Source organism: Streptomyces sp. CB02261 (genome assembly GCF_001905665.1).
Lineage (GTDB): Bacteria > Actinomycetota > Actinomycetes > Streptomycetales > Streptomycetaceae > Streptomyces.
On record NZ_LIVX01000004.1, the window covers coordinates 738,022 to 795,692 of the forward strand.

General features: G+C 72.0%; 47 protein-coding genes and 1 pseudogene (2 of these 48 only partly in view). 21 read left to right on the forward strand and 27 right to left on the reverse strand.

Features of this window, described 5'->3' with window-relative positions; translation table 11 throughout:
- Together AMK29_RS16710 and AMK29_RS16715 are read left to right on the forward strand one after the other, a co-directional pair.
- Window positions 1-324 carry the end of a cyanophycinase gene (locus AMK29_RS16710; protein ID WP_073813496.1) on the forward strand. Its footprint begins 963 nt before the window's first position, so the window shows 324 of its 1,287 coding nt (coding positions 964-1,287); the start codon falls outside the window, past its left edge; the stop codon is at window positions 322-324.
- Between the two features lie 87 nt (window positions 325-411).
- A complete protein-coding gene (locus tag AMK29_RS16715; RefSeq protein WP_073813498.1) occupies window positions 412-1,275 on the forward strand; it encodes a MurR/RpiR family transcriptional regulator in 864 nt (287 codons plus the stop codon).
- Window positions 1,276-1,278: 3 nt separating this feature from the next.
- Here AMK29_RS16715 and AMK29_RS16720 read toward each other — a convergent pair whose 3' ends face one another.
- From AMK29_RS16720 to AMK29_RS16735, 4 genes and pseudogenes are all read right to left on the reverse strand, one after another.
- Window positions 1,279-2,160, reverse strand: coding sequence for a MurR/RpiR family transcriptional regulator (locus AMK29_RS16720; RefSeq protein WP_073813500.1), 882 nt, complete (start codon window positions 2,158-2,160; stop codon window positions 1,279-1,281).
- 190 nt (window positions 2,161-2,350) lie between these two features.
- Window positions 2,351-3,343, reverse strand: coding sequence for a peptidoglycan-binding protein (locus AMK29_RS16725; protein WP_079196911.1), 993 nt, complete (start codon window positions 3,341-3,343; stop codon window positions 2,351-2,353).
- Between the two features lie 232 nt (window positions 3,344-3,575).
- Window positions 3,576-5,084 carry a PucR family transcriptional regulator gene (locus AMK29_RS16730; RefSeq protein WP_073813502.1) on the reverse strand — a complete coding sequence of 503 codons (1,509 nt, stop codon included), beginning with the start codon at window positions 5,082-5,084 and terminating at the stop codon, window positions 3,576-3,578.
- A 508-nt stretch (window positions 5,085-5,592) separates the two neighbouring features.
- Window positions 5,593-6,846, reverse strand: a pseudogene (locus tag AMK29_RS16735) (glycoside hydrolase family 10 protein); the annotation flags it as partial.
- Between the two features lie 521 nt (window positions 6,847-7,367).
- Here AMK29_RS16735 and AMK29_RS16740 point away from each other — a divergent pair.
- From AMK29_RS16740 to AMK29_RS16815, 16 genes are all read left to right on the forward strand, one after another.
- Window positions 7,368-8,984: a peptide ABC transporter substrate-binding protein gene (locus AMK29_RS16740; RefSeq protein WP_073813506.1), complete on the forward strand. Its 1,617-nt coding sequence runs from the start codon at window positions 7,368-7,370 to the stop codon at window positions 8,982-8,984.
- Window positions 8,985-9,059: 75 nt separating this feature from the next.
- The gene (locus tag AMK29_RS16745; protein WP_073813508.1) at window positions 9,060-9,986 is read left to right on the forward strand and encodes an ABC transporter permease; all 927 of its coding nucleotides are present in this window, start codon (window positions 9,060-9,062) and stop codon (window positions 9,984-9,986) included.
- Complete coding sequence (locus AMK29_RS16750) at window positions 9,979-10,920, forward strand: ABC transporter permease (RefSeq protein WP_073813510.1); 942 nt, start codon at window positions 9,979-9,981, stop codon at window positions 10,918-10,920. Before AMK29_RS16745 ends, AMK29_RS16750 begins: the two co-directional genes overlap by 8 nt.
- Before the next feature lie 6 nt (window positions 10,921-10,926).
- Window positions 10,927-11,931 (forward strand): ABC transporter ATP-binding protein, encoded by a 1,005-nt coding sequence (locus AMK29_RS16755; RefSeq protein WP_073813512.1) that lies wholly within the window; start codon window positions 10,927-10,929, stop codon window positions 11,929-11,931.
- Window positions 11,915-12,925, forward strand: coding sequence for an ABC transporter ATP-binding protein (locus AMK29_RS16760; protein ID WP_073813514.1), 1,011 nt, complete (start codon window positions 11,915-11,917; stop codon window positions 12,923-12,925). Before AMK29_RS16755 ends, AMK29_RS16760 begins: the two co-directional genes overlap by 17 nt.
- The gene (locus tag AMK29_RS16765; RefSeq protein WP_073813516.1) at window positions 12,922-14,925 is read left to right on the forward strand and encodes a peptidoglycan recognition protein family protein; all 2,004 of its coding nucleotides are present in this window, start codon (window positions 12,922-12,924) and stop codon (window positions 14,923-14,925) included. The genes AMK29_RS16760 and AMK29_RS16765 overlap by 4 nt, the downstream gene beginning before the upstream one ends.
- A 194-nt stretch (window positions 14,926-15,119) precedes the next feature.
- Window positions 15,120-16,292 carry a C39 family peptidase gene (locus tag AMK29_RS16770; protein WP_073813518.1) on the forward strand — a complete coding sequence of 391 codons (1,173 nt, stop codon included), beginning with the start codon at window positions 15,120-15,122 and terminating at the stop codon, window positions 16,290-16,292.
- Window positions 16,293-16,766: 474 nt separating this feature from the next.
- A complete protein-coding gene (locus AMK29_RS16775; RefSeq protein WP_073813520.1) occupies window positions 16,767-18,887 on the forward strand; it encodes a S9 family peptidase in 2,121 nt (706 codons plus the stop codon).
- Window positions 18,884-19,828: a S66 peptidase family protein gene (locus tag AMK29_RS37140; protein ID WP_073813522.1), complete on the forward strand. Its 945-nt coding sequence runs from the start codon at window positions 18,884-18,886 to the stop codon at window positions 19,826-19,828. Before AMK29_RS16775 ends, AMK29_RS37140 begins: the two co-directional genes overlap by 4 nt.
- Window positions 19,828-20,682: a M55 family metallopeptidase gene (locus AMK29_RS16785; RefSeq protein ID WP_073813524.1), complete on the forward strand. Its 855-nt coding sequence runs from the start codon at window positions 19,828-19,830 to the stop codon at window positions 20,680-20,682. Before AMK29_RS37140 ends, AMK29_RS16785 begins: the two co-directional genes overlap by 1 nt.
- A 51-nt stretch (window positions 20,683-20,733) precedes the next feature.
- Window positions 20,734-22,077, forward strand: coding sequence for a M20/M25/M40 family metallo-hydrolase (locus AMK29_RS16790; protein WP_073813526.1), 1,344 nt, complete (start codon window positions 20,734-20,736; stop codon window positions 22,075-22,077).
- Window positions 22,074-23,408 (forward strand): diaminopimelate decarboxylase, encoded by a 1,335-nt coding sequence (lysA, locus tag AMK29_RS16795; RefSeq protein WP_398853919.1) that lies wholly within the window; start codon window positions 22,074-22,076, stop codon window positions 23,406-23,408. The genes AMK29_RS16790 and lysA overlap by 4 nt, the downstream gene beginning before the upstream one ends.
- Window positions 23,409-23,506: 98 nt before the next feature.
- On the forward strand, window positions 23,507-24,844 hold the full coding sequence (locus tag AMK29_RS16800) for a diaminopimelate decarboxylase (protein ID WP_073813884.1): 1,338 nt from the start codon (window positions 23,507-23,509) through the stop codon (window positions 24,842-24,844).
- A gap of 374 nt (window positions 24,845-25,218) precedes the next feature.
- On the forward strand, window positions 25,219-25,632 hold the full coding sequence (locus tag AMK29_RS16805; RefSeq protein WP_073813530.1) for a phage holin family protein: 414 nt from the start codon (window positions 25,219-25,221) through the stop codon (window positions 25,630-25,632).
- The gene (locus tag AMK29_RS16810; RefSeq protein WP_073813532.1) at window positions 25,629-26,162 is read left to right on the forward strand and encodes a DUF3618 domain-containing protein; all 534 of its coding nucleotides are present in this window, start codon (window positions 25,629-25,631) and stop codon (window positions 26,160-26,162) included. Before AMK29_RS16805 ends, AMK29_RS16810 begins: the two co-directional genes overlap by 4 nt.
- A complete protein-coding gene (locus tag AMK29_RS16815) occupies window positions 26,159-26,425 on the forward strand; it encodes a DUF4235 domain-containing protein (protein ID WP_073813534.1) in 267 nt (88 codons plus the stop codon). Before AMK29_RS16810 ends, AMK29_RS16815 begins: the two co-directional genes overlap by 4 nt.
- Window positions 26,426-26,730: 305 nt before the next feature.
- On the opposite strand, the gene AMK29_RS37650 is transcribed toward AMK29_RS16815, so the two are convergent.
- The 4 genes from AMK29_RS37650 to AMK29_RS37145 form a co-directional block, all read right to left on the reverse strand.
- Window positions 26,731-26,859 carry a hypothetical protein gene (locus tag AMK29_RS37650; protein ID WP_274535637.1) on the reverse strand — a complete coding sequence of 43 codons (129 nt, stop codon included), beginning with the start codon at window positions 26,857-26,859 and terminating at the stop codon, window positions 26,731-26,733.
- A gap of 185 nt (window positions 26,860-27,044) precedes the next feature.
- The gene (locus tag AMK29_RS36405) at window positions 27,045-27,224 is read right to left on the reverse strand and encodes a hypothetical protein (protein WP_073813536.1); all 180 of its coding nucleotides are present in this window, start codon (window positions 27,222-27,224) and stop codon (window positions 27,045-27,047) included.
- Between the two features lie 213 nt (window positions 27,225-27,437).
- The gene (locus AMK29_RS16830) at window positions 27,438-29,840 is read right to left on the reverse strand and encodes a M4 family metallopeptidase (RefSeq protein WP_241845412.1); all 2,403 of its coding nucleotides are present in this window, start codon (window positions 29,838-29,840) and stop codon (window positions 27,438-27,440) included.
- A gap of 340 nt (window positions 29,841-30,180) precedes the next feature.
- A complete protein-coding gene (locus AMK29_RS37145; protein WP_241845414.1) occupies window positions 30,181-30,441 on the reverse strand; it encodes a hypothetical protein in 261 nt (86 codons plus the stop codon).
- Here AMK29_RS37145 and AMK29_RS37150 point away from each other — a divergent pair.
- The gene (locus AMK29_RS37150) at window positions 30,413-30,829 is read left to right on the forward strand and encodes an FCD domain-containing protein (protein ID WP_241845416.1); all 417 of its coding nucleotides are present in this window, start codon (window positions 30,413-30,415) and stop codon (window positions 30,827-30,829) included. The two genes, AMK29_RS37145 and AMK29_RS37150, sit on opposite strands and share 29 nt — an antisense overlap.
- On the opposite strand, the gene AMK29_RS16840 is transcribed toward AMK29_RS37150, so the two are convergent.
- The 9 genes from AMK29_RS16840 to AMK29_RS16865 all read right to left on the reverse strand — a co-directional run bounded on the left by AMK29_RS16840 (window position 30,735) and on the right by AMK29_RS16865 (window position 39,997).
- On the reverse strand, window positions 30,735-31,775 hold the full coding sequence (locus tag AMK29_RS16840) for a substrate-binding domain-containing protein (protein WP_107422604.1): 1,041 nt from the start codon (window positions 31,773-31,775) through the stop codon (window positions 30,735-30,737). The genes AMK29_RS37150 and AMK29_RS16840 overlap by 95 nt on opposite strands.
- A 253-nt stretch (window positions 31,776-32,028) precedes the next feature.
- Window positions 32,029-34,428 carry a SpoIIE family protein phosphatase gene (locus AMK29_RS16845; RefSeq protein ID WP_158071323.1) on the reverse strand — a complete coding sequence of 800 codons (2,400 nt, stop codon included), beginning with the start codon at window positions 34,426-34,428 and terminating at the stop codon, window positions 32,029-32,031.
- Between the two features lie 154 nt (window positions 34,429-34,582).
- Window positions 34,583-34,702, reverse strand: coding sequence for an RICIN domain-containing protein (locus AMK29_RS37925; RefSeq protein ID WP_443334067.1), 120 nt, complete (start codon window positions 34,700-34,702; stop codon window positions 34,583-34,585).
- Between the two features lie 134 nt (window positions 34,703-34,836).
- Window positions 34,837-35,910 carry a zinc-binding dehydrogenase gene (locus tag AMK29_RS16850; protein WP_073813542.1) on the reverse strand — a complete coding sequence of 358 codons (1,074 nt, stop codon included), beginning with the start codon at window positions 35,908-35,910 and terminating at the stop codon, window positions 34,837-34,839.
- A 170-nt stretch (window positions 35,911-36,080) separates the two neighbouring features.
- Entirely contained in the window at window positions 36,081-36,257 is a 177-nt protein-coding gene (locus tag AMK29_RS35665) for a hypothetical protein (protein WP_198942254.1), read from the reverse strand.
- 570 nt (window positions 36,258-36,827) lie between these two features.
- Window positions 36,828-38,291 carry a sigma-70 family RNA polymerase sigma factor gene (locus AMK29_RS16855; RefSeq protein ID WP_073813544.1) on the reverse strand — a complete coding sequence of 488 codons (1,464 nt, stop codon included), beginning with the start codon at window positions 38,289-38,291 and terminating at the stop codon, window positions 36,828-36,830.
- Window positions 38,292-38,559: 268 nt separating this feature from the next.
- Window positions 38,560-38,823, reverse strand: coding sequence for a hypothetical protein (locus AMK29_RS36180; protein WP_143202900.1), 264 nt, complete (start codon window positions 38,821-38,823; stop codon window positions 38,560-38,562).
- Window positions 38,824-39,163: 340 nt separating this feature from the next.
- The gene (locus AMK29_RS16860; protein ID WP_073813546.1) at window positions 39,164-39,385 is read right to left on the reverse strand and encodes a hypothetical protein; all 222 of its coding nucleotides are present in this window, start codon (window positions 39,383-39,385) and stop codon (window positions 39,164-39,166) included.
- 150 nt (window positions 39,386-39,535) lie between these two features.
- The gene (locus AMK29_RS16865) at window positions 39,536-39,997 is read right to left on the reverse strand and encodes an RrF2 family transcriptional regulator (RefSeq protein WP_073813548.1); all 462 of its coding nucleotides are present in this window, start codon (window positions 39,995-39,997) and stop codon (window positions 39,536-39,538) included.
- A gap of 237 nt (window positions 39,998-40,234) precedes the next feature.
- Here AMK29_RS16865 and AMK29_RS16870 point away from each other — a divergent pair, with 237 nt between their 5' ends.
- On the forward strand, window positions 40,235-42,910 hold the full coding sequence (locus AMK29_RS16870; RefSeq protein WP_073813550.1) for an FAD/NAD(P)-binding protein: 2,676 nt from the start codon (window positions 40,235-40,237) through the stop codon (window positions 42,908-42,910).
- A 33-nt stretch (window positions 42,911-42,943) separates the two neighbouring features.
- On the opposite strand, the gene AMK29_RS16875 is transcribed toward AMK29_RS16870, so the two are convergent.
- From AMK29_RS16875 to AMK29_RS16920, 10 genes are all read right to left on the reverse strand, one after another.
- On the reverse strand, window positions 42,944-43,288 hold the full coding sequence (locus AMK29_RS16875; protein ID WP_073813552.1) for a hypothetical protein: 345 nt from the start codon (window positions 43,286-43,288) through the stop codon (window positions 42,944-42,946).
- Window positions 43,289-43,470: 182 nt separating this feature from the next.
- Entirely contained in the window at window positions 43,471-44,673 is a 1,203-nt protein-coding gene (locus AMK29_RS16880; protein WP_241845418.1) for an HTTM domain-containing protein, read from the reverse strand.
- Window positions 44,663-45,271, reverse strand: a complete 609-nt coding sequence (locus AMK29_RS16885; protein ID WP_079196941.1) for a DUF5819 family protein — start codon at window positions 45,269-45,271, stop codon at window positions 44,663-44,665. Before AMK29_RS16885 ends, AMK29_RS16880 begins: the two co-directional genes overlap by 11 nt.
- 249 nt (window positions 45,272-45,520) lie before the next feature.
- Window positions 45,521-46,852 (reverse strand): ice-binding family protein, encoded by a 1,332-nt coding sequence (locus tag AMK29_RS16890; protein ID WP_073813554.1) that lies wholly within the window; start codon window positions 46,850-46,852, stop codon window positions 45,521-45,523.
- A 625-nt stretch (window positions 46,853-47,477) separates the two neighbouring features.
- Entirely contained in the window at window positions 47,478-48,764 is a 1,287-nt protein-coding gene (locus AMK29_RS16895; RefSeq protein ID WP_079196917.1) for a Gfo/Idh/MocA family protein, read from the reverse strand.
- A 136-nt stretch (window positions 48,765-48,900) separates the two neighbouring features.
- Window positions 48,901-49,953: a substrate-binding domain-containing protein gene (locus AMK29_RS16900; protein ID WP_073813556.1), complete on the reverse strand. Its 1,053-nt coding sequence runs from the start codon at window positions 49,951-49,953 to the stop codon at window positions 48,901-48,903.
- A 92-nt stretch (window positions 49,954-50,045) separates the two neighbouring features.
- Window positions 50,046-51,077, reverse strand: a complete 1,032-nt coding sequence (locus AMK29_RS16905) for an ABC transporter permease (protein WP_073813558.1) — start codon at window positions 51,075-51,077, stop codon at window positions 50,046-50,048.
- Window positions 51,074-52,597 carry a sugar ABC transporter ATP-binding protein gene (locus AMK29_RS16910; protein ID WP_073813560.1) on the reverse strand — a complete coding sequence of 508 codons (1,524 nt, stop codon included), beginning with the start codon at window positions 52,595-52,597 and terminating at the stop codon, window positions 51,074-51,076. The genes AMK29_RS16905 and AMK29_RS16910 overlap by 4 nt, the downstream gene beginning before the upstream one ends.
- A 355-nt stretch (window positions 52,598-52,952) precedes the next feature.
- The gene (locus AMK29_RS16915) at window positions 52,953-54,134 is read right to left on the reverse strand and encodes an ROK family transcriptional regulator (protein WP_073813562.1); all 1,182 of its coding nucleotides are present in this window, start codon (window positions 54,132-54,134) and stop codon (window positions 52,953-52,955) included.
- Between the two features lie 273 nt (window positions 54,135-54,407).
- Window positions 54,408-56,807 carry a lectin gene (locus AMK29_RS16920; RefSeq protein WP_241845421.1) on the reverse strand — a complete coding sequence of 800 codons (2,400 nt, stop codon included), beginning with the start codon at window positions 56,805-56,807 and terminating at the stop codon, window positions 54,408-54,410.
- 368 nt (window positions 56,808-57,175) lie between these two features.
- Between AMK29_RS16920 and AMK29_RS16925 the strand changes: the two genes are divergently transcribed.
- Window positions 57,176-57,671: the beginning of a PQQ-dependent sugar dehydrogenase gene (locus tag AMK29_RS16925; RefSeq protein ID WP_073813566.1), read on the forward strand. The gene runs 2,354 nt beyond the window's last position; only the first 496 of its 2,850 coding nucleotides appear in the window; its start codon is at window positions 57,176-57,178; its stop codon lies beyond the right edge, outside the window.

Below are 57,671 nucleotides of genomic sequence, written 5' to 3' on the forward strand. Positions count from 1 at the left end.
GACCGTTACGACCCGCACACCTGGACGACCCGCCCCGCCGCGGACAAGCGGCGTCTGCGCCCCGCCGGCACGACGCCCGTCCCCGTCAACACCGACGTCTTCTTCTCCGCGTCCAACCCCGCCGGCACGCCCTACTCGTTCCGCACCACGGCGCGCGCCCTCGCCTCGGCCCGGGCACAGAGCACCGCGACCGCCACCACCTTCGAGACCGACCCCCGCTTCACCGTCACCTTCTCCAAGACCAGGGGCTTCAGCGCCTGGTCCGGCGACGGTGCCACCCCGCAGACGCTCGTCGACCTGCAGATCGGCATCGCGCCACGATGACCGCCTCGGCAGGGCCGGCCGCCACAAGCCGGCCCTGCCACGGCCCTGCCACGGTCCCGAGGACTGCGCTCACACGAAGGGACCCCCATGACGACCGGACTCCTCGCCGACGACATCCGACACCGGCTCGGCACGCTCACCCCGGCAGAACGCAAAGTCGCCCGCGTCCTGCTCGCCGCCTACCCCGCGGCGGGCTTCGAGACCGTCGCCACCCTCGCCGACCGCGCGGGAGTCAGCGCCCCCACCGTCCTTCGCTTCGTGGGACGCCTGGGCTACCACGGCTACCCGGACTTCCAGGCCGCCCTGCGCGACGAACTCGACGCACGCAACGCGTCCCCGATCCACCTCTACGAGGCCGCGGACGAAGGCGCCCACACCTCCTCCCCGGACGGCCTGATGGCCCACAGCGCGAGACTCTTCGGCAACGCCCTGGCCCGGACGCTCACCGAGCTGGCGCCCCACGACCTCCAGACCGCCGTCTCGCTCCTCTGCGATCGCCGACGCCGTGTCGTCCTCACCGGCGGCCGGTTCACCCACGTCCTGGCTCAGTACCTCGGGCTGCACCTGATGCAGCTCCGGGACGACGTCCGCTTCCTGCCCGACCGGGACGTCGAGCGCACAGCGGCACTCAACGCCTTCGGCAGACGTGACGTCCTGGTCGTCTTCGACTACCGCCGCTACGAGAACGACAAGCAGGCCATGGCGCACCTCGCCCGGGAACGCGGCGGCAAGGTGATCGTCTTCACCGACGCGTGGCTGTCACCGACCAGCGCACACGCGGACGTCGTGCTCCCCAGCCGAGTCGACACACCGTCTCCCTACGACAGCCTCGTCCCCACCCTCGCCGTCGTCGAGACCGTGGTCGCCTCTGTCGTCGCCACCCTCGGCGACGACGCCCACCGGCACATGAAGCAGAGCGAGGAGACCGCACGCCGCACGGGCCTCGTGTGACGGTCAGAGCAGGCCGGTGCGGCGGGCCACGCTCTCGGCCCGCTTCATCCTCTCGTGCCCCTCGGTGCCGACCTGGTCGAGCACGGCGGCGACCAACGACTCGATGAGGGCGAGCGCCGGCGTGAGACTGTCGTACGGAGAATCGGACGTCACCTGAGTGATGAGGACGACGTCGGCGTGAGCCGCGGCCGGCGAGAGCCACGGGTCGGTGAACACGATGACCTTCCCGCCACGCTCGCGGGCCAGCTCGGCGATGACGGTCTTGTCGGCCTCGTAACGCCGGTAGTCGAACAGTACGGTGACGTCGCGACGCGTGAGCTGGGTGAGGAAGGACGTGCGTTCCACGTCCCTGTCGGGCATGAAGTCCACCTGATCACGGAACTGTGTGAGATGCAGGCCCAGATACTGGGCCAGCAGATGGGTGAACCTGCCGCCCGCCACATGGACCCGGCGCCGCGGATCGCTGAGCAGACGCACCGCGTCGCTGAACTCCTGCGGAGCGACCTCCTCGAAGGTCTGGGACACGGCCTGCTGGAGGAGCGCGAGGCGATCTCCGAGACGGGCGTCGGACGCCTCTTCCGAACGTTTCGGCCTGCTGCGCCGCTCGGACGATCCGGACGCCTCGTACAAGGTGATGGGGGAGGCGGTGCGCGCGTCGAGTTCGGACCGCAGGGCGGCCTGCAGGTCGGGAAAGCCCTTGTAGCCCAGTCGGGACGCGCAGCGCAGCACCGTGGGAGCGGAGACCGAAGCGCGCTCCGCGATCGTCGCCACGGTCTCGAAGACCGCCGCCGGATACCCGGCCAGCAGGACCCGCGCGACCTTGCGTTCGGCCGGGCTGAGATCCCCCAGCCGGTTGCGGATCTCATCGGCCAGCGTGGGACTCATGGCCTTCCTCTCTGTCCGGACGTACAGACGACGCTTTCTCGTCCGGTAAATGTATCGCCTGTTACGTGCGGGTCGCAGGGGCCCCGAGCGGGAGAGCGGGCGGGTGCCGGGAAGCGACCGGCCCTCGCCCACGAGCAGCGCGGGGCGCCTGTTCGCGGGACGGTCGCTTCCCGGCGGAGTCCCCGCTCGGTCAGTAGGTGCAGCCCGAGGCCGGAAGGACCCACGGGGACGGCGGGACGAGCCCGTCGTAGAGGGCGATCAACAGCTGCTGGGGACAGACGGAGTCACCCTCGCGGAAGATGCCGAAGTGCAGATGCGGACCCGTGGAGTTGCCGGTGTCACCCGTGCGGGCGATCAACTGACCGGCCGTCACGCGGGTCCCGTCGGCCACTGAGCGGCTGTCGAGGTGGCAGTACTGGTAGCGGATGCCGTCGTCACCGTCGATCGCCACTCCCAGGCCGCAGGAGTCGGCGAGGCCGCCGTTGACGCGAGCCACACCGGACGTGATGGCGTACGCGGGGGTCCCCACCTCGACGGCGATGTCACTCGCGGGGTAGTCGTGGTGGGCCCACAGCAGGCTTTCGCGCCCGTCGAAGACGTCCCCACGGGGGATGACGAAGGCGTACGTGCCCTGCGGGCCGGAACCGGGCGGCGACCCGAGGAGGTGCTGCCAGGTCGTGACGCCCACGGTCGTCCCACCGGTGAGCCGGTGCCGCGCCTTGTAGTCCTCCACGGCCGTGCCGGTCTGTTCCCCGAAGACGCCGTCGACGGGGTTGCGGTAGCCGTGCTTGCGGAGCTGGAACTGAAGTGCGCGCACGGCGTCGGACGGGGCGGACCCCGGGCCGACGGCGATCACGAGTCTGCCCCAGGTGGCGGGACCCACGACGCCGTCGACCGTCAGGGCGTTGCCCTCCTGGAACGAGGCCACCGCATCGCGTGTGCCGACGCCGAACTCGCCGTCGGCGGTGACGGGCCGGCCGTGCCGGCGCAGCAGGAACTGCAGGCTCGCGACGTCGTCGCCGGTCGAGCCCTTCTGCAGCACGGGCCATGCGGGGAGTGCCGCGTGGGCGGGACCCGCGGGCACCAGGCTGAGGAGGAGGCCGAAGAGCACAGCGGCGATCGCCGCCGGTACCGTCCGGACGGCGATGCCTCTGCCGGAGGCCGGGGTGGGCGGTGGGGTCATGGGAGGTCCTCTCCGTCGTGCGGCTGCCGCCGCCGCTGCCCGGGCCCGGGCTCCCGAAGGTCTGCATTCGGCCTCCGGAGGGAGGCACAGGCCCGTGTCGGAACGCGGCGGCGCCTGAACTGGCAGGCACACGGTAGGAACTGGCGTACCGGCCCCGGAATGGACAGGATGTCGATCCGGCCACGGGGGGCCTGGACCGTTTACCCCTGTGGGGGGACAGCGTTCCGTTCCGTCACTTCCGCTGAGGGGAACAGGGCAGTCCCACGGCCCGCGCCGTCAGGGCGAGCCAGAGGTCGACGCGGTCCTCCGCGCGGTCCTGCTGCCTTCCCGTCAGTCTGGCCACCTTCTCGATGCGGTTCTGCACGGTGTGCCGGTGGAGGCCGAGCAGAGCGGAGCTCTCCGCCCACGAGCCGTTCGTCTCCAGCCAGACGCGAAGCGTCTCGGTCAGTTCGCCGTCCGGGTCCGCGGCGTCCAGCGGGGCCAGGACCGTGTCCGCGAAGGCGGCCAGGGTCGCGGGGCTGCCCAGACTGAGCAGAAGCCTGACCGATCCGGCCTCGGCGGCGCTGACCGGGCGTCCCAGTTCGACGCTGGAGGAGAGGAGCGCGACCGCCTGTCTCAGGGACAGCGCGGCGTGCTGGGGAGCGACGGCGGGTCCTATCCCCGCCGGCCGCCCCGGTGCGAACCGGCGGAGCACGGCCGACGTGTCCAGCTCCTCCGCCACGACCAGCTCGACCGTGCCCCCGGTCAGCCGTGCGAGTCCTCCGGGGACCGCCAGGGCGAGGTCCGCCGCCAGCTCCACCGGTTCCCCGGACGCCTGAACCGCCACCGCGCGTACGGCACCTGAGGGGACGTCGGCCGTGCGCAGCAGCGCCTGTGCCTGCTCGGCGGTGATGTCGGGGTGGAACAGCCGGGCGAGGATGGCGGCCCTGCGGCGGCGCTGCGGCTCGTCCGCGAGGTGCCGGCGCTCCAGCTCGACGGAGAGCAGCGAGACGAGGACGCTGATCAGCAGCCTGGCTTCCGCCGAGTCCGCGTCGAGCAGGACGACGAAGCCGCGCAGGCGTGCCGTACCGAGAGGCTGCACGACGACCTTCCCGCACGCCAGGTCCCCGCCACCGCTGCCCCGGAGCCCGTGCAGCGCGACGGTGTCGATCACCGGCGCGGCGTCCTCCAGCAGCGTGGGGCCGTCGGTTCCCGCCGCGCCGAGAAGCCGTCCCGCGGCGTCGCACACGGCCACGCCGGAGCCTGTCGCCTGGAACCAGGAGGAGAGCAGTCCCGCCAGCCCGTCGCTGGAGGCGGCCGCGGCGGAGAGCCGGCGTTGCGTGCGCAGGGTCCGTTCGAGGAGGCGGCGCTCTTCCGACGCGCGGGCCACGAACACCGCTCTGGTGATGGAGGCGAAGGGCACACCCGCCGGGGAGACGAGCAGGGGCAGCCGTACCCGCTCGGCGTGGTGGATCAGGGCGGTGGGCACGGCCTGCAGCGGCAGACCGGAACCCACACCGACGATGAGCGCGGCGGCCTTGCCCCCGTCGAGCTGATCCACGTACGCAGCGCAGTCGATGTCGTCCGCCGACAACAGCAGTCCGTTGGTCATCACCACCTCGGCTCCTTCGAGCCAGGAGGCCGGGCGCGTGTTCTCGGTCGCGTGTGCCGCCTCGACGACCCGGCCGAGACCCGCGCCGCCCGCCACCAGATGCAGGCGAAGAGAGGGAATGGCCAACAGATCGCGAACGGTGAGAGGCATGGGACGCATGGTCCACCAACAGGGTTCGCCTGTCGACCACATGTCCAGTGTCGAGGTGGTGCTCGCGCGGGACCTCGTGGGCAGGGCGACGCCGGGCGGCGGACGGGGACGGCCGTCGTGGCCGCCCCGCCCGCCGGAGGCGTCGGAGCGCGGATCAGGGACGCGGGCTCGCCGGCCGTGACAGCCTGCTTCCCCGCTGGAGGCGGTCCACCGACGACACCGCGTACCAGCATTCCGCGGGAGCGTCCGTGTCGTGGTGGACGGCCTGGATCCCGCCGGGGATCACGGCGATGAGGGAACCCGCGCCGGCGTCGGGGTGGCGGCCGGGGTGCCCGGGGTAGCGGTGGATCGCGTAGCGGAACGGGATGCGTCCGCCGCCGTGCCCACCGGCGGTCACACGGAGGACGGTGGCGCCGTCGTGTCCCTCCCGTCGTACCTCGACGGTGGGCCGGGGCAGGAGGGGGCCTCTGTCCAGGCGTGCCGGCAGGGGACCCAGGACCGGTCGTCCCCAGTGCGCGAGCCGCATGGCGGCGAAGTCCCCGACCCGGTCCGCGCGTACGTCCTTGGCGCTGAAGAAGAGGTCACCGCCTATCTCGGGAAGCGTGGAGTTCAACGTCAGATGGCGCGTCAGCTCCTTGCCGTCCTGCCACGCGGCTGGCTGCCCGGGCGTCCCCGACTTGTAGACCGCCTGACCGATCCACAACTCGGTCCCCGTTCCTCGGGCGACCTCGGCCCACCACGGTGCGAGGGCGGCGTAGTCGGCGACGGGCAGACCGATGTGCCAGTAGAGCTGAGGGGCGATGTAGTCGAGCCACCCCTGCCGCACCCAGCTCCGGGTGTCCGCGTGCAGGCCGTCGTAGGACTGGAAGGCCGCGGTGCCGGAACCGCGTGGATCCGTGGTCGCGTTGCGCCACACGCCGAACGGGCTGATGCCGAAGAGCGCCGTCGGGCGCACGGCGCGGACGGCGTCCCGCATCTCGCGGACCATGAGGTCGACGTTGTGCCGGCGCCAGGCGTTCTTGTCCGTGTAGCCGTCCCCGTGGGCACGGAACGTCTCGTCGTCGGGGAAGTCCGAGCCCGCGACGGGATACGGGTAGAAGTAGTCGTCGAAGTGCACGCCGTCGATGTCGTACCGCCTGACGGCGTCGAGCATGGCCGCCTGGCAGAAGCGGCGTGCCGCCGGTACGCCGGGGTCGTAGTAGAGCTTCCCGCCGTAGGCCACGGTCCACTCCGGATGCACGCGGGCCGGGTGGCCGGGGACCAGGACGGACGGGTCGGACTGCATCGAGACCCGGTAGGGGTTGAACCAGGCGTGGAAGGCCAGCCCGCGGGCGTGCGCCGTCTCGACCATGAACGCGAGCGGGTCGTAGCCGGGGTCCTGACCCTGGGATCCGCTCAGCCACTGCGACCAGGGCTCGAAGGGGGAGGGCCAGAACGCGTCGGCGGTGGGCCGGATCTGCACGAACAAGGCGTTGAACCCCGAGGCGAGTGCCTCGTCCGCCAGCCGCACGAACTCCGCGCGCTGGGCGGCGGGATCGAGGCCGGTGCGCGAGGGCCAGTCGATGTTGGCGACGGACGCGATCCACATCCCTCGCATCTGTCGCGGGAGGGATCGCGGGACGGAGAGGACGGGAGGCGCGGCGGCGTGGGCCGTCGCCGGTCGGAGCGTGGTGGCGCACCCCGCCGCCGCGATGGCCGCGAGGACGGTGCGGCGGCCCGGGGCGGGGCGACGGGGTGAACCGATGGGCGGTTTCGGTGACATGACGCCTCCGCGGGAGAAATGACGAGGAGTGTGCGGGGGACCACTGTGGCGTCCCGCGAGACGGCGCCGTCAAGAGGACGGACACCGTGGCCGATCGCTCCTGCCGCCTGGTGGCAGGCTCCCCCACGTACCGTAACGCCTGCTAGATATAGCTAGTCGCCGGGCTCATCTGTATGTTCTGTTGCATCCGGTGGAGGAGGCGATCCCGACCCCCCGGGGAGCGCGCCGCTCCGGTCCGAGCTGCGCGATTCGCACGTCCGGGCCCGACGGACGGGCGCCCCGCGGAAGCGGCACGACCCTCACGGCCGACACCTTCTCCGTGGTCGTGTGCGGGTGTCACGGACCCGGGCCGGCGGCGACCGAATGTCCAACTCGCCTTCGGCGGCCTGGACATCGTGTCGGTCGTCCCTCCGCCGTCCACGTCCCTACCGTGTCGCCCCGACCACTCCGAGAGCCGCACCCGCCGCCCCGCCGGTCCGGACTCCTTACGGACCGCCTTCCCGAAAGGAGCACAGCGCCCCATGACCCCACGCCACCCCACCGTTCTCACCACGTCCGCCGCTCTCGCTCTCACCCTGACCGCGACGGCCTGCGGTCCCACCGAGCCGGGGACGTCGAACAGTTCGCCAGGAAGACCAGGCGGCACCTACTCGGTGGCGCTGACCGAGCCGGACCACCTCCTGCCCGGCCGCACCACCAGCAGCTACTCCCTCCAGGTCCTGCAGGGACTCTTCGACACCCCGGCCGCGCTCGACCCGAAGAACGGCAACGTGCGACCACTGGCCGCCACTTCCTGGTCCACCAGCGACAACACCGTGTGGACGATCCGGTTCAGGCCCGGGACCACGTTCCACAACGGGGAGAAGGTCACGGCCGCCAGCTTCGCGGACGCCTGGAACGCCGCCGCCTACGGACCGAACGGCTGGGACACCAACTACTACTTCTCGCAGATCAAGGGTTACGAGGCGCTCAACCCCGCCGAGGAGGGCGCCGAGCCGACCGCGCGACGCCTCGCCGGACTGAAGGTGCTCGACGCCACCACCCTGCAGGTCACCCTGAAAGCGCCCTTCGGCCAGTTCCCCATGCTCCTGTCGTTCCCCGCGTTCGCCCCGCTCCCCACCGCGGCGACAGCCGACCCCGACCGCCACGACACCGCGCCGATCGGCAACGGCCCGTACCGGCTCGACGGCCGGTGGGAGCGCAACGAGAAGATCACCCTGAAGAAGTTCTCCGCCTACCGGGGCCCCCGCACGCCCATGGCCGACCGCGTCGACTTCAAGATCTACACCAGCCGGGAGACCGCCTTCACCGAACTCCAGGCGGGCAACGTCGACATCCTGACCACCGTGCCGGCTGCCAACGCCCCCCAGGCCAGACGGCTCTTCGGCGACCGGTTCTCCGTCCGTCCCAGCGGGACCATGGACTACCTCGGGCTGCCCGTGAAGGATCCGCGCTTCGACGACCCCCGGATCCGCAAGGCCATCTCGATGGCGATCGACCGCAAGGGCATCACCCAGGCCATCTACAACGGCGTCTACAAGCCGGCCACCTCCCTGGTCGGCGACGTGATCCCGGGACACCGCCCCGACGCCTGCGGCCCCACGTGCGCCTACGACCCCGCCGCCGCCCGACGTCTCTTCGACGAAGCCGGCGGCTTCGAGGGCACGCTGGAGCTGTACTTCTCCAACGCGGACACCACCTACGAGCAGTGGATGACCTCGATCGCCAACCAGCTCAAGGAGAACCTCGGCGTCAAGGACGTGAAGTTCCGCAAGATGGCCCCGGCCGACCTCTCGCCCCTGCTCAACGAGGGCCGCAACAAAGGCCCCTTCCGTCAGAACTGGGTCATCGACTACCCCAGCATCCAGAACTACCTCGACGGCCTCTACTACCCCGGGAACCGTACGGGCTGGAGCGACAAGGAGTTCGACGCCCTGGTGAAGAAGGGCAACGCCGCCCAGGGAGCCGAAGCCGTCGCCGCATACCAGCAGGCGGAGGACATCGCGCTGCGCGAACTGCCCTACATCCCGCTGTGGAACTGGCAGGACCAGTCCGCCTGGAGCGACAGGGTCGCCGACGTCGTCATCGACCCCTACGTCAGCGGGCTGCACCTCGACCGCGTCACCGTCGAGCAGTGACGCCGTGACCGACCACTCCGCGGGGCCCCTCGCCAGGCCCGCCCCGTGGACCGATCCCCCGGGGGACCGACCGTCGTGTGGAGATTCGTCGCCCGCCGCATGCTGCACGCCCTGCCCGTGCTCCTCGGCACCACCTTCCTCATCTACACCCTCGTGTTCATCCTGCCCGGCGACCCCATCCAGGGGCTCGCGGGTGACAAACCCGTCGCACCGGCGGTCCTCGCCGAGATGCGTGCCCGCTACCACCTCGACGACCCCCTCTGGGTCCAGTACGCCCACTACGCCTGCGGCCTGCTCACCGGCGATCTCGGCACCACGTTCACCGGTCGCGAGGTGTCCGACCTCCTGGCCGACCGCTGGGGCGTCACCCTCCGGCTGGGGCTCACCGCATGGGTCATCGAGGTCGTCCTCGGCATGGCCCTCGGAGTCTGGGCGGGGCTGCGGAAGGGCAGGTGGGACGACAGCGCCGTGCTCTTCGGGACCACTCTCGTCATCTCGGTGCCCGTCTTCGTCGTCGGCTACCTCGCCCAGCTCGTCCTCGGCGTACAGCTCGGCTGGCTTCCCGTCGCGGGAACGGAGGGAGGCTGGCCCCTGGCCTACCTGCTTCCCGGTCTCGTGCTCGCGTCCTTCGGCCTCGCCTACGTCGCCCGGCTGACCCGTGCCTCCCTCATCGAGAACCTGCGGGCCGACTACGTCCGCACCGCCCACGCCAAGGGGCTGAGCCGGCGCCGCGTCGTGGTCAGGCACACCCTGCGCAACTCGCTCATCCCCGTCGTCACCTTCCTCGGCCTGGAGCTGGGCGGCCTCATGGCCGGCGCGATCGTGACGGAGTACATCTTCAACCTGCCCGGCGTGGGCCAGCAGCTCTTCCAGTCCATCCAGCTCCGCGAGGGACCCGTCGTCGTGGGCACCACCACCGCACTGGTCCTCGTCTTCCTGCTCGCCAACCTGCTCGTCGACGTGCTCTACGGGCTGCTCGACCCGAGGATCCGCCATGACTGACACGGCCGGGACGCCGACGGCGACAAGCGCCGTCGCCGACGACTCCCGAGCGACCGGCGCGTCGCCGACACAGACCGGCGAACGGGCTTCCCTCAGCAAGGACGCCTGGCTCGAACTCCGCTCCCGTCCCGCGGTGTGGGCGGCCCTGGTCACCCTCCTCCTCATGACGGCGATGGCCCTGGCGCCCGGTCTCTTCACGTCCCTGCTCACCGAGGGCGGCGGCCGCTGCGACCTCGCGGACTCCAAGCTGGGCCCCTCCGCGGGCCACCCCTTCGGGTTCGACCTGCAGGGCTGTGACTACCTCGCCCAGGTCATCCGCGGCACCCGGCCGTCACTGGTCGCCGGTCTCGCCGTCACCGCGGCCTCGCTCCTCGTCGCCGTCGTCCTCGGACTGCTCTGCGGCTACTACGGCGGCTGGCTCGACGCCGTCGTCTCCCGCGTGACCGACATCTTCTTCGGACTGCCCTTCGTCCTGGGAGCGACCGTCATCCTGGTCGCCTTCCCCGACCACGGCCTCGGCGCCATGATCCTCGTCCTCACCGCGCTGGGCTGGACGACCATGACGCGCCTCATGCGTTCCCAGGTCATCGCGCTGGCCGGCGCCGACTACGTGCGAGCGGCACGCATGCTGGGCGCCCGCCCCGCGCGTCTCATGGTGCGCCACATCCTTCCCAACGCCATCACCCCCGTCATCGTGGTCGCCATGCTCAACGTCGGCGCGGTCATCTCGGGCGAGGCGACCCTCGACTTCCTCGGTGTCGGGCTCCAGTACCCCCAGGTCTCCTGGGGGCTGCAGCTGAACGCGGCACAGGCCTTCGTGCTCGACCATCCCCATCTGCTGCTGTTCCCCGCGCTCTTCCTGTCCGCGACCGTCCTGAGCTTCATCCTCCTCGGCGACGCGGTGCGCGACGCCTTCGACCCCCGGCTGAAATGAGCGCCCATGTCCTCCGCCGCACATCCGCTCCTGGAGGTCGAGGACCTCTGCGTCGAGTTCCGTACGAGGCGGGGCACCGTCCGCGCGGTCGACGGCCTCTCCTACACGCTGCGGGAGGGCGAGACCCTGGCACTGCTCGGCGAGTCCGGATCGGGGAAGTCCGTCGCGGCACAGGCCGTCATGGGCCTGCTCGACACCCCGCCGGCGCACATCACCCGCGGCGCCGTCCGGCTGCGCGGAGACGACCTGCTGGCCATGTCACCGGCGCGGCGCCGGGCCGTACGGGGCAGGCGTATCTCGATGATCTTCCAGGACGCCCTCACCGCGCTCAACCCCGTGCTGTCCGTGGGGGACCAGCTGGCCGAGATGTACCGGGTCCACCGGGGCCTGGGACGCCGGGCGGCCCTGGCCGAAGCGGTGGCCCTCATGGACCGCGTCCGCATTCCGGCCGCCGCCCGCAGAGCGCACGACCACCCGCACCAGTTCTCCGGCGGCATGCGCCAGCGCGTCATGATCGCGATGGCGCTCGCCCTGGACCCGGAGGTCGTCATCGCCGACGAACCCACCACGGCCCTCGACGTCACCGTCCAGGCCCAGATCATGCGACTGCTCGGACAACTCCAGCGCGAGACCGACATGGGCCTGCTCCTGATCACCCATGACCTCGGCGTGGTCGCCGAGACGGCCGACCGCATCACCGTGATGTACGCCGGCCGCACCGTGGAGTCCGCGCGGGCGGAAGACCTCTACACCCGACCCGGTCACCCGTACACCCGGGGGCTGCTCGACTCGGTGCCCCGTCTGGACCGCCTGGGCAGGCCCCTCGTCCCCATCGCCGGCGCCCCGCCCCTGCCGACGTCCGTCCCCGCCGGGTGCGCCTTCCACCCCCGCTGCCCCCGGGCCGAGGCACGCTGCGGCAGCGAAGCGCCCCCCTTCCACCCGCTCCCGACCCCAGGGCACCGCAGTGCCTGCCACTTCGCCGAGGAGGTTCACCGTGTCCCCGTCGACTGAGGCCGCCCCGCCCCTGCTCCGGGCCACCGCGCTCACCCGCCACTTCCCGGTCACGGAGGGCGTGCTGTTCAAGCGCCGCACCGGAGCGGTCAGAGCCGTCGACGGGGTCGATCTGACCGTCCGGCGTGGCGAGACGCTCGGCATCGTCGGCGAGTCCGGATGCGGCAAATCGACCCTGGCCTCCCTGCTGATGGCGCTGGACCGGCCCACCTCGGGCACGGTCACGATCGACCGGCAGGACCTTTTCGCCCTGCCCGCCGGGGAACTGCGGAAGGTCCGCCGTCGCGTCCAGATGGTCCTGCAGGACCCGTACACCTCCCTCGACCCGCGGATGACGGCCGGCCAGATCGTGGGCGAGCCGTTCGCCATCCACCCCGACGTGGTGCCACGGGCCGACCGCGGCTCGCGCGTGGCCGCGCTCCTCACCACGGTCGGCCTCGACCCCTCCCACAGCGACCGCTACCCGCACCAGTTCTCCGGCGGGCAGCGCCAGCGCCTCGGGATCGCACGCGCGCTGGCACTGGGCCCCGAACTCCTCCTGTGCGACGAACCGGTGTCCGCCCTCGACGTCTCCGTCCAGGCCCAGGTCCTCAACCTGCTGCGGGACCTGCGCCGCGACCTCCGGCTCGCCTGCGTCTTCATCTCGCACGACCTCGCCGTGGTGCAGCACCTCTGCGACCGGATCGCGGTGATGTACCTGGGGAAGATCGTCGAGACCGGCACCCGCGAGCAGATCTACACGACCCCCCGCCACCCCTACACCCGGGCGCTCCTCGCGGCGGCGCCCGTACCCGATCCGAGGCGGCGCCCCGCCGCCGACGAGCACCTTCTGGAAGGAGACCTGCCCTCGCCTGCCTCACCGCCGTCCGGATGCCGCTTCCGCACCCGCTGCCCCTCCGCGCGCGAACAGTGCCTGGTGGAACCGGAACTGCGCGTCCGTGAAGGCGGCGACCACCCCACAGCCTGCCACTTCCCCCTCGCCCGACCCGTATGAAGGAGGAACGCGTGACCCAGCACCGCAGACCCCGGCGGACCGCGACCGCGGCGGCGATCGCCACGGTCCTGCTCACCGGAGCACTCACCACGACCTCGGCCCAGGCACAGCCCCCCGAGACGCCACGCCGAGCCGCGGCCACCGACACCCCGTCCCGGGCCGCGCTCTTCCGCGCCGCGGGGGAGCACCATCAGGTCCCTGAGGCCGTGCTCCTCGCCGTGTCCTACCTCCAGAGCCGCTGGGACCACCACGGCGGCGCCCCCAGCATGGACGCGGGCTACGGCCCCATGCACCTGACCGACGCCGGCACGGCGCTGGCCGAGGCGCCCCACCACTCGGACGGTGCCGAGGACCCGCGCGGAGACGCCTCCCGCCCGACCCTGCCGCACCGCGAGGTGGACGAGGACCCCGAGGGCCTCCCCGCGACCCTGCGGACCCTGGACAGGGCCTCCGCACTCACCGGACTGCCCGCGAGCCGCCTCCGTACCGATCCCGCCGCCAACATCGACGGCGGCGCCGCCCTGCTCGCGGCCCATCAGCGCTCCACCGGCGCACCCCTCAGCAGCGACCCCGCCCAGTGGTACGGAGCGGTCGCCGCGTACTCGGGCGCCACCGAGACCGGCGCCGCGCGGCGTTTCGCCGACGACGTCTTCTCGCTGATCAACACGGGCGAGTCACGGCGCACGGACGACGGGACCGTCGTCACCCTGGCTCCCACGCCGGTCGAACCGGCGACCGCGCAGCTGGCCGGGCTCGGGTTGAAGGCCACGCCGCCGGGTGCCGAGTGCCCCCGTGACCTGGGTTGCTCCTGGCTGCCGGCGCCCTACCGGATGCTGTCCGAGGAACCGGGCGACTTCGGGAACCACGACCTCTCCGACCGCCCGAACAACCAGGCCGTCGACTACATCGTCATCCACGACACCGAAGCCACCTGGGACACCACCCTCCGACTGGTCCAGGACCCCACCTACGTCTCCTGGCACTACAGCCTCCGGTCCGCGGACGGCCACATCGCCAACCACCTGCGCGCCAAGGACGTCGGCTGGCACGCCGGCAACTGGTACGTCAACTCCAAGGCCATCGGGCTGGAGCACGAGGGGTTCCTGGCCCAGGGAGGCCAGTGGTACACCGAGGCGATGTACCGCACGTCCGCCCGCCTCGTCCGTCACCTGGCCAGGAAGTACGACGTCCCCCTGGACCGGGCGCACATCATCGGGCACGACAACGTGCCGGGCACCGTGCCCGCGAACGTCGCCGGCATGCACCAGGACCCCGGACCGTACTGGGACTGGGACCACTACTTCGACCTGCTGGGCAAGCCGTTCAAGGCCCAGGGCAGGCCGACCTCGTCACTGGTGACCATCCACCCGGACTACAGCGCGAACACCGAGCCGTACTACTGCGGAGCGACACCGGCCGACCTCTGCCCCGTCCACGGATCCGCCTCCGTCACGCTGCGCACGGAACCCCGGGACGACGCCCCGCTGGTCACCGACATCGGCATCCGCCCCACACCCGGCACCTGGTCCGTCTACAACCACGCCGCCCGCGTGAGCACCGGGCAGAAGTACGTCGTCGCGGAGCGGCGAGGTGACTGGACGGCCCTGTGGTACCTCGGGCAGAAGGGCTGGTTCAAGGACGACCCGCGGCGGGCGAAGACCCTCCCCGCGAAGGGGCTGGTGGCGCGGCTGCGGCCCGGCCTCGACAGCGCGCCGCTCTACGGTCGTGCCTATCCCGAGGCCGAGGCCTACCCCGCGGGCATCCCCGTCCAGCCCCTGGTGCCGCTCGCGTACACGCTGCGACCGGGACAGTCGTACAGCGTCGGCCAGACCGTGAACGGCGAGTACTACCACTCCAAGACCTTCGAACTCGCCGGCCACACCGTGGTCCGCGGCTCGCTCGTGTACCACCAGGTGCAGTACGGCCACCGGATCATGTTCGTCAGGGCGGACGACGTCCAGCTGACGTCCGCCGACCGGCTGCCGCACAGGTCGAGCTGACCGGGGGCAGCCGCCCATGGACCGGCCCGGAACCCTCTCCTGGGAACTCCGGGCCGCTACCATATGGGCCCCGCCCCGCCACCAGCGCCAGGCCGGGTCGCACCGAAGGACACCCGGACCCACGAGAGAGCGGCAGGAAGACCGTGACAGGCGAGAACCGCGGGCAGAGGACCGACCCATCCACGCCCCGGGCGGTGCTGCACCGTTGGACCGAAGCCCGCCACTTCGCCGATGCCGCCCACCGGGGCACGACGTGGTCGGACGGCGCGCTGCGGCTGGAGTCCGCCGAGAGCAGCGAGACGTTCGTGGACCAGCACGGTCACGCCACCCTCGCCTGGGATTACGCGACCTGCTCGACCGGCTGGCGTGAACTACCGTTCCCCGCCGAAGAACTCATCCCCTCCTGGTCGGCGCACACGCCGGCCGGAACCCGGCTGATGGTGAGCCTCCGCGTGCGCGACGCCGAGGGAGAGACCTCCCCCTGGTACGTCATGGCGCACTGGGCGTCGCACGACGACGTGGTCCACCGCACCACCGTGCCGGGACAGAGCGGCCCCTTCGGCACGGCGGACGTCGACGTGTTCGTGGCGCCCCCGGGGCGTCCCGCCCTCGCCTACGAGCTCGAGGTCCGGCTCGCACGGACCCAGGACGCCGCGGAAGGGCCCGTGGTGCGCGCGGTGGGGCTCTCGGCGTCCTCCACACCCCCCGACCACCGGCAACCGGTGAGCGGACCGGGCGGAGCCTGGGGGAAGACCCTCGACGTCCCCCGGCGCTCCCAGGAGCTGCACACCGGTCACAGCCCCCAGTGGGACGGCGGCGGAGAAGCGTGGTCCGCCCCGGCCTGCACCGCGATGCTCACCGAGTACTTCGGGCACGGACCGGCCGCCGACGAGATGGCGTGGATCGATCCCGCCGACACGGCTCCCCAGGTGGACTTCACCGCTCGCGCGGTCTACGACTACGCCTACAAGGGGTGCGGCAACTGGGCCTTCAACGCCGCCTATCCCGCCCGCTACGGCCTCGACGGACTGGTCACACGGCTGCGTTCGCTGAGCGAGCTGGAGCGTTTCATCTCCGCGGGCATCCCGGTCGCCACGGCCCAGAGAATCCGCGTCGGCGAACTGTCGGGCGCCGGCCACTCACCGGCCGGCAGCATCAAGATCGTCTGTGGGTTCACGGCCGACGGGGACGTGGTGGTCAACGACCCCCTCTCCGCCACCGACGAGGACGTACGCCGGACCTACCCGCGCGGCGAGTTCGAGAGGGTGTGGCAGTCGGCCTCCGGGGGAGGGGGCGTGGTCTACCTCGTGCGACCGCCCGGCCTCGCGCTCCCCGACCACGTCCCCGGCCTCGACGCCAACTGGTAGTGGGCCGAAGGCCGTTCCCGCCGTCACCCGGTACGACATAACGTCGTGGGAGGGACGGACCGCCGGGACCTTTTGACCATCGTCCGGCCGTGGGCCTCCTCCGTAACGTGTTCCTCATGAGTACGGCGTCACCCCACGGCCGCGGGTCACAGGACGGACCGGACCACGTCCGCCCGTCCCCCCGGCCCGTCGCGGCCCTTCGCCCCTGAAGCATGTGCCCGGCCCGGCCCCTCGGTCGTCCACCGGACACGGTTCGCCCTCCGGACACGACGGCGCCCGCGGGACGGCCGGCGGGCGACCGATGCCACTGTGCGGTGAGCAACCGCACCCGACCGGCTGCCCGGCACGGGAACTCCACCAGGCGACGGCGAGGAGACGCCGACGTCCGGCCGTGACCTCGTTCATCCAGGCCTGGCCACATCCTCCGACAACCACTCTCTCGACGCCCATCCGTATGGGCGAAGGCGGTGACCCGTGAACCACTCCTCTGCCGCAAGACCGCCGGCCCCGGCGTTCAAGGCCTGGGACTCCGACATCAGCGCCGCGGACGTCGCCGGTCAGGACGGCGCGCCGGGTTGGGTCTCCCTGGTCGGCGCCGACGTGTGGTGGGACGAACCGCGACCCCACGAGGGCGGCCGCCGGTGCGTCGTCCGCGCCATGCCCGACGGAACCCGCCAGGACGTTCTTCCGCCCGGTTTCGACGCGCGCAACCGTCTGCACGAGTACGGCGGCCGCGCCTGGCGTCCCACCGGCGACGGCCTCGTCTTCACCCACTGGGGCGACCAGCGCGTCTACCTCCACCACCCCGACAGCCACGATCCGCCCCGGCCCCTCACGCCCGCACGGACGGACGTCACGTACGGAGACCTGTACGTGCCGCCGTCGCGCGACGAGGTCTGGGCCGTCCGCGAGACGAGGATCGGCGGGGTGCGCGACGTCGAACGCGCCCTCGTGGCCGTCCCGTTCGGCGCCGGTGCCGAACGCACGGTCGCCGCGACCCACCACTTCATGACGTGCCCCCGGCTGGCGCCGGACGGCCGCCACCTGTCCTGGATCGGATGGGACCACCCGAACATGCCCTGGGACGGCACCGAGCTGTGCGTCGCCCCGCTCAAGGCCGACGGGACCGCCGGCGCGCACCGGGTCAGGGCCGGCGGCCCTCAGGAGTCCGTCACCCAGGCCGAGTGGCGCGACGCCCGCAGCCTCTGGGCGGTCACCGACCCCGACGGCTGGTGGAACCTGCACCTCGTGCCCGCCCACGAAGGCCCCGCCCGGGTGGTCGCCCCTGCCGAGGAGGAGTTCGGCGGAGCGCTGTGGAAGCCCGGCGCGTCCTGGTTCACCCCGCTCCCCGACGGCCGGGCCGTCGCGATCCACGGGACGGGAGCGGGCCGCCGGATCTCCCTCGTGGACCCCGGCGCCGGCCCCGGACTGCCCCGACTCACCGACCTCGGACTGCCCTACACCGACTACGCCCAGACCATCGACGCCGATGCCGACACCGGCGTCGTGGTCGCCGTCGGCGCCGACACGACGTCCCCCTACAGCGTGTTCACGGCCGCCCTTCCCCGTGCCGACACCGCCGACCCCCCGCACCCACGGGTCGTCTCCTCCTCGCCGGGGCCCTCCGTCGACGCCGCCTGGCTGCCGCGCCCCACGTCCCGGACGTTCCACCCCGGAGCGGACGGGCCGAGCGACAGCGGCCGCCCGGGCGCGCCGAGGCCCGTCGGGGCGGGGACCTCGCCGCCGGCGCCCGCGGCCGACTCGTACCGCCCCGGCCGCGGGGTGCACGCCCACGCCTACCCGCCGGCCCATCCCCGCCGCACCGTTCCCGACGGACGGCGCCCACCCTGGGTGATCTTCGTCCACGGCGGCCCCACCGGCGACCATCCGATGGTCCACGACCTCGAGATCGCCTACTTCACCAGCCGTGGCATCGGCGTCGCGGCGGTCGACTACGGAGGGTCGGTCGGATACGGCCGCGCCTACCGCGAACGCCTCGCCGGCGCATGGGGTGTCGTCGACGTCGAGGACTGCGTGACCGTGGCCCGGGCTCTGGTGCGCGAAGGGCTCGCCGACCCCGACCGGCTGGCGATCCGAGGAGGAAGCGCGGGCGGCTGGACCGCGCTCGCCGCCCTCACCCACACCGACGTCTTCGCGGGCGCCGTGTCCTTCTACGGCATCACCGACCCTCTCGCCTGGGCGGCCACCACCCACGACTTCGAGTCCCGCTACCTCGACGGACTGATCGGCCCCCTGCCGAAGGACGCCGCCCTGTACGAGGAACGCTCCCCGGTCCTGGCGGCGCGTGACGCCGCCGGCCCCGCCCTCCTGCTCCACGGTCTCGACGACGCGATCGTGGACCCCGCGCAGTCCACCGCGATGGCGCGGGCCCTGCGAAGGGCCGGCAAGCCCTGCGAGCACGTGGAGTTCCCCGGGGAACGACACGGCTGGCGACGTGCCGAGACGATCCGGACCGCCCTCGAAACCGAGATCCGCTTCTACGAGCGGCTCTTCGCCCTCCCCGCGCACGCGGAGCCCGCCCGTCCACGGACCGGCGCTGCCCGCACGCCCTCGCCGTCCTCGGAGCCGTCATGACCACCGGCGCCGAGCGTTCCGCCGTGCGCGACCACGCGTACCCCCCGCTCCTCCGGCCGGGCGACACCGTCGCCGTCGTGGCGCCGGCCGGGCCGGTCGGCGCGGGCGGGACGGCCTCCGCCCGCGCGCTCCTGGAGGGCTGGGGCCTGCGGGTACGGACCACCCGCCGGCTCTCCGCCACCCACCGCGGCTATCTCGCCGGAACCGACGCCGAACGCCTCGACGACCTCACCGAGGCATGGCTCGACCCCGACGTCCGGGCGGTCCTGTGCGCACGCGGCGGGTACGGGACCCAGCGCATCGCGGACCGCCTCGACCTCCGGCTCCTCGCCACCGCGGGTCCCAAGTTCCTCGCCGGATCCAGCGACATCACCTGTCTCCACCAGGCGATGGGCGACCGCCTCCGGCTGGTGACGCTGCACAGCCCCATGCCCGCCTGCCGACCGCTCCACCAGGACGCGGCGACCGCGGCACACCTCCACGACGCCTTGTTCGGACCGCTCCCGCGCGCGCTCGCCCTCGCGGGCCCCGTCCTGGTCCCGGGGCGCGCCGAGGGACGGCTCACCGGCGGGAACCTCACCCTGCTCGCCTCGTCCGTCGGCACGCGAACCGCTCCCGAGACCGACGGCCGGATCCTCGTACTCGAAGACGTCGGCGAGGAGCCCTACCGCCTGGACCGGGCACTGACCCAGCTCGGACGGGCGGGAGTCCTGCACCGCGCGGCCGGCGTCGTGCTGGGGGACTTCACCGACTGCGGCGACCGGGACGAGGTCGTGGCCCTCCTGCGCGACCGGCTGTCGGGCCTCGGCGTCCCCGTGGCCGCGGGGCTGTCCGCCGGACACGGAACACGCCAGCTCACCCTGCCCCTCGGGGCCCAGGCGGTCCTCGACACGGCCTCGTACCGGATCACCCTCCACCCGCCCGAAAGGACCCCGCGCTGATGCGCGTTCTCATCTCCGCGGACATGGAAGGCGCCACCGGCGTCACCTGCCCCGACGACGTGGAGCCGGGCACGGCCGCCTGGGCGCGGATGCGCCCGCTCTTCACCGGCGACGTCAACGCCGTCGTCGAGGGCCTTCTCGCCGGCGGCGCCACCGACGTCCTCGTCAACGACGCCCACTACACCCAGCGCAACCTGGTTCTCGAAGCGCTCGATCCCCGCGCGCGTCTACTCACCGGCCGCCACAAGCCGCTGGGCATGATGGAAGGCGTCGACCGCGCCGACGCGGTCGTGTTCCTCGGCTATCACACGGGCGCCGGGCAGCAGGGGGTGCTGTCGCACACCTATCTGGGCACCGGCCTCATCGCCCTCCGCATCGACGGCGAGCCGGCCGACGAGGGCCGTATGAACGCCCTGATCGCCGAGCAGCACCAGGTCCCCGTCGTCCTCGTCACCGGCGACGACCTCACGTGCGCGGCCGCACGGACCTGGGCCCCCGACGCGAGGACCGCCGCGGTGAAGGAGTGCGTCAGCCGGTACGCCGCCCTCTGTCTTCCTCCCGCCCGGAGCGCCGAACTGCTGCGGGCCCAGGCCGCGGAGGCCGTCAGCGGACACCGGACCAGGAGCGAAACCGCGACGCGGACACGCGCCGACGGCGCCCCGGCACGGCCCCACCGGTTCGAACTGGACTTCCACGCACCGCACCTGGCGGCCGCGGTACTGGCCGTCCCGACCGTCGAGCCGAACGGGCCGCGAGGCGTCGCCTTCACGGCACCCGACGCGACCACGGCGGCCCGAACCTTCAAGGTGTGCACCACGGTCGCGGGCGCGGCCATGGAAGACCACTTCGACTGACCGCCGAGGCCTCCACCCCGTCGACGTTCCCCTTCCTCCGCGGAGAACCCCATGACGACCGCACCACTCTCCGGACTCCACCCCGACCACACCACCGACGTCGCCGCACTGTGCTCGGACCTCCTGCGCATCGACACCAGCAACACCGGCGACGGCAGGGGACCCGGCGAGCGGGAAGCCGCCGAGTACGTGGCCCACGCCCTGGACCAGGCCGGCGTCCCCGCCACCCTCACCGAACCGGCACACCGCCGCACCAGCGTGCTCGCCCGGATCGCCGGGACGGACTCCCGGCTGCCACCCCTGCTCGTGCACGCACATCTCGACACCGTGCCGGCCGACCCCGGCGAGTGGACCCGCCACCCGCACTCCGGGGACCTCCACCACGGCCATCTGTGGGGACGCGGCGCGGTCGACATGAAGGGGACCGTCGCCACGACCCTGGCCCTCGTACGCGCCTGGGCCCGGACGGGACACCGGCCACGCCGGGACCTGGTGCTCGCCTTCCTCGCGGACGAGGAGTCGACCGGGGAGTACGGATCCCGGCACGTGGTCGCCGAACACAGGGACCACTTCGACGGCGTGACAGAGGCGATCAGCGAATCCGGGGGCTTCTCGGTCACGACGAGACCGGAGAACGCCGCGTCGGACGTACGCGTCTACCCGATCGCGGTCGGGGAGCGCGGCACCGCGTGGATGCGGCTCACCGCCCGAGGCACCGCCGGACACGGCTCCGGACCCGGTGCCGACAACGCCGTGGCGGAACTCGTCCACGCCCTCTCCCGGCTCGCCGCCCACACCTGGCCCGTCACCCTCACTCCCGCGGTACGGACGCTGCTGGACGCGCTCGACCGAACGCTCGGCATCCGGATCGACCGCACCAGGCTGGAGGAGGAGGCGATCCGTCTCGGACAGCTGGGGGAGCTGTTCGACTGCACCCTCCGCCCCACGGCCAACCCCACCGTGCTGAACGCCGGCCGCAAGGTCAACGTCATCCCCTCGCGCGCCCACGCCGAAGTGGACGGACGCTTCCTGCCGGGCACCCGGGACACCTTCATGGAGACCGTCGACCGGCTCCTCGGCCCCCGGGTCACACGGGAGTTCATCAACTGCGAGGACGCGGTCGCCGCCGATCACGAAGGGCCCGCCTTCGCCGCGATGACCGACGCGATCCGCAGCCAGGACCCGCACGCACACCCGGTGCCGTTCCTCCAGTCCGGCGGCACCGACGCCAAGGCCTTCGCGCGCATCGGCATCAGCACCTACGGGTTCGCCCCCCTCCTCCTCGACCCGCACCTGCACTACTTCGGCATGTTCCACGGAGTGGACGAACGCGTCCCCCTCACGGGCCTCGACTTCGGCGTCCGTGTCCTCCACCGGTTCCTGACCACGTACTGAAGACGATCCCGAAGGGGACGACGACCATGCGCGAACCCGACCACCTCTGGCCGGCCACGACCACGACCGACGCCCACGGGCTGCGGATCGGAGGGGTGCTCCTCGGCGATCTCGCCCGGGAGTTCGGCACCCCCGCCTTCGTCCTCGACGAGGAGGACTTCCGGAGCCGCTGCCGCTCCTGGCGCACGGCCTTCGCCGGCCACGACGTCTTCTACGCGGGCAAGGCCTTCCTCTGCACCCAGGTCGCCGGATGGCTCGCGGAGGAAGGCCTGGGCATCGACGTCTGCTCCGCCGGCGAGCTGCGCACGGCCCAGCGCGCCGGCGTCCCCGGCTCCTCCATGATCTTCCACGGCAACAACAAGTCGACGGCCGAACTGGAGGAGGCCGTCGCCCACGGCGTCTCACTGATCGTCATCGACTCGGTCGACGAGATCGGGAGACTGTCGGCCACGGCCGTGCGGCACGACGTGCGTCAGCAGGTCCTCATCCGCGTGACGCCGGGCGTGGAGGCGTACACCCACGCGCACATCACCACCGGTACCGACGACCAGAAGTTCGGCTTCTCGCTGTCCACCGGCAGCGCCCACCGCGCGATCTCCCAGATCCTGCGGTCCCCGGGCCTGGAGCTCGTCGGGCTGCACAGCCACCTGGGATCGCAGATCATGCGCCCCGACGTCTTCGAGCTGGCGGCCGAGCGCCTTGTCGGCCTGATGGCCGACACCGCCCGCACGCACGGCGTGCTGCTCCGACGACTCGACCTCGGAGGAGGACTGGGCATCGCCTACCTTCCCGGAGAGACCCCGCTGGACGTGGGCGAACTCGCCCCCCTCGTCATCGACCGGGTGCGCAAGGCATGTGCCGAGGCGGGACTCCCGGTGCCGCGGCTGGCCGTCGAACCCGGGCGGGCCATCGCCGGACCGACCACGGTGACGCTCTACACCGTGGGCACGATCAAACGCCAGCCCGGACTGCGGACATGGGTGTCCGTCGACGGCGGCCTGAGCGACAACATGCGTCCCGCCCTGTACGACGCGTCCTACACGGCGGCCCTCGCGGGCCGGGCCGGCGACAGGAACGCCGACGAGACGTTCACCGTCTGCGGCAGGCACTGCGAGTCCGGAGACGTCCTCGTGGACTCCGTACGCCTCCCGACCGACCTCGTGGTGGGAGACCTCCTCGCCGTCCCCGCGTCCGGTGCCTACCACCGCTCGATGGCGAACAACTACAACTGCCAGCCCCGCCCGCCCGTCGTCGCCGTGCGCGACGGCACGGCCCGCGTCCTCGTCCGGAGGGAGACGCTCGACGACGTACTGCGGCTGGACGTCGAGTGACCGAGCCCCGAAAGCCCCGGACGCCGTCGGACTCCGGCACGCCGGCCCCCGACGCGGCCCGTCGTCCGGCCGCACCCGTCGCACCGAAGGAGAACCCCGTGCCGCACCATGAGAACGTCCGGGCCGTACTGGGACGGGCGGTGGAAGACGGCGTCCTCGGACAGGACCGGCCGGTGGCCGGCTTCATCGACGTCCAGGGCGTACGCGACGGTGTCACCGCGCTCCACGAGGCCTTCGCCCACGTGCCCGACGTCCTGCACGCCTTCGCGGCCAAGGCGTGCCCCCTGGTCCCGGTCCTGCGCCTGCTCGCCGACGCCGGAATGGGATGTGAGGTGGCCAGCCCCGGGGAGACCCGCCTCGCGCTGGCCGCGGGGTTCGCCCCCGAGCGGATCGTGCTGGACTCCCCGGCCAAGACCCGCGCGGAGATCCACGAGGCGCTCACCCTGGGGATCGCGCTGAACGCGGACAACTTCGACGAACTCGACCGCATCGCCGCCCTGCGCCCCGCCGGGTCGCGGTCGGTCGTGGGCCTGCGGGTCAACCCACAGGTCGGCGCGGGCGCCATCCCCGAGATGAGTACGGCGACGGCGCACTCCAAGTTCGGGGTGGCCCTGGACGACCCCGGGGTCCGTGAGCGGGTCGTCGAAGCCTTCGGACAGCGGCCCTGGCTCACCCGCCTGCACGCCCACGTCGGCTCCCAGGGCTGCCCCCTGCCGCTGATCGCCGGCGGCCTCGCCACGCTGCACCGACTCGCCGGGGAGATCGACGAGCGGGTCGGGCGGCGCCAGGTGACGAGCCTCGACCTGGGTGGCGGGCTCCCGGTGAACTTCGCCGACGACACGGTCACGCCGACGTACCAGGACTACGTACGCGCCCTGACCGACGCCGAACCGGCACTCCTTGACGGCCGGTACCAGGTGGTCACGGAGTTCGGCAGGGCGCTGCTCGCCAAGAACGGCTTCACCGCCGCCGTCGTCGAGTACGTCAAGGACTCCGGCGGTCGCCGGATCGCGCTCACCCACGCCGGAGCACAGGTGGCCCTCCGGACGGTGTTCATGCCCGACGCCTGGCCCGTGCGCGTCACGGCCCACGGCCCGGACGGCTCGCCCAAGGCGACCGCGCCGATGGCACAGGACATCGCCGGCCCCCTCTGCTTCGCCGGTGACCTCGTCGCGCGCGCACGCACCCTGCCCGAGGTGGCCGAGGGAGACCTCGTCGTCCTGCACGACACGGGCGCCTACTACTTCTCCGCTCCCTGGGCGTACAACAGTCTGCCGCGCCCCGGGGTGTACGGGTTCGCGAACCGCGCCGGCGACGTCTCGCTCACCACGATCCGGACACCGCAGACCCTGGACGAGGTGGCGCGGGAGAGCGGTCTGTCCCACGCGGACGCGCTCCTGACGGCATCCGGCCGGACCGGGGCCCGGATCACGTGACCGCTCCGGCGGCCGGCCCACCCTCGTGCACCGGGCCGCCTCCTGGCCCCACCCCCACCCGAGGTCGCCCGGGCCGGGTGCTTCCAGCTCACGGACGTCATACGGGTTGCCTCTGAACTGCAGGATTGCGCCCGTAGCCCGTCACATTCCGGCGCCGGCGGCCCGGCCCGGGGCATCGCCGCGTTCGCGGGCGGGTGAGCGGCTGCTCGTGGGGTAGGCGCGTCGTGACAGCAGCGTGCACGGATCGACCGGACCTCCGGTACCGATGCGGGCCGCTGACCGGCGCGGCACCGCAGAGCGAACAGGCGAGCGGCGGCCATCGCGCGGCCGGCGCGCCCCGTGGCGGGAACGCACGCGGAAAGGGTGAAGAGCAGATGAGCGCCGTCGGACGGCACCCGGACCACACCGGGGAATCGGTGGGCGACCTCGTTTCCCGGGCGTCGCAGCAGATCTCGGAACTGGTCCGCGAGGAGATGCGGCTGGCCCGGGCGGAGATGACGCAGAAGGGCAAACGCTTCGGCGTGGGCGGTGGCCTGTTCGGCGGGGCCGGCGTGGTCGGCTTCCTGGCCGCGCAGGCCCTGGTCGGCGCCGTGATCGCAGCCCTCGCCCTGCTCCTCCCGGTATGGGCCTCGGCCCTGATCATCGCCGCCTTGCTCGCGGCGGTCGCGGCGGTGATGGCCGCTGCCGGGAAGAAGCAGATCAGCAAGGCCGGTACCCCCGTACCGGAGCAGACCATCGACAGCGTGAAGGCCGACGTGGCCGAGATCAAGGAGGCGGCACACCGATGAGCACTCCCTCCAAGGGCGGCGACGACGCCGCACCGACCCCCGAGGAGCTGCGCGAGCGCGTCGAGCACACCCGCGACGAGCTCGGCATGACGGTTGAGGCGTTGGCGGCCAAGGCCGACGTCACGACGCAGGCCAAGGAGAAGGCCGCCGAGCTCAGGGGACAGGCCACCGAGAAGGCCGCCGAGTTCAAGGAGCACGCCACCATGAAGGCTGCCGAGTTCAAGGGGCAGGCCACCGAGAAGGCCGCCGTCGTCACCGACCAGCTGCGGGAGAAGGCGGCGCACGCCGCTGTGCTGGTCAAGGAGAAGACCCCCGATCCGGTCCGGGACAAGGCGGCCCACGCCGCGGCGCAGGTGCGCGACACCGCGGTCCGCGCCGGGCACCTCGCCGGCGAGAAGACCCCGGACCCGGTCCGTGAAAAGGCCGAGTCGGCCGTGACCATGGCCAAGAGCAACCGCAACCGCCTGATCGCGGCGGCCACGGCGGTCTTCGTCCTGCTGTTCCTGCGCCGCAGCCGGCGGCGCCGGTGAAGATCTCGAAGATCGCCTACAAGCCGGTCGGCCTTGCGCTCGGCGCCACGAGCGGCATGATCGCCGGTGCGGCGTTCAAGCAGGCGTGGAAGATGGCCGGCCACGACGACGACGCCCCGGACGCCACCGACGAGGACCGCTCCTGGCAGGAGATCCTTCTCGCCGCCGCCCTCCAGGGCGCCATCTTCGCGGTCGTCAAGGCGGCCGTCGACCGGGCGGGGGCCACGACCGTGCGGCGCCTGACCGGCACCTGGCCCGGCTGAGCCTCCCGCCGGCGCACGTCCCCGTCCGTCGGCAGCGACGGCGCGTCCCCGCTGCCGACGGACGGGTGAACCCCGATGCGCGACACCCCGGGGTGGGTATCCCCCGGTTCTCGGGGCACACGACGCTCATGCACGGACAACACGCGCGTCCCACGAGCACACTGTTCGGCCCGGTTTCCACCGCTCAGAAGCCCCCGCGAAGCGGCGCCAGGCACTCGCGCCGAGGGCGTCTCACCGGCCGCCTGCGCCGCCGGCTCCTCGCGTACCGGGCGATCGAGTTCCTGTCCACGCACCTCCCGGACCACTCAGGACCGGGTGAGGAGTGCCTGCTCCTCGTCCATGGCCGCCAGGTCGTCGGCCAGGTCCACTACCGGCTCTGCACCGCCTGTGCCCAGGGCGTCATCACCGCGATCACCCTCGACGAACGCTTCCACAGCACGGGCCTTGGCACCCGGGCGCTCTCGCACCTGAGGTCCCGTCACCCGGGTGTCGCGTGGCGCAGCACGCTGAGCAGGCGCATGACGCGTGACCTCCTGCGCCGGATGCGCATTCCCACGGTCACGGCCGACGCACCTTGCGCGCATGTGCCCCGGCCCCTCACCCGGGGGGCGGACGCGGGTCAGGCGGTCGTCCAGCGCCGGGCCGTCTCCTCGTCGCGGGTGAGCCAGGTGTCGTCGCCGAGCGGCACGGCGGCGACGCCCGGCGCCGCGGGGTAGTCGATCTCCGCGAGGGGCCTGAGCGTGTGGGTGTCGAGGAGGAGGTGGGTGCCCTCCTCCTCCCACTGTTCCTCGGCCGTCACGACCAGGATCAGCTCGTCGTCGACGAAGCCCGGGGTGTAGCCGACGAAGACCAGGTCGTCGGGGAGAACGTCGCCGGCCGGCCGCGACCGAACCGGCCGGATACAGCTCGACCAGTCGTGGGTACAAGCCTCCCCCTCGTACCACTCCCGTGCCGTCGTCGGCGGTACGCCCGCGGAGGTCCGCCCCCCTCGGGGAGCGGACCTCTTCCTTCATCAGGGGGTGACGTTGATCGTGACGTCGTCGAGCAGGAAGGACGTCTGGTAGCCGTAGTCCTCCGCGGCCGTGAACTTCAGGAGGACGCTCTGACCGGCGAAGGGGGAGAGGTCGACGGTCTTCTTCACGTAGTCCGTGTTCGGGTCCAGGTTGGAGTACGTGGCCAGGGTGGTCCCGTTCGCCTGGATCTTCAGCGTGTCGTACAGGGTGGGCATGATCTCGTCGGTGTTGATGTGCAGCCAGTACGTCAGGGTGGCGGGGCAGCCGGCCGGGATGGTCACCGTCTGCGAGAGGGTCTCGGTCTGCGTGCGGCCGAGACCGGCCATCCAGGCCTTCCACGTACCGGTGCGCGGCTGCGTCTTGATGCCGTTGTCGATGACGCCGGCGGTGGCGGTCCATGCGGTGGCACCGGATTCGAAGCCGGGGTTGCCGAGCAGCTGCACCGGGTTGCAGGGGCCGGGCGTGTAGATCTTCCAGGGGAAGGTGGCGGTGGAGGAGGCGTTGGTGGGGTCCTTCACCGTGACCGTGACGTTGCTGGTGCCCAGCGTGGTCGCGGCGCCGGAGATCAGGCCGGTGGAGGCGTTGATCGACAGGCCCGCGGGCAGGCCGGCGGCCGAGTAGGTCAGCGGGCCGGAGTTGGTGCTGATGGCCTGGATCTGCAGGCTCCCGGCGGCGTTGACCGCCGTGTACTGGTTGCCCGGGTCCGTGATCCTCACGCCCAGGGGGAGCCGGGCGCCGACGTTGACGGCGGCCCAGGCGTTGGCCGTGTGGACGTAGGTGGCGCTGCCGTTGCCGTACAGGTCGGCGGCGGCGCGGAGGGTGGCGGTGCGGGCGCCGGCGTAGTTGGTGGAGCCGGTCATGTAGGTGGTCAGCGCGCGGTACCAGATCTTCGCGGCGGCGTCGCGGCCGATCGCGGTGACCGGCAGCCCGTCGTAGGTGGGGCTGTTGTAGGCGACGCCGTTGACCGTCTTGGCGCCGCTGCCCTCGGAGGCCAGGTAGAACCAGTGGTTGGCCGGTCCGGACGAGTAGTGGACGTCGACCTGGCCGAGGGTGGAGTACCAGTAGTCCTTGGACTTGCCGTCCCTGGAGGGCTGGTCCATGTAGCGCAGCGGCTTGCCGTCGCCGTGGATGTCGATCTTCTCGCCGACCAGGTAGTCGCCGACGTCGTGGGCGTTGTTCGCAGAGAACTCGACCGCGGCCGCGAAGATGTCGGAGGTGGCCTCGTTCAGGCCGCCGGACTCGCCGCTGTAGATCAGGCGGGCGGTGTTGCCGGTGACGCCGTGGGTCATCTCGTGCGCGGCCACGTCGATCGAGGTGAGCGGCTTGGCGTTGCCGTCACCGTCGCCGTACGTCATGCAGAAGCAGGACGAGTCCCAGAAGGCGTTGACGTAGGCGTCGCCGTAGTGGACCCGGGAGAAGGCGGCGACGCCGTCGTTGCGGATGCCGTTGCGGGCGTGGACGTTCTTGTAGTAGTCCCAGGTCAGCTGGGCGCCGTACTGCGCGTCCACGCCGGCGGTCTGCGGGTGGGCCGGCTGGCCGGTGCCCCAGACGTCGTCGGCGTCGGTGAACAGCGTGCCCGGCTGGCCGTCGTTGGACGAGTGGCCCATGTCGGTGGTCCTGTGACCACCACGGGTGGCGTCGGTCATGGTGTGGCTGCCCGCGGACCCCGAGGTCCCGATGGTGACCTGGCCGCTGTACTGGCTGTTGCCGACGCCGGTGTTGACCTCCTCGTACTCGAAGAGATCGGCGCCGGTGGTGGCGTCGGTGATCACGTGCATCCGGCTGGGGGTGCCGTCGTGCTGCAGCCCGCCGACCACGGTCTCCCAGGCCAGGACCGGCTTGCCGGAGCCGGCCCAGACCACCTTGCGGACCGAGTCCGCCTTCGGGGCCTCGGAGCCCTCGGCCCTGGCCTTGCCCAGGGCGACCGACTTCGCCGACTCGGCGCTCTTGGCGGCCGTGGTGGAGGCGACGGTGATGCGGGCCTTGGTGTTCCTGGTGACGTCCCTGACGGCGCCGTCCGCGGCCGCGTGCACGATCAGGTCGCCGCCGAGGACCGGCAGTCCGGCGTAGGTGCGGTCGTAGCGGGTGTGCACCGTGCCGTCGGCGTCCTTGAGCACGGACTGGACCACCAGCGCCTCCTGCGCGCCCAGGCCCAGGGTCTTCGCGGTGGCGGCACGGGTGGCGGTGGCGTCGGCGAGCAGGGCGGCCCGCTCGGCCGGGCTGAGCTTGACCTGCAGGGCGCCGGCCCGGGGAGTGGCGCCGGCGGAGGCGCCCTGGGCCGGGGTCGGGGCCGGAGAACCGGTGCCCGCGGTGGCGGCGCCGGCGGGGAGCGTCACCGCGACCATGGCGGCACTGGCTATCAGTACGCCCGCGGTGACGGCCTTTCGGGGGGAACGTCTCACTCTGAGCTCCTTGACGGACGGCCGAGGGTCTCGGCCGATGGGGGGAACCGGGGCGGATCGGGATGGAGCCGCCCCGGCGGAACCGACGAAGTGGTACGCGATCAACTGCCGCCAGGAACATGCTCGTTGTGCGCACGCTCCCTGCGTCAGAATGCTCGGAAGACTGTCATGGTTGCGTGAACATGTCATTCCATCGGTGCGGGCTGGCCGAAATCCATACGTTCAGCGGAGTCGCGTGTCTGATAATCGCAGCCGTGTGCGGGGGATTACGCCCGTCCGGGAACCGGGGGGCGTGCTCGGTCGCCCCGCGGGGCACCGCGCGGATGCCCCGGGGGGCGGGTCACTGTCCGGGGAAGGTGGCGTCGAGATCGCGGCGGATGCCGTCCAGGACGCGCATGATGCGCAGCGCCTCGGCGAGCGGCATCAGGTCGGCCTCCAGTCGCCCGGCGCCGACGCAGCGGGCCGCCTCCGCGGCCTCGTTGCACAGCCCGCCGTCGAGCTGCAGGGGGACGAAGGCGTCGATCAGCTCGCGCGAGGCCGACCTCGACCGGATCGAGGCGCTGGCCGAGGAGATGCAGGGCCTGCCCGACAGGGGAGACAACTACGCCGTCTACGACCGGTTCGCGGCGCTGGACCAGGAGTTCCACGACACGCTCGCCGCGGCGTCCGGCCACACCCTGCTCGCCGCCGCCGTGGAGCGCCTCCACACCCAGATGCTCTGCCGGGTGGAGCTGTGGTCATGGGGCGGTTCACCTCGAAGCCTCGGTGCGGTGCGGTGCGGTGCGGTGGGGTGGGGTGGGGTGGGGAGGGTGAGGGTGCCCCGGCCCGCCGGGACGGGGCGGGCCGGGGCGGTGGCCGGTGTCCGCCGCGGAGCGGGTCACCGGCCGGCCGGGGTCAGCTGCAGGTCATTCCTGCTGCCTTCCAGGTGCCGGCGTCGACCATGGTCGTCGGCGCGAAGGCCTCCGCGGGGAACGCCTTGCCGTTCTTGAGCTTGTCGTACATGGTCTGGACGGCCAGGGCGCCGACGTCCTTGCCGTTGATGAAGAGCGCGGCCTTCATGCCGGACGGCCTGCCCGACTGCCACTCCTTGCAGGCCAGGTAGGCCCCGAGGCCGATCCCGATGATGTTGTCGGCCTTGACGCCGGCGTTCTGGAGCGCGGTGACGCCGCCCGCGACGTTCTCGTCGTTGCAGCCCCAGACGACCCAGTGCTTGACGCCGGGGTTGGCGGTGATGGTGGCGGCGATCTTGTCCTGGGCGCCGGTGGGCGTGTTGTCGGTGGGGACGTCGATGTTCCTCACGCCGGGGACTTCCGCGGCGAACGCCTTCTTCGCACCCGCGACCCGGTCGGCGCAGACGGTGACGTCCTGCTTCCAGGCGGAGATGACGCGGGTGTCGGCCGCCTTCCAGCCGGCCTTCTTGTACTCCCCGGCGGCCTGCTTGCCGACCTCGTCACCCATCTGGGCGCCGCTGAAGCCGACGCGCGGCACGAGGTCGGCCTCGGCGCAGGCGGCCGGGTCGGGGCCGGTGGTGCAGATCTGGTCGTCGGAGGTGAGCAGCGCGACCTCGGCGTCCCGGGTGGTCTTGACGACCTGCGGGCCCACGGCAGGGTCGGGGACGACGACGATGACGCCGTTGGTCTTCTGAGCGATGGACGACTGGATCTCGCTGATCGTCTTGTTGGCGTCGTTGCCCAGGTTCACCACCTTGAGGTCGATCCCCAGCTCGTCGGCCTTCGCCTTCGCGCCGGCGGCCTCGCCGACGAAGTACTCCTGGTCGCCCTGCTTCTGCAGGTACGTGATCGAGATCTTCCCGTCCACCGTCGAGACGGAGTCGTCCGCGGCGGTCTCCTTGCCGGATGAGCAGGCGGTGCTCAGCCCCAGGGTGAGCAGCAGTCCGGTGGCGATCGCGGCGTGTCGGCGGCGAGAACGGACCATGGGGGGCTCCTTCGTGCGGAACAGCGACCGCCGGTGCGTGGCGCGTGCGGGTCGTGTGGGGAGGGGGCTCGGCCGATGTCCGCAGCGGGAGCGAGCGGCAACAATCGACCAGAAATCAACACGTTCGAACGTGTTGCGTAGGATGAGATCCCCTGGGCCAGCACATCGTCAAGCCTCCGGCGTGGATGAGACAAGGCTGTGACCCTTACCCGTGATTCGTATACGATGTCCGAAATCCGCCCGGGTCGGGTTCTCAACTCCATTTGAACATGGGGGAGTTGCCTGTAGGGTCCAAGGACTGTTCGGTCCAGATCGTCTTGCCGCGTTCCGTGTAGCGACTCCCCCAGCGGGTGGTCAGCTGGGCGACGAGGAAGAGGCCCCGGCCCCCTTCGTCGGTGGTGAGCGCACGGCGCAGCCGGGGCTGTGTGCTGCTCGGGTCGGACACCTCGCACACGAGGACGCGGTCCCGGATCAGCCGCAGCGTCACGGGGCCTCCGGCGTACCGGATGGCGTTGGTGACGAGCTCGCTCGCGATGAGCTCCGTGCTGAACAGCAGGTCCTCCAACCCCCACGCCTCCAGTTGGGCGTTGACGTGGGCACGCGCGTCCTGCACGGCGGCGGGATCCGCCGGGTACTCCCAACTCGCCGTGGCCTCCTCGGCCACCGCGTGGGTACGGGCGACCAGGACGGTGATGTCGTCGGCCGGGTGCTCCGCGTGCGGCGTCCGCGCGAGCAGCGCCGCGCCCAGCGACTCCAGGGACCCTTCCACCGGGGCGAGTTCGGCCAGGACGGCCTTCAACTGCTCCGACCCGCCGACGACGTCACGCCCGAGCAGACCGTCCGTGTAGAGGACGAGGGCGCTCCCCGGCGGCAGCGTCACGCTCATGACCTCGAAGGGGTTGTCACCGACCCCGAGCAGCGGACCCGGCGTGACGGGGACGAAACCGACGTCGCCCCCGGGCGTCACCAGAGCGGGCGGCGGGTGACCGGCGGAGGCCATCCGGCACGTCCGGCTGACCGGATCGTAGACGGCGAACAGGCAGGAGCCGCCCACACTGTCGGGATCGGTGGCCTCCCACTGCATCCGCCGCACCAGATCGTCGAGCCGGGTCAGCAGCTCGTCGGGCGGCAGATCCAGATCGGCGAGCGTCTGGACGGCCGTCCGCAGACGCGCCATGGTGGCGGCCGCCTCCAGACCGTGCCCCACGACGTCGCCGACGACCAGCCCCACCCTCAGCGAGGAGAGGTCGAACGCGTCGAACCAGTCGCCGCCGACGCTGACCCCACCGCCCGCGGGCAGATACACGCCGGCCGTCTCGGCGGCCGTGCTGCTCGTCGCCGCCGGGGGAAGCAGGCTCCGTTGGAGGATCAGGGCGGTCTGGTGCTCGCGGGCGAAGCGGAACGCGTTGTCGATGGCCGTCGAGGTACGGGCGCACAGGTCGTGCATCAGCTTGATGTCGGTGTCGTCGAAGGGGGCGGCGACACGGGCGCGGTAGACCGCGGCGTACCCGAAGAACCGGCCGCCCCGGTAGAGCGGACAGCCGAGAGAACTGTGCATCCCCTCCGGCAGGAACCTGCGGATCAGCTCCGGGTCCTGACCCAGGATCCGGCGGCTGAGTTCCCGGTCGGCGACGAGCACCCCGCCGACGTGCTTGGCCGCGATCTCCGGGCTCTCCTCGACGCGGGGGATGGACTCGCCCACCTGGATCAGCCGGTCCGGCCACTCTCCGTACGCCGACTTCACCGCCACGCGGCGCGAGGCCGCCGCCTCCTGCCCGTGATAACCGGGCGCCGGGTCGCGGCCCTGGAGGACGTCGTCGGGGAAGTCGACGAACGCGTAGTCACCGAGAGCCGGTACCAGCACCGAGGTGAGGTCCTGGGCCACCTGGACCACGTCGAGCGAATCGCCGATCTCGAAGCCCTGACGGTACGTGTCGGTCAAGCGCGTCGGGCCAGGTGCCGACACCCTGGTCGCCTCGACCATCACGCCCACCGGCCTGCCCAGGGCGTCGTCGATCCGGTGGCACGACAGGGAGAGGGCCGCTTCCCCGCCCTCGGGCCCGAGGTCGTAGACGCGCCCGGCGACGGGCGTACCGGTGGCCGCGACCTGCTCGAAGGCCGTCCGGGCCGGCTCACCCCCGTCCTGGGCGGTGAGCCGGCACAGCCAGTCTTCGTCGCCGCCCTCCGGCCGAAGGGCCTCCAGGGCCGCGTTCGTCCGTACGAGCCGCAGCGCCATGTCGAGCTGGGCGACACCGACACCGTCCTGGGCCAGCAGCGCACGCGCGACGTCCCGGTCCTGGTCCCAGCCGCCCGTACCGCCGGGCGGGAGGAGCAGCAGCAGCCGTTCCGCCGCACCGTCCGCCTCCGCGACCAGCAGATCCGCCTCGACCAGCTCGCCCGAGCGGTGCCGCAGCCGCGCCCGGCGCAGGACCGGAGGGGTGCCCGGAAGCCCCCACTCGGGGGGTTCGAACAGCAGTGTCGAGGCCGGCTCGCCCGCCATCTCCTCGGCGGTCCATCCGAGGAGCTGCCGCGCGGCCCGCGACCACCACGTGACGCGGCCGCGCTCGTCGAGCATCGCGGTCGCGACGCACTCCAGGGCCGACCCGCCCCGCGGAGGGGCACCGGGGCGCCGCGCGCTGTCGCTCCGTCCCACGAGGTCCCCTTGCCGCCAGGAGGATGCACGTCCTCCTGTCAGCATGCGCCCGTCCTCCCGACGGGGCACGTCGGGACCGCACCCTGCGTGACCGCGCGCGACGGCCCCGTGAGCCCCGGGATCGCCGGGGCCCACGAGCTGTCTGAGCACGTCGTCAGAGGCTCACCGCACTAGGCGGCGGGGACGAGGTCCACTTCTGGTTGTCGCCGTTGGCGGCGCCCCACTGGATGATCTTGCCCCCACCGGTGACGGAGGAGTTGTCGAGATCGGTCACCTGCCGTCGTAGACGCTCTTGAGCTGCACGAGGTTGGGTCCGGCGTCGACGACGGTCCAACGCGAGTTGCCGTTGCCGATGGTGATGAGAGCCTGGGTCGGCACACGCGGCCGGTGCACCGGTCGCAGGGCGTCTCAGTCCATGCGGAGGGCGATGCGGGGTGCGGTGCCCTCGCGGGCGGCGGCGACGGCCGCGTCGATGTCACGCAGCGGCAGCGGGTCGGGGACAAGGCCGGCGAACAGGTCCAGGGCCGGGGTGCGGGCCAGGAACCGGACGGCCTCGGCCAGGTCGTCGACGGTGTAGTTGTGACTGCCGACGACGCGGGTGAGGTTGCGGACGAAGGTGTTGGGCTCGAAGCCGACCCGGGGCCCGGGGGAGACGGAGCCGACCAGGGCGACGCTGCCGTCCATCCCGACGATGTCCAGCGCCGACTGCACCGCACGGTGGTTGCCGGACAACTCGATGACGACATCAGCGCCGTACGTCCCGGCCAGGACCGCCAGTTCGTCCGGCCCGCACACGGCGGTCGCGCCGAAGGCCAGGGCCAGCTCCCGCCTGCTCTCGTCGACGTCGCAGGCGATGACATGGTCCGCGCCGAATTCACGGGCGTAGGCGACGGCGGTCAGGCCGAGCATGCCGCAGCCGATCACGACCACGCTGTCACCGGCGCTCAGGCCGGCCCGCCGGGCGGCGCAGACCACGGTGGCCGTCGCGCAGTTGGCTGGCGCGACCACCGCCGCGGGCAGGCTCTCGGGCACGGTCACCAGACCGGTCCCGGCGACGAGGTGGCAGTGGGTGGCGAAGCCGCCGTTGAGCCGCCAGTGCCCGGCGATCGCCTCATGACCGTACTTGCGGACCCCGCTGCACTTCTGCGGCACACCCCGCACACACCGCCGGCAGGAACCGCAGGAGGTGCCGATCGTCCAGGTCACCCGCATCCCGGCTTCGACGGGCTGCCCGTCGACCGTGTGGACCGGGCCGGCGACGTCCTCGACGACACCGACCGCCTCATGACCCAGGACCGTCGGCAGCGGGGTCGGACGGTCACCGGAGATGGTGTGGACGTCACTGCCGCAGATCGTCGCCAGTTCGACCCGGACCAGCACCTCACCCGGCGCCAGCTCCGGCCACGGCTGGGACTCGAGAGCAAAACCGCCCTCGGGACCGGACCAGACGGCCGCGAGAGGACGTGCGCTTACATCTGTCATGGTCGGTCTCCGCCTAGCGTCGAATGGTGAGGGCGACCAGGGCGCTGCACGCGCAGGCCCCGGCGACGATCGGGAAGATGAGGCCGGTGTTGCCGGTGCTGTCCATCAGACCGCCGATCATCCGCTCGTACACCAGTTGAGAAGCGTCGACAGGATCGCTCCGGCCGCCATCATCCGCCGCCGCCCCCCTTGTCGGCCAGATTGCCGTTGATCAACTGCCCGGCGGCGTACGACCGGAGCGGGATCCCGCTGACGGCACCGAGCGTGGCCTTGTTCGGGCCCAGATCCTCCTCGATCCCCGGAATCGAATACACGCGGCTCAAGTGGCGGATGCTGCTGGCGGCCATGTTCTGTTACTTCTTCTTCACGGGCCGGCAGAGCTTCGGATTCGTTCTCGGCCAGAGGCCGGGCGCTGACGGTGATGGCTGGGCGGATCCTCCTCTTCACCTGCCATGCCTCCTCTGGAAGGCATGGCCGATACGTGCCATGCCTTGGGGAAGAGGACGCTAGGGAATCAACCGGCCTACTGACAATGAGTGATGAGCATTCGGGCCCCTGCCGTTTTTCGACGTTGCCGGTCGGGTGTGCCGGGGGTGGAGTTCCGGGAACTCGTCACCCTGACCCGCCCGGGCTTTTCGAGGAATTGCTCAAGTGTGTGGAAGACGGGTGGTGTCCCACCCCTTCTCGTATCGCGCGGTCGGCCCGCAGGACGACTGATGTGCACAGGGCGGCCGGCCTTCGAACCGGGACGGGCTCGCCCGAGACGTCCTTCCCCGGCGTCGCGCACGCCGCGGCGCCGGCCGACGCACCGAGCGGCGCGGCACCGACGTCCGTCCGGCCCTCCCCGGGAGCCCGTCGCACGGACCGGACCGTCGTCTCGGCACCCGCGTCCGTCCGGCCGTCTCCCGGCCCGGATCTCAGCGGGGCGTGCCCAGCACCTGGGCCCAGTAGGGCCCGGACGGCGAGTCGACGACACCGACGCCCACGTGCCGGTAGGCGCAGTTGAGGAAGCCGGAGTCCCTTCCCGTCTCCCGCATCCACTGCTCCACGGCGGCCTGCGGGTCACGCGGCCCGTGCGCCAGGGTCTCGCCCACCGCCGACCACGCGTACCCGGCCGCGAGGACGCGATCGCCCGTCCCGCGTCCCGAGGAGTCCGTGTGTCCCACGTATCCCCGGGTCCGCATGTCCTCGACGTGACGCCGGGCGACCCCGGCGAGCCGCGCGTCCGGCAGCAGGTCCGTGCAGCCGTGCTGCGCCCGCAGCGCGTTCACCCGGTCGAGCACACGGTCCTGCGGCGGGGCGGGCGCCGGCGACGTGCGGCTGGGGCGCGGTGACGGAGCGGGCGAGCGGGTGGGAGGGGCCGAGGTCGTGGTGGGAGGAGCGGTGGTGGGGGCCGTGTCGTGGGCGGTGGAACGCAGCGGTGCGGGACGTCCGGCGTGGGGTGTCCCGGTCGACGAGGGGGCCGCGCCGCCCCGATCGTCCGGCGGCGCGGACGGCGGCCACACGAGGACCAGCGTCGCCACCGCGGCGACCGCGACCGCCGCTCCGGAGTACGCCAGCACCGACGCGGCGTTCGACGCCGGGACCTGGACCGCCGCCTCCCTGATGGTGTGCCACAGCGCGGTGCCGGCGTACAGCGGTACGACCAGCCCGATCCCGGCCAGCAGGCCTTCGACGGGCACCAGGGTCCGTGTCCCGCCGTGACAGACGGGGCAGTCGCGTACGTGCCGGCTCACGCGTTTGCGCCACAGCGGGGTCGCCGAGCCGTCCCAGGCGGCGGTGACGGAGGCCAGTTCCGCGCACGGGGGGTCGGCCGACAGGGCGCGTACGACGGTCCGCGCCGTTTCGAGCTGGTTCTTCACCCGCTGTACGCGGACCGCCGCGTGCTGGGGCGACATCCCCAGGCTGTCGGCCAGTTCGGCGCGTGAGAGCGTCCCCGCCGCCTCCAGCCACCACAGCGACAGCACGTCCCGCTCGGAGTCGTCGAGCCAGCGGCTCGCCTCGACCACCTCGCGCCGCTCACCCGAGAGCTGGAGCCGCAGGATGGTGAGGTCGGCGAAGTCCACGGGGTCGGCCGGTTCGGTGGCGTGGGCCAGAGGTGTGGACTTCGTGTCACGGGCCGCGTAGTGGGTGCGGAGCTGGTTCATGGCGATGGCGATCAGCCAGGACCGGAAGCTCGAGACGTCCCGCAGGCCGGCGAGCTTGCCCAGCGCCCGCACCATGGTCTCCTGCACCACGTCGTCCACATCGGCATGCCCCCGCATGGCCCGGCCCACCACGCTGTACACGAGCGGGAGGCAGTCGGCGGCGAGACGGGCCCGCGCGTCCGGGTCGCCGTCCCGGGCGGCCGCGACCACCGCGTCGTCGAACGTGCTCTCCACCGCTCTCCCCCTCCGAACGCGCTGATCTTCCGGTCGCCCGGGAAGGTGGCTCCTCTCCCCGGCGGATCGGGCAATGCGGGAATTCCGACTCCCTCCGCGGCGCCTGGCGTTTTCACCGCCCAGCCGCCGCCGGGTAACGCCCGGATTTCCTGTGCACCGAATGCCGGACGCAAGGGAGTGCACCGGCACAGCGGATCTCGGACGACCACCGGAGGAACCGGCTCCGTCCGGTCGCCGAAGAATACGGGGAAAGATGGTCGGATGAAAATCAGTCGGGCCACTTCCATCCGATGCCGTGAACGCCGCCGCGGTGCCGGGTGGTCAGCAGGTGGACGGAATGCGAGGCGTCGAGCAGAATCCGGCGCGAGCGGTACGCGTCCTCGGGATGCGGGACGCCCCGGTAGGCGTGGCAGGCGGCGGGCAGAGCCGCCGGATGGAACACGGCAGGGCCCGGTGTTCCGTCCGTGCGCAGGCGCCAGGCGGGACGGTGCGGGGGTGGCTGAGGTGTCTCGCGGAGGGGGACATGTCTCACGACGCCTCCTGCGGGGTGGGGGAGTGGGGGAGTGGGTGGGGAGCCCCCCGGCCGCGTGGGGGCAGGTCGGCCGGGAGGCGGTCATGGGAGCTGCACCTCGGTGACGTCCCCGCCGAAGGGACCCCGCCGGCAGGGGGTGGCCCCTGGTGACGGCGGGCGACACGGCGCACCGGGTGCACTCGGCGCTGACGGCATCTGGTCTCCCTTCGTGGTGTCTCGGCGAGCGGTGCGGCTGCGGATACAGGGGGAGACCGCCCCCGACCGGCCGGATAACAGAAATTCGGAGAACTCGTGGATGCAGGTTTCGCGAGGCACGCGACAGTGCCGCTCGGGCGCCGGTTCAGTCGGGCCACTCCCAGCAGAGCCCCTGGTAAACCGAGGGCATACGGGTTTTCAGCCGGCCACAGGTGACGGTGATGTCCGGCAGAGCGGCCACGGACTCCTCGTACACCTGGACCACGGTCATCGCGCTGACGCCGTCACGCACCGCGCGCACGACATGGCGTCGGGACAGCACCGCCGTGCCACGCCTCTCGTTCAGGCGCAGCGTGGGCTGTGACACGGCCTTGGAGTGGTCGTGGGTGCCTCGGTTCCTCGGCTCTGCACCGCGTCGGCGGGCCTTTCAAGATCCGTGCCCGAAGGCGTTTCCACCGATCCGCGCAAAACTGTGCAGCGGCACGCCGCGTGGCGGCGCGCCGGACGATCCCGGATGCTATGGATACGTCCGCACGTCGTCCGTGTAGTCGCGGGCCCGTTCCCGTACGAGCTCCGGCAGGGTGCCGGTCGCCAGGTCCGCCAGGGTCGTGCGCTCCAGGACCTGGCGCAGACTCGTCCGCACGGCACGCCACACATCCGGCAGGGGAGCCGCCGCCCCCTGGTACTCCAGGCCCGTCAGCTTCAGGTCCCGCACGCTGACGAGCGGTCCGTCCATCGCGCGGATGACGTCGGCGAGGCTGATCTCCGCGGGTGGCCGGGTGAGGACGTACCCACCGTCGGGGCCGCGCACGCTGCGCACCAGACGGGCCTGGCGCAGGTCACCGAGCACGACGAAGAGGAAGCGGACCGGGATGTCCTGGCGTCCGGCGACGTCCTCGGCCTTCAGGGGCCGGTCCGGGGAACAGGCCAACTCGGCCATGGCCCGGATGGCGTAGTCCGTTCGCGCTGAGATCCTCACCGACCCAATGTCTCACGAGGGGCGGGGAGCCGACCCGCGGAGGCCCGTTCCCGGCCCCCAACGGGACCACGGCGTGGCGTTGTTGTCCGGAAGAGGCATTGCCGGTGCACTTTGTTCATCGACATAGTGAACATTGCGCGGGCGGCGTCCGCCCCCCCCGGTTCGGAGGTCTCCGTGGTGTCCCTGGTACCTGTCGCGCCCCCGTCGTCCGGGCAGTCCGCCCGCCCTCGGCCGACCGTGGCGATCGTCGGCGCGGGCGCGGCGGGCGCCCTCGTCGCCGTCCAGCTGTGCGAGGCGGCGGCCCGGCGCCGCGTCCCGCTTGATCTGGTCCTCGTCGACCCCGCGCCGGAGGCGGGCCGGGGCACCGCCTACGCCACCACGGTTCCCGAGCACCGGCTCAACGTCCCCGTCGGCGGCATGAGCTGCTACCCGGACGACCCCGGCCACTTCCGGCGCTGGCTCTGCCGGCACGGCGAATCCACCGTCACCGCGGCGGACTTCGCCTCCCGGTACCGCTACGGCTCGTATCTCGCCGACACACTCGGCCGCGCCGTCATCAGGGCGCACGGCACGGTCGCCGTACGGCGGCTGCGCACCCGGGCGACGGGATGCGCCGACGGGACCGGAGGGCGGCTGGAACTCCGGCTCGCCGACGGCGGCACACTGACGGCGGACAGCGTGGTCCTCGCCACCGGTCCCGCGACGGGCGCGGCCGGCTGGGCACCGGCCGAGCTGTCCGCCTCCGACCGGTTCATCCCCCACCCCTGGAAGCCGGGCGCGCTCGACGTCGTCGGCGGGTCGGACGACGTCCTCCTCGTGGGCACCGGTCTCACCGCCGTCGATCTCGCCCTCGTCCTCGACCGACCCGGCCGCACGGTGCACGCCCTGTCCCGCGGCGGGCTGCTCCCCCAGCCGCACGCGGTCGCCCCGCTGCCCCCCGTACCGCCGCCGCCCGGCCTCGACGCTCTCCCGTTCCACCGCCTCCGCAGGGAGCTGACGCGGCACTTCGCCGCGACGCGGCGCGCCCACGGCGACTGGCGGCCCGCGCTCGACGGGCTGCGGCCCGAGATCGTACGGCTCTGGCAAGGTCTCACCGACGACGAACGGGCGGAGTTCCTCGGTCGGGACGCCACCCTCTGGAACGTCCACCGGCATCGCATGGCGCCCTCCACCGCCGAGACCGTCGCCCGGGCGCGCGCCGCCCGCAGGCTCCGCGTCCACGCCGGGCGGGTCGCCGCCGTGGCACCGGGGGAGGACGGCGGCCTGATCGTCTCCCTCGCCGACGGCCGTACGGTGCGCGTGGCCTGGGTGGTGGACTGTACGGGCCCGGGGCTGCGGGCCGACGCCGGCGGCGACCCCTTGTGGAGCGGGCTGCTGTCCGACGGCCTCGCCGCACCCGGACCGCTCGGCATCGGCGTGTCCACCGACGGCGGCAGGCTGCTCGACGCCCAGGGGCGCCCGGAGCGGCCGCTGTTCACGCTGGGCGCGCCCCGCCGGGGCGAGCTGTGGGAGACGACCGCGATCCCCGAGATCCGCGCCCAGGCCAAGGCGGTCGCCGACGCCGTACTCGCCCCGCTCACCGCCGGCCCCCGGTCGGTCCGCCGTCGGCCCACCGACCAGTTCGGGCTGCCGCTGTCCACCCACGCCGCCGCCGCGGAGGCGTTCCGCTGCGGACTCGCCCGGGTGATCACCGTACGGGCGAAGGCGGCCGAGCCGTTCGCGCGTGCCACCCGGCTCGACCCCGGGTTCGCGCTCGGGCACGCCGCGCTCGCCCTGCTCGGTCACGAGTGCGGAGCGGACGTCGACGTCGCCCGCGAGCTGGCCGACGCCCAGCGCAGTGTGCGGGAACGCGGCGACGAGCGGGAGCGGTCGTTCGTCGACGTCGTCACCCGCCGCATCGGTGCGCACGAGGCCGGCGCGGGCGCCGCGGGCGACGGCGACAAAGCACTCGTCGACCACCTCGGACGCTTTCCCGCCGACGCGTTCGCGCTCGGCGTCGCCGTCCCCACCATCGCCTTCTCCGGCGTCACCGACCTCGACGGCACACGGGCCCTCGACCTGGTGGAACGGACCGCGCCCGCCTACGACGGGCACTGGTTCCACACCTCGCTCCTCGCCTTCGTACGACAGGAGCAGGGCGGGATCGAGGAGGCCGGCGAGCTCGCGCGGGCGGCACTCGCCGCCCAGCCCGCCTCCGGCCACGCCGTGCACGCCCTCGCCCACGTCCACTACGAGTCCGGGGAGCACCTCACCGGCCGGGACTGGCTCGACGGCTGGATCGGCGGCAGGGGACGGGGGGCCGTCCACCGGGCGCACTTCTCCTGGCATGTGGCGCTCCACGAACTGGCCCTCGACGACTCCGCGGCCGTACGGCGCCGCTGGTTCGCCCAGCTCGCCCCGGGCCAGGTGAGCGGGGTGCGGGCCCTGATCGACTCGGGATCCCTGCTGTGGCGGGCCCGCATGTCACGGAGCTGGACCGGCCACGTGCCCGTCGACGGTGTGCTCGACGCGGTCGCCCGTGATCTGGTCGAGCGTCCCTCGACCGCGTTCACGGCCCTGCACAGCGCTGTCGCGCTCACCGCGGCCGGCGACCTCCCCGCGCTGCGCCGGCTGCGCACCCACGCGGCCGGCGCGGACCCGGTGCAGCGGGAGGTCGTCGTCCCGCTGTGCGGCGCGCTGGAAGCCGTCCTGGAGGAGGAGTGGGCCACCGCGGTGCGGGAACTGGGCGGGCTGCTGCCCTCGCTGCGCCGCGTGGGAGGCAGCGCGGCCCAGCGCGAGGTCATCGAGGAGACGCTGCTGTACACCCTGGTGGAGGCGGGGCAGCACGACACTGCCCGTCGGCTCCTCGAACAGCGCCTCGACCGCCGCGCGTCGCCCCTCGACCGGCGCAGGCTGGCGGGACTTGGCCTCTGACGGCGGGGTTCCACCGCCGTCTCGTGTGAGGTGTCAGAGGGTGTCGAACCTGCTGAGCCACCGCCGGAGCGCGGTGTGCGTGGTGTCGTCGAGCGCGCACAGCGCCTCGATGGCGTCGAGGTCGCCGGGCAGGGGCGCGATGCCCGCGGTGGTGAGAGCGGCGTGCAGTTCGAGGCGGCGGCGGTCGGCCGGCTCCAGCCGGGGGGAGGGGCAGGCCGAGGGCGTGGGGGCCGAGAGGAAGGAGTCCCCGAACATCATGGTGCCGCGGACCGTCGACGTCTCCTCGTGGCGGTCGTCGAGGAACACGGCGGGGAAGCGGTACGGGTCGAGGTCCAACAGCGGGGCCGGAGTGGCGGTGAGCGTCTGGAGTCCGGTCATGGGTGCCTCCTCGTGTGGTCGGTGCGACTGTGGAGGACGACGGCACGGGCGCCGAGGGCGGTTCCGGCACCGGGGGAGGTCCACCCGGATGTCCCCTACACCATCTCGTCACACAAGAGATGACCCTACGGAAGCGGCCGACGACGGACCGGCCGCTTCCCCCGTCGCGGCCTGGGCGTGGTCTACCTGCCCCGGGCGGTCCGAGGCTCCGGTGCGGGTGCGGGTGCGGGTGCGGGTGCGGGTGCCTCGACTCTGACCTGGGCGGGGACGGATCCCGATCCCATGGCTCGGCCGAGCGCCGGCCGTCGCATCCCGGTCCGCCGTACCGCACCTCGCCACAGGCGAGGCAGGAAGGTGTAGAAGCGGTCGGGGAGGAACACCGCGTCCGCGACGATCATCGCGCCGGAGAAGACGGGGAGCCCCATGAGGACGGCGATACCGATGTGCATGCCGAGCAGGACGGTCAGGACGGGGTACTTGAGTCTGCCGAAGAGCACGAACGGGAAGGCGACCTGCACGAGGACCGTCACGTAGCTGGCGATCGCGATCACCGTCGGGAACGTGTCCACGAGGTGCGAGAGCGCGGGCCACGGCTGGAACAGTTCGAGGTTCAGCGCGTAGTGCAGAGCGGTGCCGCCGCCCCAGGTGGAACCCTGGACCTTGTACAGACCGGCCGATCCGTAGAGGAAGCAGACCTGCGCGGCGATGACGAGCATGCCGCAGTTGTGTACCACCGTGATCAACGTGGAGCGGGCGCTTCCGAGTTGCTCTGCGTAGAAGCTCCGCACCGGTTTCGGCGCATCGCCCGCACGAACCGTCCTGAGCCGTTCCCGGCGTGCGTCCAGGGACCAGCGCCGACCGCAGGCGGTGAGCACGAGATACAGCGCCATCAGAAGGACCAGGTTGTCGCCCCCGTCCGTCATGAAGATCGCTCTCGCGTGGAACGAGACCACCACGACGGCGAACAGGACCGACATGACGCGGGTGCGCCAGCCCAGCGTGAACAGCGCGGACGTGACGAGGGCCAGCACGTAGCAGAGCTCGAAGTAGACGCGGCTCCCGGACAGGACCAGGACGCTGTTCCAGCCCGTCTGATCGAAGAGCTGTTCCGCCAGTGCGGGTGTCCAGGGGGAGTCGGGCCCCCAGATCTCGTGCCGGTACGGGAACTCGCGGAGAAGGAAGACCAGGTAGAGCAGCCCGTAGCCGATGCGCAGGACCGAGGCGGCGTAAAGGGACACCGGACGGCCGGTGAAGACGGTCCAGAGAGCGCCCGCCCGGTCGAGGATCAGGTCGACGGCGCGCCCGGCGAGCGACGTCTCTCCTTCCTCGGGCCGGTGCGGTGTGGCTGCCGAGGTGGAGGGCGGGGTCATCTGCTCATTTCCCACGGGGGGTCACCTTCCACCAGGGCAGGAGCCGGTTCTCGGAGGGCACCGGCGGGCGGTTCCCGGCCGTGCCGGGGGCAGCGATGGGCAGCGTGATGACCCGAAGCTGAAGAAACTCGAACGTTCCGCCGTCGTTGTGGGCGGCGACGCGGTCCGTGGCGATGTTGCTCAGGTACTTCTGCAGCATCACGGCCCTTTCCGAATGCGGCGTGTCACTTCCTCCGTGTACCTCGACGTAGGAGCTCCAGGCGCGCCGCAGAAGGTTCTGAGCCGTATGGCTCGGAAACGCGTGGTGATCGACTGCGGAATTGTCCACGGCGGTGAGGTCGAACCAGGGGCTCACCTTCATCGACCCGTCCCGATCCGTATGAGCTGTTCTGGCCAGGACCGTCCGGTTGAAGGAGTCCGGGTCCGGGGCGAAGAGCCGCCAATTCTGTTCGAAGAAGGGATAGACCCATCCGTTCACCTGGGTGCCGTACCGCTTCGACACCGGATTGGGCGGGGCCACATGAAGAAACACCATGACGACATGGACCAGAGTCGTCATCAGACACAGGACGACGGCGGTGTGCAGCCCTGCCTTCAGCGCGCGGGCGCCCACGGGCCGCCGCTCTGTCCTGACCCCGCCGTCATGAAGCGGCTGGGAGGTCGTCTCGGCATCGGACTGCTGGAGTTCCTTCACGGTCGCTGAGTCGGTTGCGCTCGACACCGCCCACCTTGTCCTTCTCGTCTGTGCTGCTCATGCCTGGGGTCTTGGGACTCTGACCGATTGCGAGCGGTGCGCGGCGGATCCGGTGAGGATTCCGCCGCGCACCGTCATCGGACGAACGGGCCTCGTGCAGGCTGCTGCCTAGCCCTCGTGGCCTTCGTGACCCGCGGGCTTGTCGGCGTAGCCGTAGTGCCCGTCGGCGTGCTCGCCGTGCTCGCCGTTCTCTTCGTGGCCCGGCTTACCGGGGCCCTCGTGGTGCCCGTGGTCCGGGCCCTCGTGGTTCGGACCCCCGTGGTTCGGACGGCCGTGGTCAGGCCGGCCGTGGCCCGGCCGGTCGCCGTGGCCCGGCCCACCTGGCTTGCCGCCGTTCGCGCCGGCGACGTTCCCTCCGGTGATGGACCCGCCGGTCGTGTTTCCAGCGGTGTTGCCCTTCGTGTCACCGCCGGTGGTGTTCCCCGCGGTGTTGCCCACGGTGTTCCCGGAGGTGTTGCCGGCGACGTTCCCCGAGGTGCCGCCACCCACCAGGTTGACGCTCGGCCCGCCGATGAGGCTGCCGCCGATCAGACCCAGAGTCGTACCCGTCGTCGTTCCCCCGCCCGTCGTACCCGTCGTGGTGCCGGTGGTGGTGCCGGTGGTGGTACCCGTGGTCGTGCCGGTGGTGGTACCGGTGGTGGTACCGGTGGTCGTACCCGTCGTGGTGCCGGTCGTCGTGCTACCGGTGGCGCAACCGCCGAGGAAGATCCTGTTGTTGTTGAGCGTCACCTCGCCCTCACGGGCCAGCGCCCGACCCTCGACGCTCGCCCCCTGGTTCACGAAGATCGAGGTCAGAGCCAAGATGGTGCCGACGAAGGTCGACGTGGTGCCCAGGGTCGCCGAGCTCCCGATCTGCCAGTACACGTTGCACGGCGAGGCGCCGTTCGTGAGCAGGATCCGGCTGCTGGTCGCCGTCGTCAGGGCCTCCGGGATCTGGAACACCCAGACCGCGTTGGGGTCTCCCCCGGCGTTCAGGATCAGGTCGCCGGTGAGGCCGACACCGGAGCTGGCCCTGTGGACGCCGGGAAGCAGTACCTGGCCTCCACCGATCCCCGCGGCGAGCGGGAAGTCCGGCGCCTGGCCCGTCAACTGGCCCGCCGCGTTGTTGTACGCCACGATCAGATCACTCTTGGCCTGGGCGGCCGCGGCGTCCGCGGGGTGGATCGCGCCGAGCACCAGGCCGGGCGGGAAGCCGGTGATGGCCGGGTTCGGGTGCGTCCCGAGGTCGTGGTCGAGCACCGAGTTGCCGGTGTTGGTCACTCCCTGGCCTGCCAGTACGGAGTAGCTGGCGGTCGTGCCCAGAGGCACGGGTGTCGCGATGGCCAGTGCCTGCGTCGACGTCACGGCGACCATGACGGTGGCGACCGCTGCGGCGAGGGCCGAGGCCAGCCCGCCGGACAGAAGGCGGCGCTGAGTCGTTCGTGGAATGTGCAGCTTCATCAAGAGGCCATTTTCTGTGCGGGGCCATGGCTTTCCGGGTCCTACCTGTCGCCCGGAGAGCCTTCTAGCTGTCGCCGCATATTACGCGGGAAAATTTACGGAACGGCGCCGAGAATGAACGGAGAGGGGGGATTAATATAAACAAACTAAACTCCACGAGACCGGATGAAAATATGCGGCCTGGTGTCATCCACGGTCCGGAAAATCGATGGACGATGGGTGTCTGTTCGGATTGCGCCGACCGGAGCCGTACAGATGTCCACGAATTCGGTCCCGCCGTGCTCGGTCATGTACGGCCGGCCGGGTTGAATCGGGACCATCGCAGAGCGGGCGTGGCGCCCTCGGCACGTATGCGGGCGCGCAAGGGGCCGTGTAAGAGCGGTCGGTGAACGTCCTGCAGGCAAAGAAACGTTCACGCGCCCCCGGTGCCGACTCCGCTCCATGGCGGTGTCCCCGGGGTGAAGAAGACGGCGGGCGGGGGGTACGGCGCCCCCTCGCCCGCCGTCGCTCGTGGGCGGCCTCCGCGTACGAGGACGCGGGCCACCGGCTTCCGTCGGCTACTCGTCGCCCGCCGAGAACACCTCGTCGAAGAGCGGGGTCGAGGGACGCGGCATGGGTTTCCTCCTCAGACCTGTGCCTCGGTACGCGCGGCCCCGTTGTCCCGGCCGGGCCCGGACGCGGGTACGTGCTCGGTCTCCCGGCCCGGTCCGGACGCCGGTACGGGTACGGGGGTGTAGACGGCGTTCCCCGCCGCGCTCTCCTCCACGGCGGCCAGCACCCGCTGCACCTGGAGTCCGTCCGCGAACGACGGCAGGGCAGCCGTTCCCGTGGCGATGGCCACGACCAGGTCGCGTGCCTGGTGGGTGAAGGTGTGCTCGTAGCCGAGGACGTGGCCGGGCGGCCACCAGGCGTCCAGGTAGGGGTGGTCGGCCTCGGTGACGAGGATGCGGCGGAAGCCCGCCGTGACGGCCGGTTCGCGGTGGTCGTGGAAGAGGAGCTCGTTGAGCCGCTCCAGGTCGAAGGCGAGGGAGCCGTGTTCGCCGCTGATCTCCAGGCGCAGCGCGTTCTTGCGTCCCGGTGCCATCCGGCTCGCCTCGAACGTCGCGAGCGCCCCCGAGGCGAGCCGGCCGGTGAAGACGGCCGCGTCGTCGACGGTGACGGGGCCCCGCTCCGGCCCGCCGGAGCCGCTCAGGCCGGATGCGGCGCCCGCGAGCAGGGGCCGTTCCCTGACGAAGGTCTGCAACTGTGCCGAGACCCCGACCAGCGGCTCCCCCGCGAGGAACTGGGCCAGGTCGACGATGTGCGCACCGAGGTCCCCGAGTGCGCCGGATCCCGCGTGCTGCCGTTCCAGCCGCCAGGTCAGCGGGAACTCGGGGTCGACGAGCCAGTCCTGGAGGTAGGTCAGCCGTACGTGCCGCAGCGCGCCGATCCGGTCCTCCTCGATGAGCCGGCGGGCGAACGCGAGGGCCGGGACACGACGGTAGTTGAAGCCGACCATGGCCACCTGGCCGCGCCGCGCGGCCCGCTCGGCGGCGTCGGCCATCGCCTCGGCCTCGGCGACCGAGTTCGCGAGCGGCTTCTCGCACAGCACGTGCTTGCCGGCGTCGAGCGCGGTGATCGCGATCTCGGCGTGGCTGTCCCCCGGGGTGCAGATGTCGACGACCTGGACGTCGTCGCGGGCCACCAGCGCCCGCCAGTCGGTCTCGGCGGCCGCCCATCCGTGCCGGTCGGCCGCGGCCCGCACGGCCGCGCGGTCGCGGCCGGCGACGGCGGCGAGGACGGGGCGCGGCCGCAGGTCGAAGACGCGGCCGGCGGTGCGCCACCCCTGGGAGTGGGCGGCGCCCATGAAGGCGTATCCGATCAGCCCGATGCCGAGTGTCGGCAGCGGCGTCTCGCTGTCCCTCTGTGTCATTGCTCTCCTGTCGCAGTACCGGCCACGGCCGGTGGAGATGTCGGTCCCGTGGCTCCCGGGGAGTCGTGGTCCCGCCCGGGCGGAGGGCGGGCGGCCACAGGGCCCGCCGGGGCCGCCCCGGGTGGCACGGGCGCCGTCAGTTGAAGCCGGTGGGCAGGTACTCGTCGACGTTCTCCTTGGTGACGACGGCCGAGTAGAGGGTGAGGGAGGCCGGGATCTCCAGCTCGGACATGCCTCCGACGCCCTTCTTCTGGCCGAGCGCGCGGGCCAGGTCGATGGCCGAGGCCGCCATGGTCGGCGGGTAGAGGACGGTGGCCTTGAGGACGCCGTCGTCGGCCTTGATGGCGTCCATCGCGGTCTTCGCGCCGGCGCCGCCGACCATCAGGAAGTCCTTGCGGCCGGCCTGGGCGATGGCCCGCAGCGCGCCCACGCCCTGGTCGTCGTCGTGGTTCCACAGGGCGTCGAACCTCGGCTGGGCCTGGAGGAGCTGGGCCATCTTGGCCTGCCCGGACTCCACGGTGAAGTCGGCGGCCTGACGGGCGACCTTGCGGATGTTGGGGTAGTTCTTCAGGGCGTCGTCGAAGCCCTGGGTCCGCTGTTTGGTCAGCTCCAGGCTGTCCATGCCGGCCAGCTCGATGACGGTGGCGTCCGGCTTGTCCTTCAGCGCCTCGCCGATGTAGCGGCCGGCGTTGAGGCCCATGCCGTAGTTGTCGCCGCCGATCCAGCAGCGGTACGCCTGCGGGGAGGCGAAGACCCGGTCGAGGTTGATGACCGGGATGCCGGCCTTCATCGCCTGGAGGCCGACCTGGGTGAGCGCCTTGCCGTCGGCGGGGAGGATCACCAGGATGTCGACCTTCTTGTTGATCAGCGTCTGGATCTGGCCGATCTGGACGGCGGTGTCGTTGGAGCCCTCGGTGATCTCCAGCGTGACGTCGGCGTACTTCTTCGCCCGTTCCCTGGCGTTCTGGTTGATGGCGTTGAGCCAGCCGTGGTCGGCCTGGGGCCCGGCGAAGCCGATGGTGACGGGCTTGCCCGGCTTGTCGTCGGCGACGGGCGCGCTCCCGGCGGCGGGCGCCTGGGCCTGGCTCCGGGGTTCGTTGCTGGTGCAGGCCGTGAGGAGCGCTCCGGCGGAGACGGCGGCGCTGCCGAGGAGCAGTCCTCTGCGGCTGGGGACGAGGGATTCGGGCATGGTGGATCCACCTCTTCGACTGGGCGGTCCGGCGGGGAGGTGCCGGGACCGGGCGGGGGTCGTGGCGTACCGGCGGGGGTGGTGCGTGGTCGTCAGCCGTCGCGCAGGGCGCGGCGCTGGACGAGGACGGCGGCGACGATGATCGCGCCCTTGGCGATCTGCTGGACGGCGCTCTCCAGGTTGTTCAGGGCGAAGATGTTGGTGATCGTCGTGAAGATGAGGACGCCGAGGACGGAGCCGGCGATCGTGCCGCGGCCTCCGCTGAGGAGGGTGCCGCCGATGATGGCCGCGGCGATGGCGTCGAGCTCGTACAGGTTGCCGTTGGTGTTCTGGCCGGAGCCGGCCAGCACGATCAGCAGGAAGGCGGCGATGCCGCAGCACAGCCCGGACAGGAGGTAGAGGAGCAGTCGCTGGCGCCGGACGTCGATGCCGGCGAGACGGGCCGCCTCCGCGTTGCCACCCACGGCGACCGTGCGGCGCCCGAACGTGGTGCGGTTGAACAGGAGCCAGCCGACGAGGGTGACGGCCGCGAAGACGAGGACCAGGGGCGGGACGCCCAGGACGTAGGCGTCGGGGACACCGAGGTCGAGGACGGCGTCGACGGTGACGATCTGCGTCCTGCCGTCGGTGAGCTGGAGGGCGAGGCCCCGGGCGGAGGCGAACATGGCCAGGGTGGCGATGAAGGGGACCATGCCGCCGTACGCGACGAGCAGCCCGTTCACGAGTCCGCAGCCGACGCCCACCGCCACGGCGGTGAAGAGGATGCCGGCGAAGCCGAACTCCTGGGTGGCCACGGTGGTCGCCCAGACGGATGCCAGGGCCACGATCGCCCCGACCGACAGGTCGATGCCGCCACCGGTGATGACGAAGGTCATCCCGACCGTCACCACACCGATCACCGAGGCCTGGGTCAGGACCAGTTGGAGGTTGCTCGTGGCGAGGAACTCGTCGGGGCGGGTGACACCGCCGACGGCCACCAGCACGGCCAGGACTCCGAGCAGGGACAGGTTCCGCACGTCCAGGAGAGCCGAGACCGGCCGGCGTGCCGCGGCCTTGCCGTCCGGCGCGGAGGGAGCGGGGGCGGCGGGCGCGTTCGGCCCCGCCGGAGTGGCTGAGTGCGTCATGCCGTCGGGCTTCCTTCCATCACGAGGTCGAGGACGCGGTGCTCGTCGAGCTCCCGCGCGTCGGCGGTGTGCACGACGGTGCCTTCGCGCAGCACCAGCACGCGGTCGGCGAGGCCGAGGACCTCGGGCAGCTCACTGGAGACGAGGAGGACGGCGAGGCCGTCGTCGGCCAGCCGCCGGATGACGGCGTACAGCTCGGCGCGGGCACCGACGTCGACCCCGCGGGTCGGCTCGTCGAGCAGCAGCACCCTGCAGCCGCGCAGGAGCCAGCGGGCGAGCACCGCCTTCTGCTGGTTGCCCCCGGACAGGGTCCGGATCGGGGCGTCCGGGGAGTCCGGCCGCAGGGACAGTTCGCGGGTCGCCCGCCGGGCGTCGGCCCGTTCCCGCCGCCGGTCGAGCCAGCCGGCGCGGGCGAAGCGGGGGAGGGTCGAGAGGGTGACGTTGCGGGTGACGGACTCCATCAGGAGGAGGCCCTGCGCCTTGCGCTCCTCGGGGGCGAGCCCGATGCCGGCGCGGACGGCGGCGCGGACACTGCCCGGGCGCAGGGGCGCCCCGTCGACGAGGACGCGTCCGGCGGTGGGCCTGCGGGCGCCGTAGACGGTCTCCAGGATCTCGCTGCGTCCCGAGCCGACGAGACCGGCGAGGCCCACGATCTCACCGGGCCGCAGCTCCAGGTCGACGGGTGCGAACTCCCCGGCGCGCGCCAGCCCTTCGACGCGCAGCACCGGTGCGGTGGTGGGGAGGGTGGTCCGGTGGGGCCGTTCCGGGAAGACGTACTCGACCTCGCGGCCGGTCATCAGCCGGACGACCTCGTCGGTGGAGGTGGACCTGGCCGGAAGTCCCCCGGCGACGGTCCGTCCGTCCTTGATGACGGTGACGCGGTCGCCGATGCGGCGGATCTCCTCCAGCCGGTGGGAGATGTAGATGACGGCGACGCCCTCGGCGGTCAGGTCGGCGACCGTCCGGAACAGGTTGTCGACCTCTTCCGGGTCGAGGGCGGCCGACGGCTCGTCCATGACGATCAGCCGCACCTCGTGGGAGAGGGCCCGGGCCATGGAGACGATCTGCCGCTGGGCGGCGGAGAGCGTACCGACGGGGGCGTCCGGGCCGATCTCGCGGTGGCCGAGGCGGGCCAGCAGCCGGGCGGTCGCCTCGCGGGCCGTCCGTGGGCGGACGAAGAGGCCCGCGGAGGTGTGTTCGTGGCCGAGGAAGACGTTCTCGGCCACCGACAGGCCCTCCACCAGGTCGAGTTCCTGGTAGATGGTGGCGATCCCGAGACGCATGGCGGCGATCGGGGAGGCCGGCGTCACGACCTCGCCGCGCCACGCGATCCGTCCGCCGTCCGGCTGGTGGACACCGGCGAGCACCTTGATCAGGGTGGACTTGCCGGCGCCGTTCTGACCGAGGACGCAGTGGACCTCGCCGGCCCGGACCTCCAGGTCCACGCCGTCCAGCGCGCGGACGCCGGGGAACGACTTGGTGATGCCGAACATGGTGAGCAGAGGGGGTTCTGGTGCCATGGCGATTCCTCGGCGGGTGCGGCCGTGAGCGGGCAGGGCGAACGGAACGAGGGCGGCGCGTGAGGGGGAGTGTGCGGCGGTGTGGGTACGGGTGGTTCGGCGGGTACGGGCGGTACGGCGTAGAAGCGGTACGGGCGGCACGGGCGGTGCGACCTACGGGCGGTACGGGCGGTACGGCAGGTACAGGCGGTACGGCGGAGAAGGCGGTACGGGCAGTACGGGCGGTACGGGTGGTGCGACCTACGGGCGGTACAGGCGGTGCGTCCTAAGGGCGGTACGCGGGTGGCGCGGCGATGCGGGTACTACGGCGCCGTGGGGCGGACGTCGTACGGCCCGTGGCGCCGGCCGGTGCTGGTCAGGCCGGGGAGAACAGGTGGTCGCTGATGAGCCGGGCCGCGCCGATCACGCCGGCGGTGGAGCCGAGCTCGCCCAGGACGATGGGAAGGTTCCTGGTCGCCAGCGGGAGGGAGCGCCGGTACACCTGGGTGCGCACACTGGCCAGCAGCGTGTGCCCGAGTCCCGTCACCCCGCCGCCGATGACGACAAGACCCGGGTTGAAGGAGCTGACGAGGCCGGCGATGACCTGACCGACCCGGTCGCCACCCGCACGGATCAGGTCGAGGGACAGGGCGTCCCCCGCGGCGGCCGCGGCGGCGACGTCCTCGGCGGTCAGCGTGCCGAGGGTCTCCAGCCGGGCGGCGAGTTCGACCGAGCGTCCGCCGCGTGCCGCCTCCTCGGCGTCACGGGCGAGCGCGGAACCGCTGAAGTGGGCTTCCAGGCAGCCCCTGTTGCCGCAGCCGCAGGCCCGGCCCTCCGGCTCGACCTGGATGTGCCCGATGTCGCCGGCGCTGCCCGTCGTCCCGCGGTGGACCTCTCCTCCGAGGACGATGCCGCAGCCGATGCCGGTCCCGATCTTGACGTACAGGAAGTCGCCCACGGACCGGGCCACTCCCGCGTGCTGTTCCCCCATGGCCATCAGGTTCGCGTCGTTGTCGACCATCACCGGGCAGCCCAGGTCCTGGCTGAGCGCCTCCCGGACGGGGAAGCCGTCCCACCCCGGCATGATCGGCGGCGCCACCGGCACGCCGTCGGGGAAGCGGACGGGACCCGGGACACCGATGCCGGCGCCGGCCAGTTCGTCCGCCAGGCCCAGCGACTTGAGCTTGCCGACGATCGACAGCGCCTGCTCGAAGACCGCGACGGGCCCCTCGCGGACGTCCATCGGGTGGTTGAGGTGTCCCAGGACCTCCAGTTCCGCGTTGGTCACCGCCACGTCGATCGACGTGGCGCCGATGTCGATGCCGAGGAAGCGCAGGGTGGGCGCGAGCCGGACGTTGTGCGAGCGACGCCCGCCGCGTGAGGCGGCGAGACCGTCGGCGACGACGAGTCCTGTCTCCAGGAGCCGGTCCACCTCGACCGCGAGCTTGGACCGGGAGAGGTCGACCAGTTCACCGAGCTGAGCACGCGAGGAGGAGCCGCCGTCGCGCAGCAGCCGCAGCAGCCGTGCCTGGTGTGCGTTGCCCGGCCGAGCCGTCATGCGCCGCACGTGTCCTCCTCTCCCTGCGCCGGGCCACGGTTGCGGTGCTCGTCCGGTCGTTCCGGGAACGTCCCCGTGGCCGTCTGCTTTCGAGGGGAACGTAGCAGCCGTCCGTGCGGTGGGGAAGAACTTGCGCACGCATCGCACCCGACTTTTTCCATTGCGAGGACAAAGCGGGGCTGCGGCGGGGCGCACCCATGCGTGAGGGCCGGGAGTCCCGGCCCTCACGGTCACTCACCGCACGTCCCGCGTACGGTCGTTCCCTCCGTCAGATCACGGCAGGGTCCACTTCTGGTTGGCTCCGGTGTGGCAGGTCCACAGGTGGACGGCGGTGCCGTCGTTCCATGTGCCTCCCGAGGCGTCGAGGCACTTGCCGGACTGCGGGTTGCGGACCGTGCCGTCGGACTGCGGCGACCACGTCTGGGCGGCCGTGCCGTTGCAGGTCCACAGCTGGACCCTCGTACCGTCCGCGCTGCCTCCGTCCGAGACGTCCAGGCACTTGCCGAGAACCCGGAGGGTGCCGTCACCCGGGACCGTCCAGCGCTGGGCGACGGTGCCGTTGCAGGTCCAGAGCTGGATCTTCGTGCCGTCGGCGGTCTGGGCGTTGTCCACGTCCAGGCACTTCCCGCCGACCCCCTTCACCTCGCCGGTGCGCGGGCCGCCGCCGGGCACCTGGTTGAGCGTGTACCACGCCTCGGTGCTCCAGAGGGACTCCCCGGAGGCCGAACTGAAGGGGCGGGGCGAGCGGACGTGGACCACGCGGTCCGTCTTGAGTCCCGGGATCGTCAGGGTGACCGTCCTACCGTCGCCGGAGAGCGTGGCCGACTGCGCGGTGAGGGTCTCCTCGTCGACCTTCGGGCCGCCGTAGGCCGCGGTCGGGACGTACCGCCACTGCTTGATCGTGTAGTGCGCGGCGAGGTCCGCGGCCGTCCCGGCCGACAGCGGCTGGGTGTACTCCAGGGCGAAACCACCGGGTACGGCACGCATGGCCCGGATGTCGAATGCGTCGGCGCCGTTCGGCGTCAGCTTCTGGAGGCCGTGCGCGAGCTTTCCCTCCTGACCCCAGTTGCCGCCCGCGCCGAGGCCGCCGGCGTACAGCGCGCCGTCGGGGCCGACGCTGATCCGGGTCACTCCGGCCTCCAGGCCCTGGGTGAGCCGGAAGACCGCTCCCTGGTACTCGCCGCCGACCTTCTCCAGGAAGCCGCGCTGGATCCCGCCGTAGGTCACGTCGCCGAACAGCATCTGCCCGGCGAACGGTCCGGTGGTCAACTGGACGGGTGTGCTGGGCGAGTTGGCTATCTCGTTCTGCGGGAGCCACAGCACCGGCCTGGTCACCGGCTGGGCGTCGAAGGGCCCGTCCGGATTGGTGTGGTGGTTGAAGAACCGGCCCTGCTTGATGTGCACGAGCTTCGAGGAGGGGAGCCAGCCACCCTGGTTGTCGGTGACGAAGATGCCGCCCTCGGGGCCCCAGCCGATGCCGTTGGGGGTACGCAGGCCACCGGCGACGTACGAGACCTCGCCGGTCAGCCTGTTCACCTTGATCGTGGTCCCGCGGTTCGGCGCCGGCTGCGGATCCGTGGTCGCCCCGCCGTAGTTGATGGAGACGGAGAGGTTCAGGTAGAAGAACCCGTCCTGGTGGAGCAGGCCGAAGGCGAACTCGTGGAAGTTGCCGCCGAAGGGCCAGGTCGCGACTCTCCGGTACTGGTCGGTGACCTCGTCCCCGTTCGTGTCGTTCAGCTCGGTCAGCTCGTGTTTCTGCGACACGTAGAGCTTGCCCTCGACATGCTTGATGCCCATGGGCTCCTTCAGGCCCGAGGCGATCTTCTTCACCGTCACCCGGCCCGGCCCGGTGGCTCCCGTGACGTTCCCCAGCAGGTAGACCTCCCCCGCGGTGGTGTTGCTGCCGCCCCAGGTGGTCACGGCCAGGCGGCCGTCCGGGAGCCAGTCCATGGCGGAGACCTGCGGCTCGAAGCCCGCGGGACGCAGGTCGGTGAGGGTGTAGTTCGGATGCACACCGGCGAGCGGCAGACCGTCGCCGGGAGAGTCCGTACCGGCCTCGCACTCCTTGCGGCCGGGGGCGGTCACGCGGACGACGTCCGCGTCTGTGCTGAGGGCCGAGTTCGGTACGACGGTGAGTCCGGCGGCACCCGGCGGCTTCCAGGCCAGCGTCAGCTGCTCACCCCCGCCGCGCTCGAAGTGCTCGATCCGCAGCGCGTGATGACCGGCTGTCAGATTGACCGTGGCGTCCTTGGGTTCCGGACCGTGCAGCCCGTCGTGGTCGATCACCACCTGATCGTCGATCCAGAGGCGGGATCCGTCGTCGCTGGTGAGGCGGAAGGTGTAGCTGCCCGCCTGGGGAGCTTTCAGATTGCCGACGACATGGGTGACGAAGTTGCTCTCCAGGCCGAAGTCGGTCGGCGAGGACCAGTCGATCACCGGCATGAGCTTGTCGATGTTGGGTGTCTGCCCTGCCTTCAGCGTGCAGAGGTCGTCGAGGGGCACCTGCACGTCGAAGACGCGGAGGGTGACCCCGGGCTGCTGCGGGGGGAGTTCGGCGGTGGCGGTGGGCGCGGCCGGGGCCGGTGGCGCGGACAGCCCGACGATCGCGAGCGAGGCGATGAACGTGCCGATCAGTCTTCTGCGCAGTCGGCGCCGAGGGAACCGCTGATACACGTGACCTCCTGACGGCCCCTCACACATGAGGGGCTCGGATGGGGTGGGGGGTCAGCCGCTGCCGGGGCGCGCCGTCGCTCCGGTCACGGAGGCACCGGCGGGCGGGACGCCAAGGGGCCCGCACCGCCGCGTCGGACACAGTAGGGACTTCCTCCGTGACCGTCCATGCTTCGTCCCGTCGAAGGAAGAAGTGGCGAGAACTTGCGCGCACCGGGTTACGGGCTCCGACAAAGCCCGCTAGCTTCCTTGAAATGAACCGGTCATGAATAGGCGGACCGGTCCTACGGCGTGACGGCGCGCGCCCGTAGACACGCTCGGCAGTCCGACACGGCTGCCGTTCTTCCTCTCACTTCGGGAGAACTCTGCGCATGAGAACGCTCAGACAGAAGCGCGTCCGTTTCCTCCTCACCGCGGTGGCGTGCACCGTCGGCTGTCTCCTTCCTGTGTCACCGGCCGCCGCATCGCCCGGTCATCACGACGAGCCGGCCCCGCGAGCGGCGGCCGCTCCGGAGTTCCAACAGGTCACGCTCGCCAAGGGCGTGGCCGAGACGGGCGAGCCCATGACGCTCGCCGTACTGCCGAACCGCTCCGTGCTGCACACCTCGCGCGACGGCACGCTCCGGCTGACCGATGCCGCGGGTACGACGTCGGTGGCGGGCAAGGTCGACGTGTACAGCCACGACGAGGAGGGCCTCCAGGGCATCGCCGTGGACCCGGGCTTCTCCTCCAACCGGTACGTCTACCTCTACTACGCGCCGAAGCTCGGTACGCCGGGCGGGGACGCCCCGGGAGACGGCACCGCCGCCGACTTCACCCCGTTCGACGGGGTCAACCGGCTGTCCCGGTTCGTCCTCGGGACGAACG

What these genes read in the sequence shown, in the direction of transcription:
- AMK29_RS16715 (WP_073813498.1), top strand. Translation starts at nt 412, where the DNA reads ATGACGACCGGACTCCTCGCCGACGACATCCGACACCGGCTCGGCACG.
- AMK29_RS16720 (WP_073813500.1), bottom strand. Translation starts at nt 2,160, where the DNA reads ATGAGTCCCACGCTGGCCGATGAGATCCGCAACCGGCTGGGGGATCTC.
- AMK29_RS16725 (WP_079196911.1), bottom strand. Translation starts at nt 3,343, where the DNA reads ATGACCCCACCGCCCACCCCGGCCTCCGGCAGAGGCATCGCCGTCCGG.
- AMK29_RS16730 (WP_073813502.1), bottom strand. Translation starts at nt 5,084, where the DNA reads ATGCCTCTCACCGTTCGCGATCTGTTGGCCATTCCCTCTCTTCGCCTG.
- AMK29_RS16740 (WP_073813506.1), top strand. Translation starts at nt 7,368, where the DNA reads ATGACCCCACGCCACCCCACCGTTCTCACCACGTCCGCCGCTCTCGCT.
- AMK29_RS16750 (WP_073813510.1), top strand. Translation starts at nt 9,979, where the DNA reads ATGACTGACACGGCCGGGACGCCGACGGCGACAAGCGCCGTCGCCGAC.
- AMK29_RS16755 (WP_073813512.1), top strand. Translation starts at nt 10,927, where the DNA reads ATGTCCTCCGCCGCACATCCGCTCCTGGAGGTCGAGGACCTCTGCGTC.
- AMK29_RS16765 (WP_073813516.1), top strand. Translation starts at nt 12,922, where the DNA reads ATGAAGGAGGAACGCGTGACCCAGCACCGCAGACCCCGGCGGACCGCG.
- AMK29_RS37140 (WP_073813522.1), top strand. Translation starts at nt 18,884, where the DNA reads ATGACCACCGGCGCCGAGCGTTCCGCCGTGCGCGACCACGCGTACCCC.
- AMK29_RS16785 (WP_073813524.1), top strand. Translation starts at nt 19,828, where the DNA reads ATGCGCGTTCTCATCTCCGCGGACATGGAAGGCGCCACCGGCGTCACC.
- AMK29_RS16790 (WP_073813526.1), top strand. Translation starts at nt 20,734, where the DNA reads ATGACGACCGCACCACTCTCCGGACTCCACCCCGACCACACCACCGAC.
- AMK29_RS16805 (WP_073813530.1), top strand. Translation starts at nt 25,219, where the DNA reads ATGAGCGCCGTCGGACGGCACCCGGACCACACCGGGGAATCGGTGGGC.
- AMK29_RS16810 (WP_073813532.1), top strand. Translation starts at nt 25,629, where the DNA reads ATGAGCACTCCCTCCAAGGGCGGCGACGACGCCGCACCGACCCCCGAG.
- AMK29_RS37150 (WP_241845416.1), top strand. Translation starts at nt 30,413, where the DNA reads ATGCAGGGCCTGCCCGACAGGGGAGACAACTACGCCGTCTACGACCGG.
- AMK29_RS16840 (WP_107422604.1), bottom strand. Translation starts at nt 31,775, where the DNA reads ATGGTCCGTTCTCGCCGCCGACACGCCGCGATCGCCACCGGACTGCTG.
- AMK29_RS16850 (WP_073813542.1), bottom strand. Translation starts at nt 35,910, where the DNA reads ATGACAGATGTAAGCGCACGTCCTCTCGCGGCCGTCTGGTCCGGTCCC.
- AMK29_RS35665 (WP_198942254.1), bottom strand. Translation starts at nt 36,257, where the DNA reads ATGGCCGCCAGCAGCATCCGCCACTTGAGCCGCGTGTATTCGATTCCG.
- AMK29_RS16875 (WP_073813552.1), bottom strand. Translation starts at nt 43,288, where the DNA reads ATGACCGGACTCCAGACGCTCACCGCCACTCCGGCCCCGCTGTTGGAC.
- AMK29_RS16890 (WP_073813554.1), bottom strand. Translation starts at nt 46,852, where the DNA reads ATGAAGCTGCACATTCCACGAACGACTCAGCGCCGCCTTCTGTCCGGC.
- AMK29_RS16895 (WP_079196917.1), bottom strand. Translation starts at nt 48,764, where the DNA reads ATGACACAGAGGGACAGCGAGACGCCGCTGCCGACACTCGGCATCGGG.
- AMK29_RS16900 (WP_073813556.1), bottom strand. Translation starts at nt 49,953, where the DNA reads ATGCCCGAATCCCTCGTCCCCAGCCGCAGAGGACTGCTCCTCGGCAGC.
- AMK29_RS16905 (WP_073813558.1), bottom strand. Translation starts at nt 51,077, where the DNA reads ATGACGCACTCAGCCACTCCGGCGGGGCCGAACGCGCCCGCCGCCCCC.
- AMK29_RS16910 (WP_073813560.1), bottom strand. Translation starts at nt 52,597, where the DNA reads ATGGCACCAGAACCCCCTCTGCTCACCATGTTCGGCATCACCAAGTCG.
- AMK29_RS16915 (WP_073813562.1), bottom strand. Translation starts at nt 54,134, where the DNA reads ATGACGGCTCGGCCGGGCAACGCACACCAGGCACGGCTGCTGCGGCTG.